At 48.0% G+C, this 57,671-nt stretch carries 47 protein-coding genes and 12 pseudogenes (1 of these 59 only partly in view); 28 read left to right on the top strand and 31 right to left on the bottom strand.

Translation table 11 applies throughout. From position 1 onward, the window contains the following. The first annotated feature begins 13 nt into the window (after positions 1-13). The 9 genes and pseudogenes from rpmF (at position 14) to KHX94_RS00590 (ending at position 7,443) form a co-directional block, all read left to right on the top strand. Positions 14-184, top strand: a complete 171-nt coding sequence (rpmF, locus tag KHX94_RS00630; RefSeq protein ID WP_189615602.1) for a 50S ribosomal protein L32 — start codon at positions 14-16, stop codon at positions 182-184. Positions 185-199: 15 nt separating this feature from the next. After that, a pseudogene (plsX, locus tag KHX94_RS00625) lies at positions 200-1,226 on the top strand (phosphate acyltransferase PlsX). Positions 1,227-1,234: 8 nt separating this feature from the next. Next, positions 1,235-2,194: a beta-ketoacyl-ACP synthase III gene (locus KHX94_RS00620; protein WP_213681989.1), complete on the top strand. Its 960-nt coding sequence runs from the start codon at positions 1,235-1,237 to the stop codon at positions 2,192-2,194. A gap of 94 nt (positions 2,195-2,288) precedes the next feature. Beyond that, a complete protein-coding gene (gene fabD / locus KHX94_RS00615; RefSeq protein WP_213681988.1) occupies positions 2,289-3,215 on the top strand; it encodes an ACP S-malonyltransferase in 927 nt (308 codons plus the stop codon). An 11-nt stretch (positions 3,216-3,226) separates the two neighbouring features. Beyond that, a pseudogene (fabG, locus tag KHX94_RS00610) lies at positions 3,227-3,971 on the top strand (3-oxoacyl-ACP reductase FabG). A gap of 161 nt (positions 3,972-4,132) precedes the next feature. After that, the gene (gene acpP / locus KHX94_RS00605; protein WP_006081231.1) at positions 4,133-4,366 is read left to right on the top strand and encodes an acyl carrier protein; all 234 of its coding nucleotides are present in this window, start codon (positions 4,133-4,135) and stop codon (positions 4,364-4,366) included. A gap of 166 nt (positions 4,367-4,532) precedes the next feature. Further along, a complete protein-coding gene (gene fabF / locus KHX94_RS00600) occupies positions 4,533-5,771 on the top strand; it encodes a beta-ketoacyl-ACP synthase II (RefSeq protein ID WP_213681987.1) in 1,239 nt (412 codons plus the stop codon). 179 nt (positions 5,772-5,950) lie between these two features. Then, positions 5,951-6,430, top strand: a complete 480-nt coding sequence (locus KHX94_RS00595; RefSeq protein WP_133037539.1) for an acyl-CoA thioesterase — start codon at positions 5,951-5,953, stop codon at positions 6,428-6,430. Between the two features lie 134 nt (positions 6,431-6,564). After that, positions 6,565-7,443, top strand: a complete 879-nt coding sequence (locus tag KHX94_RS00590) for an NAD(P)-dependent oxidoreductase (protein ID WP_213681986.1) — start codon at positions 6,565-6,567, stop codon at positions 7,441-7,443. Between the two features lie 100 nt (positions 7,444-7,543). Here KHX94_RS00590 and cdd read toward each other — a convergent pair whose 3' ends face one another. The 9 genes and pseudogenes from cdd to KHX94_RS00545 form a co-directional block, all read right to left on the bottom strand. Beyond that, positions 7,544-8,434, bottom strand: a complete 891-nt coding sequence (gene cdd, locus KHX94_RS00585) for a cytidine deaminase (protein WP_213681985.1) — start codon at positions 8,432-8,434, stop codon at positions 7,544-7,546. Positions 8,435-8,473: 39 nt separating this feature from the next. Further along, positions 8,474-9,886, bottom strand: coding sequence for an exodeoxyribonuclease I (gene sbcB, locus KHX94_RS00580; RefSeq protein WP_213681984.1), 1,413 nt, complete (start codon positions 9,884-9,886; stop codon positions 8,474-8,476). A gap of 865 nt (positions 9,887-10,751) precedes the next feature. After that, the gene (pstB, locus tag KHX94_RS00575) at positions 10,752-11,564 is read right to left on the bottom strand and encodes a phosphate ABC transporter ATP-binding protein PstB (protein WP_213681983.1); all 813 of its coding nucleotides are present in this window, start codon (positions 11,562-11,564) and stop codon (positions 10,752-10,754) included. After that, complete coding sequence (pstA, locus tag KHX94_RS00570; RefSeq protein ID WP_213681982.1) at positions 11,564-12,394, bottom strand: phosphate ABC transporter permease PstA; 831 nt, start codon at positions 12,392-12,394, stop codon at positions 11,564-11,566. The genes pstB and pstA overlap by 1 nt, the downstream gene beginning before the upstream one ends. Continuing rightward, on the bottom strand, positions 12,391-13,326 hold the full coding sequence (pstC, locus tag KHX94_RS00565) for a phosphate ABC transporter permease subunit PstC (protein ID WP_213681981.1): 936 nt from the start codon (positions 13,324-13,326) through the stop codon (positions 12,391-12,393). Before pstC ends, pstA begins: the two co-directional genes overlap by 4 nt. A 66-nt stretch (positions 13,327-13,392) precedes the next feature. Next, positions 13,393-14,439 carry a phosphate ABC transporter substrate-binding protein PstS gene (gene pstS / locus KHX94_RS00560; RefSeq protein ID WP_213681980.1) on the bottom strand — a complete coding sequence of 349 codons (1,047 nt, stop codon included), beginning with the start codon at positions 14,437-14,439 and terminating at the stop codon, positions 13,393-13,395. Between the two features lie 173 nt (positions 14,440-14,612). Further along, complete coding sequence (ilvN, locus tag KHX94_RS00555; protein ID WP_213681979.1) at positions 14,613-15,110, bottom strand: acetolactate synthase small subunit; 498 nt, start codon at positions 15,108-15,110, stop codon at positions 14,613-14,615. Beyond that, positions 15,110-16,833: pseudogene (locus KHX94_RS00550) on the bottom strand (acetolactate synthase 3 large subunit). The gene ilvN and the pseudogene KHX94_RS00550 overlap by 1 nt, the downstream one beginning before the upstream one ends. A gap of 309 nt (positions 16,834-17,142) precedes the next feature. Beyond that, positions 17,143-18,368: pseudogene (locus tag KHX94_RS00545) on the bottom strand (multidrug effflux MFS transporter). A gap of 214 nt (positions 18,369-18,582) precedes the next feature. Between KHX94_RS00545 and KHX94_RS00540 the strand changes: the two are divergent. Both KHX94_RS00540 and KHX94_RS00535 read left to right on the top strand, forming a co-directional pair. After that, on the top strand, positions 18,583-20,454 hold the full coding sequence (locus KHX94_RS00540) for a choice-of-anchor I family protein (protein ID WP_213681978.1): 1,872 nt from the start codon (positions 18,583-18,585) through the stop codon (positions 20,452-20,454). Between the two features lie 159 nt (positions 20,455-20,613). Further along, the gene (locus tag KHX94_RS00535) at positions 20,614-22,407 is read left to right on the top strand and encodes a SulP family inorganic anion transporter (protein WP_213681977.1); all 1,794 of its coding nucleotides are present in this window, start codon (positions 20,614-20,616) and stop codon (positions 22,405-22,407) included. On the opposite strand, the gene KHX94_RS00530 is transcribed toward KHX94_RS00535, so the two are convergent. From KHX94_RS00530 to mqo, 4 genes and pseudogenes are all read right to left on the bottom strand, one after another. Then, positions 22,408-22,605 carry a hypothetical protein gene (locus tag KHX94_RS00530; protein ID WP_213681976.1) on the bottom strand — a complete coding sequence of 66 codons (198 nt, stop codon included), beginning with the start codon at positions 22,603-22,605 and terminating at the stop codon, positions 22,408-22,410. It lies immediately after the preceding gene. 498 nt (positions 22,606-23,103) lie between these two features. Then, positions 23,104-23,457, bottom strand: coding sequence for a DUF3024 domain-containing protein (locus KHX94_RS00525; protein ID WP_213681975.1), 354 nt, complete (start codon positions 23,455-23,457; stop codon positions 23,104-23,106). Positions 23,458-23,825: 368 nt separating this feature from the next. Next, positions 23,826-24,149, bottom strand: coding sequence for a hypothetical protein (locus tag KHX94_RS00520; protein WP_213681974.1), 324 nt, complete (start codon positions 24,147-24,149; stop codon positions 23,826-23,828). A gap of 457 nt (positions 24,150-24,606) precedes the next feature. After that, positions 24,607-26,131 (bottom strand): annotated as a pseudogene (gene mqo / locus KHX94_RS00515) (malate dehydrogenase (quinone)). 595 nt (positions 26,132-26,726) lie between these two features. Between mqo and KHX94_RS00510 the strand changes: the two are divergent. Both KHX94_RS00510 and KHX94_RS00505 read left to right on the top strand, forming a co-directional pair. Beyond that, positions 26,727-27,227, top strand: a complete 501-nt coding sequence (locus KHX94_RS00510) for a hypothetical protein (protein WP_213681973.1) — start codon at positions 26,727-26,729, stop codon at positions 27,225-27,227. 98 nt (positions 27,228-27,325) lie between these two features. Further along, positions 27,326-27,649, top strand: a complete 324-nt coding sequence (locus KHX94_RS00505; protein WP_213681972.1) for a YbjQ family protein — start codon at positions 27,326-27,328, stop codon at positions 27,647-27,649. On the opposite strand, the gene KHX94_RS19990 is transcribed toward KHX94_RS00505, so the two are convergent. The 5 genes and pseudogenes from KHX94_RS19990 to KHX94_RS00490 all read right to left on the bottom strand — a co-directional run bounded on the left by KHX94_RS19990 (position 27,576) and on the right by KHX94_RS00490 (position 31,590). Beyond that, positions 27,576-28,157, bottom strand: coding sequence for an MFS transporter (locus tag KHX94_RS19990; RefSeq protein ID WP_244859266.1), 582 nt, complete (start codon positions 28,155-28,157; stop codon positions 27,576-27,578). The genes KHX94_RS00505 and KHX94_RS19990 overlap by 74 nt on opposite strands. A gap of 52 nt (positions 28,158-28,209) precedes the next feature. Continuing rightward, a complete protein-coding gene (locus tag KHX94_RS19985; protein WP_244859265.1) occupies positions 28,210-28,929 on the bottom strand; it encodes an MFS transporter in 720 nt (239 codons plus the stop codon). Next, positions 28,917-29,087 carry a hypothetical protein gene (locus tag KHX94_RS19980; RefSeq protein WP_244859264.1) on the bottom strand — a complete coding sequence of 57 codons (171 nt, stop codon included), beginning with the start codon at positions 29,085-29,087 and terminating at the stop codon, positions 28,917-28,919. The genes KHX94_RS19985 and KHX94_RS19980 overlap by 13 nt, the downstream gene beginning before the upstream one ends. Positions 29,088-29,089: 2 nt before the next feature. Next, a complete protein-coding gene (locus KHX94_RS00495; protein ID WP_213681971.1) occupies positions 29,090-30,043 on the bottom strand; it encodes an aldo/keto reductase in 954 nt (317 codons plus the stop codon). Positions 30,044-30,796: 753 nt separating this feature from the next. Further along, positions 30,797-31,590 (bottom strand): annotated as a pseudogene (locus tag KHX94_RS00490) (SDR family NAD(P)-dependent oxidoreductase). A gap of 868 nt (positions 31,591-32,458) precedes the next feature. On the opposite strand from KHX94_RS00490, the pseudogene KHX94_RS00485 reads away from it, so the two are divergent. Beyond that, a pseudogene (locus KHX94_RS00485) lies at positions 32,459-33,849 on the top strand (NAD-dependent succinate-semialdehyde dehydrogenase). 48 nt (positions 33,850-33,897) lie between these two features. On the opposite strand, the gene tsaA reads toward KHX94_RS00485, so the two are convergent. Beyond that, positions 33,898-34,374 carry a tRNA (N6-threonylcarbamoyladenosine(37)-N6)-methyltransferase TrmO gene (tsaA, locus tag KHX94_RS00480; protein ID WP_213681970.1) on the bottom strand — a complete coding sequence of 159 codons (477 nt, stop codon included), beginning with the start codon at positions 34,372-34,374 and terminating at the stop codon, positions 33,898-33,900. A 98-nt stretch (positions 34,375-34,472) separates the two neighbouring features. Continuing rightward, entirely contained in the window at positions 34,473-35,087 is a 615-nt protein-coding gene (locus KHX94_RS00475; protein WP_213681969.1) for a LysE family translocator, read from the bottom strand. A gap of 233 nt (positions 35,088-35,320) precedes the next feature. Between KHX94_RS00475 and KHX94_RS00470 the strand changes: the two are divergent. Beyond that, positions 35,321-36,113 (top strand): annotated as a pseudogene (locus KHX94_RS00470) (TIGR00266 family protein). 693 nt (positions 36,114-36,806) lie between these two features. Here the strand turns inward: KHX94_RS00470 and KHX94_RS00465 are convergent. Then, positions 36,807-37,796 (bottom strand): cytochrome-c peroxidase, encoded by a 990-nt coding sequence (locus KHX94_RS00465; protein WP_213681968.1) that lies wholly within the window; start codon positions 37,794-37,796, stop codon positions 36,807-36,809. Positions 37,797-37,989: 193 nt separating this feature from the next. Beyond that, on the bottom strand, positions 37,990-38,397 hold the full coding sequence (locus tag KHX94_RS00460; protein WP_213681967.1) for a YccF domain-containing protein: 408 nt from the start codon (positions 38,395-38,397) through the stop codon (positions 37,990-37,992). Positions 38,398-38,615: 218 nt separating this feature from the next. Between KHX94_RS00460 and KHX94_RS00455 the strand changes: the two are divergent. Continuing rightward, positions 38,616-39,527, top strand: a pseudogene (locus tag KHX94_RS00455) (1-aminocyclopropane-1-carboxylate deaminase/D-cysteine desulfhydrase). Positions 39,528-39,529: 2 nt separating this feature from the next. On the opposite strand, the gene KHX94_RS00450 reads toward KHX94_RS00455, so the two are convergent. Both KHX94_RS00450 and KHX94_RS00445 read right to left on the bottom strand, forming a co-directional pair. Continuing rightward, a complete protein-coding gene (locus KHX94_RS00450) occupies positions 39,530-39,793 on the bottom strand; it encodes a hypothetical protein (RefSeq protein ID WP_213681966.1) in 264 nt (87 codons plus the stop codon). 240 nt (positions 39,794-40,033) lie between these two features. Then, complete coding sequence (locus KHX94_RS00445) at positions 40,034-40,207, bottom strand: hypothetical protein (RefSeq protein ID WP_213681965.1); 174 nt, start codon at positions 40,205-40,207, stop codon at positions 40,034-40,036. Between the two features lie 364 nt (positions 40,208-40,571). Between KHX94_RS00445 and KHX94_RS00440 the strand changes: the two genes are divergently transcribed. Then, a complete protein-coding gene (locus KHX94_RS00440; RefSeq protein WP_213681964.1) occupies positions 40,572-41,189 on the top strand; it encodes a class I SAM-dependent methyltransferase in 618 nt (205 codons plus the stop codon). Here the strand turns inward: KHX94_RS00440 and KHX94_RS00435 are convergent. After that, positions 41,186-41,740, bottom strand: a complete 555-nt coding sequence (locus KHX94_RS00435) for a lipocalin family protein (RefSeq protein WP_244859263.1) — start codon at positions 41,738-41,740, stop codon at positions 41,186-41,188. The genes KHX94_RS00440 and KHX94_RS00435 overlap by 4 nt on opposite strands. Positions 41,741-41,895: 155 nt before the next feature. Between KHX94_RS00435 and KHX94_RS00430 the strand changes: the two genes are divergently transcribed. Beyond that, entirely contained in the window at positions 41,896-42,840 is a 945-nt protein-coding gene (locus KHX94_RS00430; RefSeq protein WP_213681963.1) for a chemotaxis protein CheV, read from the top strand. On the opposite strand, the gene KHX94_RS00425 is transcribed toward KHX94_RS00430, so the two are convergent. Next, positions 42,822-43,466: a hypothetical protein gene (locus KHX94_RS00425; protein WP_213681962.1), complete on the bottom strand. Its 645-nt coding sequence runs from the start codon at positions 43,464-43,466 to the stop codon at positions 42,822-42,824. The genes KHX94_RS00430 and KHX94_RS00425 overlap by 19 nt on opposite strands. Then, entirely contained in the window at positions 43,466-43,831 is a 366-nt protein-coding gene (locus tag KHX94_RS00420; protein ID WP_213681961.1) for a DUF2750 domain-containing protein, read from the bottom strand. Before KHX94_RS00420 ends, KHX94_RS00425 begins: the two co-directional genes overlap by 1 nt. A 204-nt stretch (positions 43,832-44,035) precedes the next feature. On the opposite strand from KHX94_RS00420, the pseudogene KHX94_RS00415 reads away from it, so the two are divergent. From KHX94_RS00415 to KHX94_RS00405, 3 genes and pseudogenes are all read left to right on the top strand, one after another. Continuing rightward, positions 44,036-45,234, top strand: a pseudogene (locus KHX94_RS00415) (lytic murein transglycosylase). Between the two features lie 79 nt (positions 45,235-45,313). Beyond that, on the top strand, positions 45,314-46,186 hold the full coding sequence (locus tag KHX94_RS00410) for a helix-turn-helix transcriptional regulator (RefSeq protein WP_213681960.1): 873 nt from the start codon (positions 45,314-45,316) through the stop codon (positions 46,184-46,186). Positions 46,187-46,268: 82 nt separating this feature from the next. Beyond that, positions 46,269-46,751: an FKBP-type peptidyl-prolyl cis-trans isomerase gene (locus KHX94_RS00405; RefSeq protein WP_213681959.1), complete on the top strand. Its 483-nt coding sequence runs from the start codon at positions 46,269-46,271 to the stop codon at positions 46,749-46,751. 73 nt (positions 46,752-46,824) lie between these two features. On the opposite strand, the gene KHX94_RS00400 is transcribed toward KHX94_RS00405, so the two are convergent. Then, the gene (locus KHX94_RS00400) at positions 46,825-48,675 is read right to left on the bottom strand and encodes a M1 family metallopeptidase (protein WP_425314031.1); all 1,851 of its coding nucleotides are present in this window, start codon (positions 48,673-48,675) and stop codon (positions 46,825-46,827) included. Between the two features lie 179 nt (positions 48,676-48,854). On the opposite strand from KHX94_RS00400, the gene KHX94_RS00395 reads away from it, so the two are divergent. Further along, positions 48,855-49,082, top strand: a complete 228-nt coding sequence (locus KHX94_RS00395; protein ID WP_213681958.1) for a DUF3389 family protein — start codon at positions 48,855-48,857, stop codon at positions 49,080-49,082. Positions 49,083-49,088: 6 nt separating this feature from the next. Here the strand turns inward: KHX94_RS00395 and KHX94_RS00390 are convergent, their stop codons facing one another. Further along, complete coding sequence (locus KHX94_RS00390) at positions 49,089-50,096, bottom strand: glutathione S-transferase family protein (protein ID WP_213681957.1); 1,008 nt, start codon at positions 50,094-50,096, stop codon at positions 49,089-49,091. A gap of 318 nt (positions 50,097-50,414) precedes the next feature. Here KHX94_RS00390 and KHX94_RS00385 point away from each other — a divergent pair, with 318 nt between their 5' ends. The 3 genes from KHX94_RS00385 (at position 50,415) to tehB (ending at position 51,864) form a co-directional block, all read left to right on the top strand. After that, positions 50,415-50,891 carry an Hsp20 family protein gene (locus tag KHX94_RS00385; protein WP_213681956.1) on the top strand — a complete coding sequence of 159 codons (477 nt, stop codon included), beginning with the start codon at positions 50,415-50,417 and terminating at the stop codon, positions 50,889-50,891. Positions 50,892-50,965: 74 nt separating this feature from the next. Continuing rightward, positions 50,966-51,310 carry a TehB-like domain-containing protein gene (locus tag KHX94_RS00380; protein ID WP_213681955.1) on the top strand — a complete coding sequence of 115 codons (345 nt, stop codon included), beginning with the start codon at positions 50,966-50,968 and terminating at the stop codon, positions 51,308-51,310. Further along, the gene (gene tehB / locus KHX94_RS00375; RefSeq protein ID WP_213681954.1) at positions 51,250-51,864 is read left to right on the top strand and encodes a tellurite resistance methyltransferase TehB; all 615 of its coding nucleotides are present in this window, start codon (positions 51,250-51,252) and stop codon (positions 51,862-51,864) included. Before KHX94_RS00380 ends, tehB begins: the two co-directional genes overlap by 61 nt. A gap of 58 nt (positions 51,865-51,922) precedes the next feature. Here the strand turns inward: tehB and cysK are convergent, their stop codons facing one another. Continuing rightward, positions 51,923-52,891 carry a cysteine synthase A gene (gene cysK / locus KHX94_RS00370; protein WP_213681953.1) on the bottom strand — a complete coding sequence of 323 codons (969 nt, stop codon included), beginning with the start codon at positions 52,889-52,891 and terminating at the stop codon, positions 51,923-51,925. Positions 52,892-53,128: 237 nt separating this feature from the next. Next, positions 53,129-53,920, bottom strand: a complete 792-nt coding sequence (gene cysZ / locus KHX94_RS00365) for a sulfate transporter CysZ (protein ID WP_244859262.1) — start codon at positions 53,918-53,920, stop codon at positions 53,129-53,131. Between the two features lie 187 nt (positions 53,921-54,107). Here cysZ and KHX94_RS21625 point away from each other — a divergent pair. From KHX94_RS21625 to zipA, 3 genes and pseudogenes are all read left to right on the top strand, one after another. Beyond that, a pseudogene (locus KHX94_RS21625) lies at positions 54,108-55,915 on the top strand (chromosome segregation SMC family protein); the annotation flags it as partial. A gap of 651 nt (positions 55,916-56,566) precedes the next feature. After that, positions 56,567-57,518 (top strand): annotated as a pseudogene (locus KHX94_RS21320) (chromosome segregation SMC family protein); the annotation flags it as partial. Between the two features lie 22 nt (positions 57,519-57,540). Next, positions 57,541-57,671: the start of a cell division protein ZipA gene (gene zipA, locus KHX94_RS00355; protein WP_213681952.1), read on the top strand. Its footprint extends 844 nt past the window's final position; 131 of the gene's 975 nt are visible here — the first part of the coding sequence; it begins with the start codon at positions 57,541-57,543; its stop codon lies beyond the right edge, outside the window.

Raw genomic sequence — 57,671 nt, 5'->3', positions numbered from 1 at the left:
AGGAGACAGATCAATGGCTGTTCAACAGAACAAAAAATCCCGTTCAAAACGTGGTATGCGTCGTTCACATGACGCTCTGAGCACTGCTCAGCTGGCAGTAGATGCAACCACTGGCGAAGTGCATCTTCGTCACAATGTCACTGCTGACGGTTTCTACCGTGGCAAAAAGGTAATCAACAAATAATTTGTTGATTGTCCTATGACAGATCTGACGCTTGCGTTGGATGCAATGGGTGGTGATCACGGCCCCCGTGTTACAGTGCCTGCCGCTGTGCAGGCACTTAGAATATATCCAAATCTAAAGTTGATTCTGGTTGGCGATGAAAACCAGATCGCGTCCTTGCTGTCTCAAATCGAGACAGAAATTACCTCTCGTATTGATATTCTTCATGCCCCAGAAATAGTCGCCATGGGGGATAAGCCCGCATTTGCTTTGCGCTGCCGTAAACAGAGTTCAATGCGTTATGCGCTTGATTTAGTCAAGGAGCATCGGGCGGATGCCTGTGTTAGTGCCGGTAATACTGGGGCGCTGATGGCCATGGCCAAAGTGGTGTTAAAAACGCTGTCAGGCATTGATCGACCCGCATTAGTGAGTTGCCTGCCAACCGTCAATCACAATCCCGTTTATCTGCTTGATCTCGGTGCCAATGTTTCCTGTGATGCTGAAACCCTGTTCCAGTTTGCGGTTATGGGCTCAGTGTTGTGTGAAGCGGTGACCAAAAAACAGCATCCGTCGGTGGCCTTGTTGAATGTGGGTAGCGAAGAGATCAAAGGCAATGGGCAGGTGCAGCAAGCGGCACAATTATTAACACATACGCCGCAAATCAATTATCAGGGTTTTATTGAAGGTAATGAGATCTACTGCGGTAATGTCGATGTGATTGTTTGCGATGGCTTTGTGGGTAACATTACGCTAAAAACTTCTGAGGGTATTGCCCGTCTGTTACTGCATCAACTGCGGCAGGGACTGACTCAGGGATTTTTCATTCCTGCTGTCAAAGATGTTGGCTCCCAGTATTCAATCGGTTTTGCGCCAGATGAACCCCGACCACTATAACGGTGCAAGTCTGATAGGATTGCGCGGAATAGTGGTTAAGAGCCATGGCAACGCAGATGAAACTGCTTTTCTTCAAGCTATTTGCCTGGCGGTAACCGAAGCTACGCGTCGACTCCCTGAGATGATAGAACAACGTCTCGAGTCGATACTTTTAGACATCAATAGCTGATTTCTCCTATGCATACAAAAATTCTTGGGACTGGCAGTTATCTGCCGGCGCAGGTGCGTAGCAATCAGGATCTGGAAAAAATGGTGGAAACCAGTGACCAGTGGATTGTTGAACGCACAGGTATTTCAGAGCGCCGTATTGCTGCCGGTGACGAAACTGTGGCAACTATGGGTTATAGCGCTGCGGTCATGGCCATTGAAATGGCCGGTATTGACGCCAGTGAAATCGATTTGATTATTTGTGGCACGACCAGTGCCTCTAATGCCTTTCCCGCCGCAGCCTGCGAAATTCAGGCCATGCTGGGGATTAAGCCGGTGCCAGCGTTTGACGTTGCAGCTGCTTGCTCAGGTTTTATTTACGCCTTATCTATTGCCGATCAGTTCATCAAAGCGGGGACCGCGCGCAAGGTGTTGGTTATCGGTTCAGATGTCTTGTCGCGGTTATGCCAGCCGGAAGATCGCAGCACGATTATTCTGTTTGGTGATGGTGCCGGAGCTGTCGTCCTCGGGGCCAGTGAGCAACCTGGGGTGATTGCTACCCACTTATTTGCTGACGGTAGCCAGGGCGACTTGCTGAAATGCTCGTTTCCTCCGCGTGCTGGAGAGACGTCAGAAGCCGTTGGTTTTATGACCATGAAGGGCAATGATGTATTCAAAGTGGCGGTCACACAGTTATCACATGTTGTGACGGAAACCTTGCGTCTTAACAAGGTTGATAAAGCCGACATTGACTGGTTAGTTCCACATCAGGCCAATTTACGCATTATCACAGCAACCGCCAGAAAGTTAGATATGACCATGGACAAGGTGGTCGTTACTCTTAATAAACATGGCAATACGTCTGCGGCATCTGTGCCTATCGCTTTGGATGAAGCGGTGCGTGATGGCCGTATCCAACGTGGGCAGTTGTTGCTGCTAGAAGCCTTCGGCGCAGGTTTTGCGTGGGGCAGTGCTTTGGTGCGTTTTTAATTTCTGATAGCTAAACCCAATAGGGCAACCCGTCTACTTGAGTATGGGTTGCCGTCTATAATCAACCTGTTTTTAACTCAAAAGGTCAATAAATATGAACAGCGTTGCTTTTGTTTTCCCCGGGCAAGGTTCTCAAACCGTGGGAATGCTGGCCGATTTGCCAGAGCAATACCCAGTAGTGGCAGACACCTTTGCCGAAGCCAGCGAAGCGCTGGGTTATGATTTATGGCAGCTGGTACAGCAAGGACCAGCTGAAACTCTGAACGAGACTGATAAAACACAGCCGGCGTTGCTGACCGCATCTGTTGCACTATATCGCGTCTATTTGGCAAGCGGTAAAGCGCTACCACAAGTGATGGCTGGTCACAGTCTCGGTGAATATTCAGCACTGGTTTGTGCTGGGGTTCTTCCGTTTAAAGATGCTGTAAAACTGGTGGAATTACGTGGGCAATTAATGCAGCAGGCAGTTCCGGCTGGTACGGGTGCCATGTATGCGATTATTGGGTTAGCTAACGAGACAATTGCCAGCATTTGTGCCGATTGCGCACAAGGCGCGGTTGTCAGCCCAGTTAACTTTAATAGCCCAGGGCAGGTTGTTATTGCCGGAGAAAAACACGCCGTTGAACGGGCCGCCGCCGCTTGTAAAGAAGCGGGTGCTAAGATGACTGTTGCTTTGCCCGTGAGTGTTCCATCGCATTGTGCACTAATGAAACCTGCGGCCGAGAAACTCGCTGACGCACTAGCCAACGTGACCTTTTCGCTACCCACCGTTAAGGTTATCAATAACGTTGATGTGGCTTGTCCACACGATGCCAGCGCTATCAAAGATGCGTTGGTGCGGCAGTTGTATAATCCGGTACGTTGGACCGAAACCGTAGAGAAAATGGCGGCTGATGGTATCACTGAACTGGTCGAAATGGGGCCAGGAAAAGTGTTGACGGGTCTAACTAAACGTATCAATAAGTCGTTAGCTGCCCAGGCGGTTAACACCGCGGCATCGCTCGCTGCGCTGACGGAATAAAGGAGTTATCCATGAGTATTGCCATTGATTTATCAGGCAAAATCGCATTAGTCACCGGGGCCAGTCGGGGCATAGGTAAGGCAATTGCCACCACATTGGTCGAAGCTGGCGCAACCGTTATTGGCACCGCTACCAGTAATGGCGGCGCTGCGGCAATTAGTGCCTATCTTGGCGATAACGGCTACGGATTAGTGCTGAACGTCACAGATCCGCAATCTGTTGCAGATTTATTTGCATCGATCAAAGAAAAAACTGGCGAGATTGATATTCTGGTAAACAACGCTGGTATCACTCGTGACAATTTATTGATGCGAATGAAAGATGAAGAATGGCAGTCTATTATTGATACCAACCTTACATCACTTTTCCGGTTGTCTAAGCCTGTTTTGCGGGCAATGATGAAAAAACGCCATGGTCGCATTATCAGTATTGGTTCCGTGGTTGGGACAATGGGTAACGCTGGTCAGGTAAATTACGCAGCAGCAAAAGCGGGTTTGATCGGATTTACCAAATCTCTTGCTAAAGAGGTTGCGTCCCGTCAAATTACCGTTAATGCTATTGCTCCTGGTTTTATCCAGACTGACATGACGGATGAACTGACAGAAGAACAGCAAAAAGCCATCATGTCCCAGGTGCCGATGGAGCGTTTGGGGGGCCCAAGAAATTGCCAATGCCGTATTATTCTTGGCCTCTGATGCTGCCGCTTACATTACAGGGGAAACCTTGCATGTAAACGGTGGGATGTATATGGTTTAATGGCGATTGCAGGGAACTGTCGCAAATTGGGTGGTGACCTGCGGTAATTGGGGCCTTAAATCGTGGTTAGACCACGAAAACGGGGCTTGCAATGTTGGTCAAATCTAATAAACTACTCGCAATCTTACGCAAGTGCGTAATTTGAATAGGAAAGAAAACTAATGAGCAACATCGAAGAACGTGTAAAGAAAATCATTGTAGAGCAACTGGGCGTTAAAGAAGAAGACGTTAAGCCAGCAGCTTCTTTTGTTGACGATCTCGGTGCAGATTCTCTGGACACCGTCGAATTGGTTATGGCTCTAGAAGAAGAGTTTGATACCGAAATTCCTGATGAGGAAGCTGAGAAAATCACCACTGTTCAGGCAGCGATTGATTACGTTTCCAAGAATCAGTAATACTGAATTCCTGAAAACAGGCGGCTAATATGCCGCCTGTTTTTGTTTACACCTTTATTCCGTAAATTGGCGTGTGATAAAACAGGGCTCTTTGAGTAAAAACCCGTTCAAAGGTGTAAAATCACATCTCTTTCTTCAATTCGTTCGCTAAAGAAAGGTGACTACCGTGACAAAACGTCGAGTCGTCATTACTGGCCTAGGGCTAGTAACTCCCCTGGGTAATACCGTAGACAGCAGCTGGCAAGCACTACTGGCTGGCAAAAGTGGCATAGCGCCCATCACCAAGTTTGATGCCAGCGCATTTGCATCCCGTATCAGTGGCTCAGTGAAAGATTTTGATGCGGAGCAATACATCTCTAAAAAAGATGCCCGTAAGATGGACTTGTTCATGCAGTACGGCATGGCCGCAGGTATCCAAGCCTTTGAAGATGCTGGTTTGGATATGGAAAAAGAAGATCCTACCCGAGTGGGTACTGCCATTGGTGCCGGAATGGGTGGCATGGGGCTGATAGAGCAGAACCACACTGCTTATATGGAAGGTGGGCCGCGGAAGATTTCACCATTTTTCGTGCCAAGCACCATTATCAATATGATTGCGGGTCACCTGTCTATCAAGTACGGCATGACCGGCCCTAATTTTGCCATCACGACGGCTTGTACTACCGGGGTACATAACATTGGTTTTGCCGCGCGCACTATTGCTTATGGTGATGCCGATGTGATGCTGGCCGGAGGTGCAGAAGATGTAACCTGTCCACTGGGCGTTGGTGGCTTTTCTGCGGCCAAAGCGCTCTCTACCCGCAATGATGATCCTACCGCTGCCAGCCGTCCTTGGGATAAAGACCGCGACGGATTTGTTATCGGCGATGGTGCTGGCATTGTGGTGCTGGAAGAGTATGAACATGCCAAAGCGCGTGGCGCGAAAATTTATGCAGAAATCAATGGCTTTGGTATGAGCAGTGATGCATTCCATATGACATCGCCACCCGCTGACGGTGCCGGTGCCGCACTGGCAATGGTCAATGCGGTTAAGGATGCAGGTATCGCGCTGGCACAGATTGGCTATATTAATGCGCACGGTACTTCAACTCCCGCTGGTGATAAAGCAGAAGCCGCCGCAGTTAAGTCAGTGTTCGGTGAACAGGCTTATAAGGTGATGGTCAGCTCTACCAAATCCATGACCGGACATCTGCTCGGTGCCGCTGGTGCGGTGGAAACCATTTTCACTGCGTTAGCGCTGAAAGAGCAGGTGGTGCCACCCACAATCAATCTGGATAATCCAGATGAAGGTTGCGACTTGGATTTTGTACCGCACACAGCGCGTCAAACACAATTGGAATACGCTTTATGTAACTCTTTTGGCTTCGGCGGCACTAACGGTTCGCTACTGTTGAAACGGGTGTAATAAAGTTGTGGTATAAGAGAGCGCCTTTCGGCGCTTTTTTTATCGCTGTCTGATTAGATTGTCGATTACTAATGCAATAGAGCAGCGCGTTTGCATTAACAATTTTCTAATGTGTATTTTTCGAATACACTCAACTGCAGATGTTAACCGGAGGCTGTGATAACAGCGAGAGGAGCATAATGGCGGGTTTAGATAGAGAGATTACCCTGAGATTTCTGGCAGAGCCAACAGATGTGAATTTTGGTGGGAAAGTGCACGGTGGTGCGGTTATGAAATGGATTGACCTTGCAGCTTATGCCTGTGCTGCCGGGTGGAGCGGCAAATACTGCATTACTGCTTATGCCGGTGGCATTCGTTTTGTGCGGCCAATCCTGGTGGGTAATATGGTTGAAGTCTGTGCCAAGGTTATTTATACCGGTCGTACGTCCATGCATATTGGCCTAGAAGTTAAAGCCTGCGATCCCAAATTCTGCCAGCGTGAGACAACCACTCATTGTATTGTGATCATGGTTGCTGTTGATGAGGATGGACAACCAACGCCGGTACCTGAATGGGTACCAGTCACTCAGCGAGACATTGAGTTACGTGACTCCGCGATGAAACTGATGGAGATGCGTAAAAAAATCGGTGCCGAGATGGAAGCGCATATCCACCCCTAACTATGTGTGCCAGCATCTTTATCTATAAAGGTGAGCATGGCACAATGCCAAGCAATTACTGACGAAATCATTGCGGACAATAACTGTGTTATTGTCCATTTACTGCTTATCGTTCATAAAGTTAAGGAAGTCTAATGGCCAAGGTTGCATTTTTAGGTATGGGGGTTATGGGATATCCCATGGCGGGCCATCTGCTCAAACATGGGCATGAGGTCACGGTTTACAACAGGACAGTCGCCAAGGCTCAAGCTTGGGTGAGTGAGTACGGTGGCCGTTGTTGTGCCACGCCGAAAGAAGCGGCAGAAGGGCAAGATATTGTCTTTGCTTGTGTGGGTAATGACGATGATTTACGTCAGGTCGTTGCGGGTGAAAATGGTGCCCTTCATGGCATGGCTGCCGGTGCGGTGTTTGTCGATCACACTACCGCTTCAGCCGATGTCACGCGCGAATTAGCGGCATTATTGGCAACAAAAGGGATCGCCTTCTTGGATGCGCCTGTGTCTGGTGGTCAAGCGGGGGCAGAAAATGGCGTGCTAACCGTAATGGTTGGTGGCGATGCGAATGTTTTTGCAGCAGTAAAACCCGTAATGGCAGCCTATTCCCGCAGTGCTGAGTTGTTGGGGGATACCGGTTCTGGGCAGCTTGCTAAAATGGTTAACCAAATCTGTATCGCTGGCATAGTTCAAGGTTTGGCTGAAGCTTTGAGCTTTGCCAAAAATGCCGGTCTAGATGGCGAGAAAGTGGTCGAAGTGATCAGTAAAGGTGCCGCTCAGAGTTGGCAGATGGAGAACCGCTATAAAACCATGCTCAAAGGTGAGTATGATTTCGGTTTTGCGGTGGATTGGATGCGCAAGGATCTGGGGATAGCCCTCAATGAGGCCCGCCGTAATGGTTCTACTTTGCCGTTAACAGCGCTGGTTGACCAGTTTTACGCTGAAGTACAGACCATGGGCGGCAGCCGCTGGGATACATCTAGTCTGATGGCGCGTCAGCAAAAATCTCAAGGTAAATAACCGACCCAGCTAGCGGAGTCAGAGAATTGCTGCTAAAAAGGACTGCCGAATCAGCAGTCCTTTTACATTTACCCCCAAATTACCGTATCGATAGGAGGTATTACAGCGGTGATACTACAACATGCTCCAGTTCAACATTAGCTACTGCATGTAGTGCATCTAAACTCATATCGACTAAGGAAAGTTTGCCTGCCGATGATTCTAACAACATGGCGCGTTTGATATCGCTAAAGTCGCGATTGTGGCGTACCAGACTGGCAAGTGCCATTTGCATTGGCATCATGGACGGGTTGAAAGCGGCATTCTCTGCGTAGCGGCCACAGAAAGTAACACCATCGGTCATTTCTAGTACCACTGCACTATGACTATGGCTGTAAGGCGCATAGCTCAAGCTGGCATGATCCAAGGCTTCAATTACCATGGGATCACTACTTTCCAGTAATAATTCAGTTTGTTGCTTGGTCAGCAAAGGTAAGTCAATGCCTAAGTCTTTAGGGCCAAAACCATAGGGCAAGTAGTGCGCGAGTGGTGCTGTTGGTTGTGTTGGCAAATGGATGCGGATGCTGCTGCCTGCAACCAGCTCATTCATGAATTGACGACAATGACCGCAAGGACTGGCATTTACCCAGATATCCGTGACTTGTGCTTCACCACTTAACCAGGCATGGCTGATAGCATTCTGTTCGGCATGTACCGAGTGACACAGTGCCTCTCCTGCCAATTCCAGGTTCGCTCCCATGTACACTGCACCACTTTGGCCTTTAGCGATAGCGCCTACATAAAAATCACTGATGGGCGCCACTGACATGGCTGCGGCAATGGGGAGCAGAGTGCTAAGCAGTTGTGATTCATCCAGACCGCTAGCATGTTGCAGATGGGCAAGCTGCTGCGCATCAAAATGGCCCGCAAAGGCATCGCCTAGCATAGGTACCAGTGCGCTGCTTAAAGATTGCGGCAAACTGTTCAGGCCGCTGATAAATCTATTTTGCATCCGTCTTTCCTATTGGTGAGCGGACATGGGATCATGCAGCTAAAGCGATTGTAGGTAAAGCACCAAAGCCTTCAGTAATTGCTGTTTGCTTTCATTTGCAGCAGTTTCTTCCAATAGATTTTCCAGCCTGAGGACATAATCGGGATCGCTAAGCCGTTGTTTACAAAACTCCTTCCAGCGCAGACTTTCTTGATAATCCAGTAGAGCCGGGTAGTTACGTGCCCGATAACGGAATAGCATTTCTGGCAATCTAGCATCATCAAATTGCAACTCAAGGGCCGCTAGATTCTGTGGTGCAGTATTGCGAATTATCTCCATTTTGTTGCGATCGGCGTCGGAGAAAAATCCACCGCTATACAACATACGGTCAGGGTCGGTAATTGTGGTTGCGTGGTCGATTTCATACAGGGCAACCAGCTTTTGCCGTACTTCTGCTGATTGCCGTAGCTTACGGAACTGCTCGCGCGCAAATGCCTTGTCAATGCCTAAGGTTGCGGCTCGGTCATCACTAAGAGTTTTGGCGGGGGCAATGAAAGGGCATTTGTTCAGATGGATCAGTTTTATTGGGATCGGCAGTTCATCTTCGGCCAGATCTTCTCTGGCGGTATACATACGTTGATAAATATCATTCACCTCCAGTTCCAGCAGTGGGGTGATATCCATGTTGAGATTAATACAGATAACCGCATTACGGTTGACCGGATGGTAAGCAACCGGCGCAATTAGCGTGGTACAGCCTTGAGCCGCCGGGATTTTTGAACTGACATGCACCAGCGGCGTCATCGTCAGCACATCTATCTGATCGGCGACGGTTTGCTTTTTCCGTAGGCCAAAGTAGTAATCAAATAATCGTGGCTGATGTTCGCGGATTAATCTTGCCAAGGCGATGGTGGCGTACACATCCGACATCGCATCATGGGCCTTTTCATGTCCCAGACCGTTAGCCAGTGTCAAATGCTCCAGTTTGAAACTTGGACTACCATCTTCTCTTTCTGGCCAGTTGATACCGTCAGGCCGCAAAGCGTAGCATGCACGAACTAAGTCAATGATATCCCAGCGAGAATTACCGTTACGCCATTCGCGGGCATAGGGATCAATAAAGTTACGGTAAAAGCCGTAGCGGGTAACTTCATCGTCAAAACGCAAAGAGTTGTAGCCCGCAACACAAGTGTTGGCAACACTGAAAATATTGTTGATGCGTGCCATAAACTCGGTTTCTAGCATTCCTTCGCTATTAACGAGTTGCGGTGTTATGCCGGTAATAAGAATGGCTTCTGGGGCGGGCAAGTAATCTGTCGCCAAGCGACAGTAGAAAGTATCCGGTTCGCCAACAATATTGAGCTCCAAGTCGGTACGAATACCTGCAAACTGGGCTGGCCTGTCACGAGATGGATCGGCACCAAATGTTTCATAATCGTGCCAGTAAATTGTGGCCGGTTCGTTATCTTTCATTGCTATTTAAATCCTTTAATTTTTCGACTATCACTATGTATTTATTAATTTTATTTCGTTACTAGTATTTCCAATCATTGCGCCCATTGTAGCCTACATTCCTGCGTGGTGTGTACCTTTGCGTGACATATACGCGCTAGGGGCGTAAATCTGCTCATGAATAGGTACACTGCCAATTTAACTGTCCTTATCTGGCTCACAGTTTCGAGCGATAAATGCCAAACCATATTTCGGCGAATTGGAGCTGTCTGACCGTGATGGTTTGAGCATCCGTTCCCATTTGGTGCCACCACATGGCAGTCCCGATTTCGGATTGATGGTAGCCTCGTCTAACCTTGGCGCGCCATCCGTATCTCAAATTATCTGCGTTCAGAGCGCTAATCGCTGAACTGGATAACGCAATCGCCAATGGCTTTGGCTCTCTACAGGCAACAACACAAGTGCTGTACCGAGACAGCCACAGAACTGCTGCAAGCAATTGATAGAACCCCGCCATAGCGCATTAAAGCCAGATTCTGTGGCAATTTATCGTGCTGTGTTCATCTTCACCAGCTTAAAGCGTTTGAGAACAGACCAATAAAGGATATCACGCTTGATGAATGGATAGCTGCTTTTGATAAAAAGCTGTGGTTAGTCATGATGACTGCTTTGGTTCGAGCCATGCTTACAATGTTGTTGCAGATATGATGTTAAACGTTGTAGTTGGCGTTTAGCCATAAGCAAGCGGTGGTACGGCAGTTAATTGCATAAAAAATCCGATGACAGATAGCCATCGGATCTGGAACAGTTCAGCGAGATAATTGAGTTATCTTGCTGAACTCGTTGATATTGTTCGCTGCTAAGCCGTTAACATCTAGCGCTTAAGTTAGCCGAAGGTACCACTGACATACTTACGGGTACGATCATGTACCGGACTCTGAAACACCTGCTTGGTTTCACCAAATTCAATCAGTTCTCCAAGATACATAAATGCGGTGAAGTCAGAGATACGGGCGGCTTGCTGCATGTTATGGGTGACAATCACTATGGTGTAATCTTTTCGCAGCTCAGTGATGAGATCTTCAATCCCTTGGGTTGCGATAGGATCTAACGCTGAAGTGGGTTCATCCATCAGGATCACATCGGGCTTAAGCGCTATGGTTCGGGCAATGCACAAGCGTTGCTGTTGGCCGCCAGAGAGCCCTGAGGCATCGCTATGCAGTTTGTCTTTTACTTCATTCCACAATTGCGCCTGCTGTAACGCTTCTTTCACCCGATGATCCATATCTTTCTTGGACAGCCGCTCATACAGCTTGATCCCAAAGGCGATGTTGTCATAAATGCTCATTGGGAACGGTGTCGGCTTCTGAAATACCATGCCGATTTTGGCACGCAGATCGTTCAGGTCGACTTTCCGGTCCAATACTGAGAGTTCGCCAAGCGTGACATTGCCTTCAGCATACTGATGTGGATACAGCTCGTAAATGCGATTGAGACAACGCAACAGCGTGGATTTACCGCAGCCGGACGGGCCAATCATTGCCGTGACGCGATGCTGATAGATCGGCATGCTGACATCAAACAACACCTGCTTGTCCTTGCCGTAGTAAAAATTTAGATCCTTGATATCCATCCGCTGTACCAGCGGCTTCACCTGTTGGGGTTGTTGATAATCTTTTAATTGCGCGACCAGACTCATCACGACCTCCGTTTTTTCAACTGGGGCAGTACCCGAGAAATAATGTTCAAAAACAAAATAGCCATGGTGATCAGCAGTGCGCCTGACCAGGCCAGTTGGTTCCAGGAGTCATAGGGACTCATTGCAAATTGGTAAATCGTGACCGGTAAGTTCGCCATTGGCTCGTTCGGATTCACGGTCATAAAGCTGGAGTTAAGTGCGGTAAATAGCAGTGGGGCGGTTTCGCCGCTGATACGGGCCACCGATAACAGAATGCCTGTGATAATGCCGGTGCTGACCGCGCGGTAACTCAGTTTAACGGTGACTTTCCACCGTGGGGTGCCAAGACCAGCACCTGCTTCACGTAACGTGATAGGCACCAGTTTTAGCATTTCTTCTGTGGTACTGATAATGACGGGCAGCGCGATGATAGCCAGTGAGATAGCACCAGCCCAGCCTGAAAAATGCCCCATGAACACGACCACTAGCTCATATACAAATAAGCCGATAAGGATTGACGGCGCGCTCATCAACATGCCATTGAGAAAGCGAATAGTATCGGCAGTTTTAGAGTTCTGACCATACTCAGCCAGCCAAGTGCCCGCGAGAATGCCAACCGGCGCGGCAATGACAATACCTAGCGATGTCATAATGATGCTGCCGACAATCGCATTGGCCAGTCCACCTTCACCGCCAGGACCTGGGGTAACTTCGGTAAACAGCTGCCAATTCATGCCCGCCATGCCCTTCTGGAACAGGGTAAACAGGATAATCACTAAGATCCCCAGCCCTATCAGAGTGGCCAATAGACACATGGCCCGGAACAACTGATTCTTAAACTTGCGGATCATTTGGCTTTCCTCCGCAACAGTACCCGGGCAGAACCCATCACGATAAAGGTGATCATAAACAGCACCAGACCTAGTCCAATCAAGGCTGAAATATGCATGTCTCCGGTCGCTTCGTTGAATTGTTCAGCAATCGTGGCAGAGATAGAGGTGGCTGGCATGAACAGGCTAGAATCAATGCTCTGGGCACCACCTATCACAAAGGTAATTGCCATGGTTTCCCCTAGTGCGCGCCCAAGCGCCAGAATCAAGGCACCAAAAATGGGGCCTTTGATGGCGGGGAGCAGCACTTTTATGATGACTTCAAATTGGGTGGCACCAATACCATAAGTTGCTTCGCGTAATACTTTGGGGACAGTTGACAGCGCTTCTTTGATTAATGATGTCAGGATCGGCAAAATCATGAATGCCAAGATGATCCCTGAAGTCAACAGACCCACGCCCATCGGTGGGCCACTAAACAGTGGACCAATGAGCGGTAATTCAGACAGATGTTCTGCAGCCCACACCTGAAATCCTTCAGAAAACCAGGGTGCAAATACAAACAAACCCCACATACCGTAAATGATGCTGGGGACTGCCGCTAACAGTTCAATGGCGATAGACAGCGGGCGGGATAACCAAACGGGGCAAAGTTCAGACAGGAAAATCGCCACTCCTAGACCAACCGGGAGTGCTAGAAACACGGCAATGATAGAAGAAACCAGGGTGCCATACAGTGCGTTGGCGGCACCAAACTCTTTGGTCACTGGATTCCATTCACTGCTGAAGAAAAAGCCTATACCAAAGTTTTCCAGCGCGGGCCAAGCGCCAATACATAACGACAGCAGGATGGCAAACATCAGCACAGAAATCAGTCCCGCGCTGGTGAGGCAAGCGCGGCGGAATAGATCGTCACCTTGCCATGAAAATGCTCTTAACGATATTGCAGTCATAAAGTCACAACTTTTTCAGAAATGGCTAAGCCCCCGCCAGAGGCGAGGGCCTGATTTGGGCAATTCTTAGTAAACAGCTTTGCCACCTGCTGTTTTGATATCGCTGTGCCACATGGTTTCTACCATCTTCACAACGTTATCTGGCATTGGTACGTATTCCAGCTCAGAGGCCAGAGCGTCACCATTTGCATAGCTCCATTCGAAGAATTTCAGCACTTCTTTGGCAGTGGCTTCATTTGCCTGAGACTTGTGCATCAGGATGAAGGTTGCGGCTGTCATCGGCCATGAAGCAGCACCTGGCTGGTCGTTCAGGATCAGTTTGAAGCCAGGAGCGTTAGCCCAGTCAGCGTTAGCGGCTGCGGCCTGGAACGCTTCCATTGTTGGCAATACATATTTGCCGTCTTTGTTTTTCATCTGGGTATAAGCCAGATCGTTGGTTTTAGCGTAAGCATATTCAACGTAACCGATAGAACCTTTGGTACGTTTTACGAAGTTGGCGACACCCGCATTGCCTTTACCGCCCAACTGATGGGCTTCTTGTGGCCAAGCAACTTCTTTATCAACGCCTACTTTTGATTTCCAGTCGCTGCTAACGCGTGCCAGATAATCAGTGAAGTTGTAAGTAGTACCAGAACCGTCTGAACGGTGTACTGTGTAGATAGGAGTGTGTGGCAGTTTCACGCCGCTGTTCAGCTCGGCAATCGCCTTGTCATCCCAGCTTTTTACTTTACCCAGATAGATATCTGCCAGCAGTTCGCCAGACAGTTTCAGTTCACCAGCCTTAACGCCAGGCAGGTTAACCACAGCTACGATTGAACCCATCACGGCAGGGAACTGTACCAAACCTTCTTTGTCCAGTTTGTCCTTGCTCAGTGGTGCATCAGAAGCACCGAAGTCCACAGTCTTGGCGATAATCTGTTTAATACCACCACCAGAACCAATGGCCTGATAGTTCAACTTAACACCGGTTTCCTTATTGTATTGCTCTGCCCACTTAGCATAGACAGGGTATGGGAAGGTAGCACCGGCACCGTTGATAACAGTATCTGCATATACAGAAGCTGATGCGGCAATGGTACAACCTAACAGGGCGCCTTTAAGCAAGTTGTTCATATAGCAATCCTAAAAAGTGACTTTCCGTCGTTTGGTTAATTGACGGTGCAATTTTTAACATTGCTAAATGACAGCTATGTGACAACCGGAAATATTTTAGGATTTTGCGCTGCAGAAATGACCAAAGCCCCGGGAGAGGCTTTGGCTAAATGGCATGATGTAAAAAATAAATACTATACTTTCATTGATTTATCGCCGCGAGCCAGACCTACAATGCCTGAGCGGGAAACTTCTACCACTTTAGTCGTCTCCGCTAACGATTGCACAAACGCATCGAGTTTTTCGCTGGTGCCTGTCATCTGAATGGTGTACAGGGTTGGGGTGACATCAACAATTTGACCACGAAAAATATCCGCGGTGCGTTTGACTTCATCGCGGGTATCGCCGATGGCTTTGACCTTGATTAACGCTAGCTCTCGTTCCACATAACTGGATTCAGTGATATTGGATACTTTAAGCACATCAATCAGTTTGTGCAGTTGCTTCTCAATCTGTTCCAGAATCGACTCATCGGCAAATACGGTTACAGTCAAGCGTGACAAGGTGGCATCATCCGTTGGCGCCACGGTTAAGGTTTCAATGTTGTAACCACGTTGGGAAAACAGGCCAACAACCCGCGATAAAGCGCCCGGCTGGTTCTCCATCAATACAGAAATAATTCGGCGTTTCATCAGCATTTCTCCGTTTTGCTCAACCACATGTCACTCATTGCTCCACCACGGATCTGCATTGGGTAGACGTGCTCAGTTTCATCGACACTGATATCCACAAAGACCAGTTTATCGGTCATTGCCAGGGCTTCGGCTAATTTCCCTTCTAGGTCGGCAGGGTTGCTGATAGTCATGCCTACATGACCATAGGCCTCGGCAATTTTGGCAAAATTAGGCACTGAGTCCATGTAAGATTGAGAATGACGCCCGGCATAGATGATGTCTTGCCACTGCTTAACCATTCCCAGAAAACGGTTGTTAAGGTTGATGATTTTTACCGGAACCCCATACTGCAATGCCGTAGAAAGTTCCTGAATGTTCATTTGAATTGAACCATCGCCAGTGACACACACAACTGTTTCATCCGGCAACGCCATTTTAACGCCCATCGCCGCAGGTAGGCCAAAGCCCATGGTGCCAAGTCCACCGGAGTTGATCCAACGTCGCGGTTTATCAAACGGATAATAAAGTGCGGCAAACATTTGGTGCTGGCCTACATCGGACGCCACATAAGCATTGCCGTGGGTGAGCTGGTATAACACTTCTACCACTTGTTGTGGTTTGATGCGTTCAGTCGATTTCTGGTAGGTCAAGCAATGGCGTTCGCGCCAACCATTGAGTTGTTGCCACCAGTTTTCCAGCGCGCTTGTGTCCTGTTCTGGGAATAATTCTGGTTCCCGCAACAGTTCCAGCATCTCGTCCAATACGCTATCGGCAGAGCCCACAATTGGAATGTCAGCATGCACTGTCTTGGAGATAGAAGAGGGATCAATATCAATGTGCATTACGGTGGCATTGGGGCAATACTTGGCAACGTTATTGGTGGTGCGATCATCAAAGCGCACACCAATGCCAAAGATCAGATCGCTGTTGTGCATCGCCATATTGGCTTCATACACTCCATGCATGCCCAGCATGCCTAAATTCTGTGGATGACTTCCTGGAAAAGCACCTAACCCCATCAGTGTATTGACTACTGGCAAATGCAGTTTTTCAGCCAGCTTACGCAGTTGCGGCGCACATTCGGCGATAATGGCGCCACCGCCCACGTACAACACGGGTTTTTCGCTTCCAGCAGTGCTTGTAAGCCTCGGCGGATCTGTCCTTTATGGCCTGAAATAGTTGGGTTATACGAACGTAATTTAACGCTCTTAGGATACTGGTATTCATATTTTACTGCCGGATTCAGGCAATCTTTTGGCAGATCTACTACCACAGGCCCTGGGCGGCCACTGGCGGCAATGTAAAACGCCTTTTTGATAATATTTGGGATTTCCTGAGGATCGGTCACCAGAAAACTGTGTTTCACCACTGGCCGTGAGATGCCAATCATGTCGCATTCTTGGAATGCATCATTCCCAATCAGGTTGCTTGGCACTTGGCCTGAAAGTACCACCAGTGGTACTGAGTCCATGTAAGCGGTGGCAATCCCTGTAATAGCGTTGGTGGCACCGGGGCCTGATGTGACTAGCACCACCCCAACTTTGCCCGTGGCACGTGCATAGCCATCAGCCATATGCACCGCGGCCTGTTCATGGCGTACCAGAATATGTTCAATATCGGATTTTTCGTGTAGGGCGTCGTAGATGTCTAGCACTGAGCCACCGGGGTAGCCGAAGATATGTTTAACGCCTTCATCGATCAGTGAACGCACGATCATGCTGGCGCCAGAAAGCATCTCCATAGTATTTCCTTAAAAAACAAGATACCGTTACGGTAAACAGTAACTTTTACAGCGACGGTAATCGCTCTAACAATCGGCAAGGAGGGTAATCCTCGCCACCTGGTAACCCGGCCGTTGCGGCTTTCCACCTTGTAAGGTAGGGGGTTTGTCCTGATGGACAGAAATTCATCATATTGAAAAAAGTGAATTTGCAAGCCGAGTATGGATACATTTTGACAACATGAAAGATTTTCAGCTGTCTCAAGGATAACGTCAGCCATAAAAACGGCCACTCGTTGGTGGCCGTATGGCGTCCGATGGATGGTCGGGTTAAGAAATGCGTGGTGACGTGAGCGTTCCAGGCCGGGTGAACAACAAGCAGATCCCCACCAGCAGAATTGCTGTCAGCATAAGCGCTGCAAAGGGAACGGCCGTTCCTGTATAAAACAATGCCAGAATGGGGCCCGCCAGTGCGCCAACGCCAAAACGCAAGGTGCCGATAACGGCGGTTGCCGTCCCCGTCTCCTGTTTAAATTTCATCAGCACTATGGCGTCAGAGTTCACCGACATAATACCAAGCGAGCCCATCACTGGCGCCAGCGTAATAACGGTCCAGTAATATTCCATGCCTAGCAAGTTGACCACGACCAAGGCGACAGCCGATATCACTCCGGTAAGGGTGGCTACTGCCAACATACGTTTGGGGCCGTAACGCACAACAACACGAGAATTGATGATATTGGCGAGTGCCAGCGCGCCCACGTTGCCACTGAACAAAATGGCAAACAGGGACTTATCCAGATGAAACACTTCCATATAAACAAATGGCGATGCGGTGAGGTAACAGAAAAATGCCAAAGAACATAGCAAGCCACTGCTAAGGTAAGGTTTCACGCCATGGCGTGTCAGCACCACGGCATAGTTGCCAAAAAAGAGCGGGTACTGTGCGGTGCGTCTTTCGCATCCGATGGCAATTTAAGTTTAAGGCTGACCAATACCAGCAACAGTCCTGCGTAAGTGGCGAGGATGAAAAAGATCAACGGCCATTGACCGAACCCCAGAATAAGGCTGCCAATACTGGGCGCCAGCAAGGGCGCCAGCATCATGATCAAACTGACATAAGACATGCCTTTGGCCGTGTTGTCGCCATAGAGTTCTTTAATGTAGCCAGGTATCACAACTGTTGCCGCGGCACCGATAAACGCCTGCACAAAACGCAGCACCATGAACAGTTTGAGTGAGGGCGACAGTGCCAAACCGATACAGCACAATAAGAAACCACTGAGCCCGGCAATCACCAGCGGGCGGCGCCCGATGCGATCTGCCAGCGGGCCAAACGTCAACATGCCGATAGCATATCCAGCCAGATAAACACTCAAGGATTGTTGCACTGTCGTGACATCTGAATGAAAGCTATCTGCAATAATTGACATGGCGGGCAGATACATATCGATGGTGAGCGGCGTAATCGCCATAATGGCCGCCAGCATCGGTAGGAGCAAAAACAACGGTGGCAAACCAGGCGCTGTTGTCGGAGAAGAAGCTGTTGCGCTCAAAGGAACCTCAGGAAAATTTCAATTCAGCATGGGCAAAATCGCGGGATGACATGGTAAAGCCTCTGCCGCTGTCTGCCAACCGATAACAGTGTTACAAAATACATCGCTGACAACTTTCCCATAAGTTTGTCACCGCCCGTTAATATTTCTGCCTTATCTCTGTCATCAAAGCACTTTAGCGTGTTGCTGATTTGTAACAAACATGGATGACATAATGAAACTGCAACACTCTCTGATTTCCTTGTCGCTGACTCTAGCGCTGGCCGCTTGCGGCAGTGGTGATGACGGTAAAGATGGCAACAATGGTGCCAATGGCAGCAATGGGCTGAACAGTCTGGTGAAAGTCACCGAACTCATGCCGGGTAATGCCTCTTGTCCTTATGGTGGACAGCAGATTGATACCGGGCTGGACAATAATAGTAACGGTACCTTAGAAACGGATGAAATCACCGCCACCCAGCAGTTGTGTAAAAATAGCGGCGACACCCTGAAAATGGAGTTAATGGCGCGTCATGTCAGTGGTGTCTATGGGCTGAGTGCTGCCGAAATTGTTGACTACGATGCTGTTGCCGCCAAGGTGTTAGTGGTAAACGCCCGCAGTGGCAAAGTGGATATTCTGGATGCTTCAGGGCTGGCAAGCACCGCGGCCGTTAGCGGTGATGCTGCCTTGGCACTGGATAACTTACCGCTACTGAATGAACTGGATGTGGCGGCAGATATTGGGCTGGAACGCTTAGGCGGTGTGAACAGTCTGGCATTGCACGGCGATTTATTAGCCGTTGCCATTGAACGTGCGGATGTGAATGGCAATAAGAACCAGGATAAGGGCTATATTGCCTTTTATCGTCGTGGCGATAGCGGCTACAGTTACCTGAGTGCTGTCGAAGTCGGCGCTTTGCCTGATAACGTGGTCTTCAGCCCTGATGGTAACTGGGTTCTGGTGGCCGATGAAGGAGAACCCGCTGCCGATTACAGCGTTGATCCTGAAGGCTCGGTGGCCATTATCAAAATCAGTGATGGCGTTCCAGCAAGCAGCGCGACCTTAGTCACCTTTACTGATTTCAACGTTGGTGGCAGCCGTGCCGCCGAAGTCAGCCAAGAGATTAAAATCAATGGCCCTGGTTCATCGGTAGCACAGGATCTGGAACCGGAATATATCGCCGTTAGTGCCGATTCAAAAACCGCCTGGGTCAGTTTGCAGGAAAATAATGCTTTGGCACGGATAGATATCGCGGCTGCCTCAGTGGAAAAACTGATCGCCTTAGGTGCCAAGGATTACGGTTTGGCAGAAAACGCCATTGATGCCAGTGATAAAGATGACGGTGTTAACATCCGCAGTTATGAAGGCGTTTATGGCCTTTATCAACCAGACACAGTTGCCAGTTATCAATGGCATGGTGCTAATTTTGTGGTGATGGCCAACGAAGGTGATGCCCGCGATTATGCGGCGTTTTCTGAAGAAGCCCGCGCTGCGGATCTGTTACTCGACCCGAACAATCCACAAGTCGCCGCGGCTGCGGATAAAACCTTGTTGGGACGCCTGAAAGTGACCACCTCCATGGGGGATGAAAATGGCGATGGTGCGTACGAAAAACTGTATTCATTTGGTGGTCGTTCATTCTCAATTCGAGATGCGGACGGGCGTATAGTGTTTGACTCTGCCAGTGACTTTGAACGCATTACTGCCGCCGTGCTTGGCGATAATTTCAACAACAATAACGATGAAAACAAAGGTGATAGCCGTAGTGACGATAAAGGGCCAGAGCCAGAAGCGCTGGCGCTCGGTCAGGTTGGCGACAAGGTTTATGCGTTTGTCGGGTTGGAACGTACCGGTGGCATCATGATTTATGACATCACCAATCCATTTGCGGTCAGCTTTGTTGATTATGTGGTAAACCGCGATTTCAGTACCGATTTTTCTGTCGATACCGATACCGGTGAATATCAGGGCAATATTCAGTTGGCCGGAGATCTCGGCCCAGAAGGGATGAAGTTTGTGCCCGCCGACAAGAGCCCATTTGGGACACCTATGTTGGTCATTGGTAATGAAGTTAGTGGTACTACTGTGGTCTACCGTTTGCGTTAGCAACCTATGTATCGCGGTAAATAGGGCTGGCAGTGCTGGCCCTGTTTGCTTTAAATCGTTGTTATTTTCATCAAATGCACTTTCGATACTCGCAACCGCGCAATTTCCATGTCATAACTTGTGAAAGCACAATTCTCCTTATTTGTTGACGGGAGCGACATGGATAGCAAGGTCACCTTTTCCGCCATCACCCAAGATTCCCGGTTTTCAGCATGGTTCCCTGGCCTAGCGGGATTACTGCAATATCAGCGCGACTGGCTGAAAGATGATTTGCGGGCCGCGCTGTCGGTAACGGCGGTTGCTTTGCCGGTTGCTATTGCTTATGCGCAGTTGACTGGCGTGAATGCCGTGGCAGGTTTGTATGCCTGTATCTTGCCAATGCTGGCTTACGCGCTATTTGGCACCTCAAAACAATTGATTGTGGGGCCGGATGCCGCCACCTGTGCGGTGATTGCCGCAGTGGTTACGCCACTTGCCGGTGGTGACCCAGTGCGACAGTGGCAGTTGGTGATGACCATGACGTTGCTGACCGGCTTCTGGTGTTTGCTCGCATCGCGTTTCAGTTTTGGGGTGCTGGCCGAGTTTCTCTCAAAACCTATCCTTATCGGTCTGCTCAACGGTGTCGCTATCACCATTATTGTTGGGCAGGCGGCGAATATTTGCGGTTTTACTTATACCGATCGTTATTTGCTGGAACGTTTATATCATGGCCTTGAATATCTGCGGTTAACACATCTGCCAACGCTAGGCGTAGCGCTGATCACCTTAGGTATCTTTTTGCTCAGTCGCTGGTTAAAGCCGCAATGGCCCTCCGCCATGATCGCCATTGTTGGGGCTACGCTATTGTCTTGGTTTATCAATGTTGCGCACTATGGTGTTGATATTGTAGGGGAAACTAAAGGTGGTTTGCCGGAGTTTCAAAGTCCGGTGTTTGACTTAGGATTGATCCGTGAGTTAGTCATGCCGGCACTTAACTTGGCGATGGTCAGTTTTATCAGCATGATGCTGACGGCGCGAAGTTTTGCCGCAAAAAATGGCTATGATATTGATGCTGATAAAGAATTTCGGGCACTCGGCATTGCCAATATGGTGTCGGCCATCTCCCAAGGTTTTGCTATCAGTGGCGCAGATTCACGTACCGCCGTGAACGATGCCAACGGGGGTAAAAGTCAGCTGGTTTCGGTGTTTAGTGCATTGATGATCTTGCTGGTGGTGCTGTTTTTTACTGCGCCACTACAATTTATTCCTGCGCCGGCATTGGGCATTGTGCTGGTAATTGCGTCACTGTCGTTGATTGATTTTCATGCCATATGGAGCCTGCGTAAGCGCGATAATGGTGCCTTTACTCTGGCAACCATTACATTATTGGCCGTGCTGTTTATTGGCATCATCCCAGGCATTACGCTGGCGGTATTACTCGGCTTGTTTCAATTTATTCGGTTGGTGATGCGCCCAAATGATCAACTGCTGGGGATCAGCCAGAAAGGGATCCTGCGTAGCTTAGACAAGACCGATAAAGCCAAGCCCATCCCCGGTATTCTGATCTATCGGTTTAATTCCCCCTTAACATATTTCAATGCTGTCTACTTTAAACGTCAGTTATTGCACCGCATCACCGAGCAGGAAACGCCAGTGGAATGTGTCGTAGTGGATGCGGTGAGCTGTTTTAGTCATATGGATATCAGCGTGATGTCGATGATCGATGAGTTGCAAAAGCAGCTGCGTAAACAAGGTGTTAACTTGATTTTGGCGGGGCGAAAACGCCAGTTGTTGAAATGGTGTGAGATGGCCGGCATCAAAACCGGCGGGGAAGGGCGCCTGACTATCCGTTCTGACCTGACCATGGCCGTGCGTATGCACCAGAATTACAAACTGGCATTACAACAAGGAATTGCACCACAACTGCGCAGATCAGAAGACCCAGATCAGGCGCTGACTCATGCAATCCTGTAGTTATTCCTCACAGAAGAGTTCACTGGGGAGAAACCCCTGAACAGCATAATAGCCAATAGGGCCAAAGATGAGGCTGATGACAACCCAGTGATAACGGCGGTTGAGGCTTAATCGCAGACGGCTAGTGTATGCTCTCCAAGCAAATAACAGGTTGAGCACTAGCAGTAACCCGGCTCCCAGCAAGATGGCGATATCCATAAAATGCGTTCCCTTTTGTAATTTAAACGCAAACGAGATATTTCCCGTTACAACAGCGTATTGCCTGCAACTTCCCTTCACCGGTACAACTCACACCGATAACTACAGCTCAAGTTTTGCCATACTTTAAAAAAGATGGAGTTGATTTAAAACAAATTCGTGTATTTTTTATGTCAGACTGTGACTCAGGTGTTACGGATATTCTCAAATTCAGGAGGTTTAGTGCTATAAACAAGCGCTGCTTTATTCAGCGGGAACATATTTCTAGCCGCGATTTGGTATGCATAATGGTTTATACAAGAGATAAAACGGTATCGCTCGTACATTTAATCAATGCATAGATTTCGGTGAAGAAGTGCTTCCTCCAGACGGATAAACGCACTGTTTCCCATTGATAAGGGTTAAGTTATTTGGGTGACGCATGGCAAGTCATAATGAAAGGACCTCCTGCAATGTTTATGCTGTCGCCCTCATATATAGAGCAATATCATTTGGTGATTAGGTCATTAGCCAAAAACAGCCGTATTGATCTTGGCTAACAACATTAAAAGCTTGTTCAATGGTGGTTACTTGGCTTTCTGGTTTATAACTGTGCCACTTGAGATCACGGCGCATCCAGTAAAGTTTCCAAACACCTTGGCTTCGGACAAAGGTAGACTTGGCAATATCCAAGCTTTGGTATTCCTCTGGATTGTTCCAAACTGGCTGAATTTCAAAGATATATACTGACTGATTTTCCAGACGCCAACCAAGATCTAGTTTGCTTCTGATATTGAGTGGCGGCCGATGTTTTGCTAGGAATGCTGCCCCAGCTTTTTCTATCTTTTTAATTTCAAATTCACTTAACGCCATAAATTTTCCAAATTATAGAGACAATGCCTTGAACTATGACTGAGTTGGAGCATACGGGCAAATCGCACCATTGTCCGTGTCATTACAGTATCTCATGCTTTCGTTATCATGAACGAAAGATATCGCTACGGCATTTGGCGCTAGCGACAGGTTGAAAAATAATCACTAAAACCAATCATTAAAAACCGGCCCAGCCATGCAAACGTGAAATAATGCTGCCAGGGATGGTCGGACGGTTCGGCTATTTATCAGTGAGCGTTTTAGCTATTAATATATGGCTGCCTAATATTAATTTTTAAATTTAATCATTGAATAATGATAAATGTTATTTAATAGATATTGACCGCGCGGATGATATATAGGTGATATTACTTTCGGCCAATTTCAATTGAGTCTTTATCTTGGTTAATGATTTTTAGTTCTGTTCCACGAATAGCAACTGCTATAGCACTACGGATGCTCATGTTTCCTTTCACCGGATTTGGCTTCACGTTTCCCACATCGGATAAATCAGCTTTAATAAAACAGCCAGTCGCATGAGATAACTGCTGTGCTACCTCGTCAAATCTTGAAAAATCAATATCATATGAAGATACCTTGTCACAATGCCCATTAACGCTATTCAACTGGTTTGGCGTTGTTGCACAACCTACAAGCAATATTGCTGATAACACACTAATAAAACCCTTCAAAATGTCTTACTCCTGTAAAATGTAAATACAATGCTAATAGCTAAAGTAATGCTTTGTATTTGAACCTTATGATATCGACTGCTTAAAGTCTATAGCGTAATTGAAAAATGAATCAATGATACATAGTTTTATGTTGGTAGACGATATGTGAGTTTTAATTAACATCATACGATATAAATTTTTAAAGCTGGGCTACTCAATTTATAAATGTGCTTAGTGCAGTATATTCTCAATTTGCTTCAAATATGACAATAAAACCGTATATGGAATAAAACTGTTGCAATTTAAGGCTAAGGCAGCTATTTGAAAATTTATTGCTAAGGAAGATGTTTTTAGTGATAAAAGCGTCGCAACATTGCGGAATTAATTCATTAAATTCCAGTGAAATCATAGAGTTTAATGGGTTTATCGCGGCACTGAGAGCGCGTTGCCGGCATTTACCGGCAACGACGGAAGGTTAAAGTGCTATATCTGCGATATTTGAGCTAGGAAGTACGAAGCTGTTATCGGGTTCAGGCACGTTAGTGACTGTTGCCCGTCCTTGACGCCGCAGTTGTAGCAACTGACTGGTGTAAGCGAGCTCCTGTTCCGTGGCTGTGACATCGCCATCTAAGCGAGTGCCATAAGATGGGATGATTTGTTGTAACTTGCTACGCCAAGCCATGCTGGCAACTCTGTCAGGAAAGACTTTTTCCAGTAATTGCAACATGATAGGCGCCGCTGTCGATGCTCCTGGCGACGCGCCTAACAGTGCGGCAATGGTCCCCAGCTCATCGCTGACGACTTCAGTTCCTAGTCGTAATACGCCGCCCTTGTGTGGATCACGTTTGATGATTTGCACCCGCTGTCCGGCGGTCCATAACTTCCAGTCGGCCTTGACGGCATCTGGATAGTATTGTTGCAGCGCGCTATAACGATCGTTTTCAGATAAACGCACCTGACTGATCAGATATTTCACCAAATCAAAGTTATCCAGGCCAACGCGGATCATCGGCATCAGATTCGATGTATTGGTGGATTTTAGTAGATCCAGCAGTGAACCATTTTTTAAAAACGGGTTGAGAAGGTGGCGAAAGGCCCAAATAACAGCACCTTTTTACCTTCCAGTACTCGGGTGTCCAAGTGGGGCACAGACATGGGCGGAGCCCCCACTTCGGCACGGCCATAGACCTTGGCTGAGTGCAAGTTCACGACCGCTTCGTTTTCGGTAACAAGGAACTGACCGCCTACAGGAAAACCTGCATAATCTTTGGCTTGTGGAATGCCGGATTTTTGTAATAGCCGCAACGCAGCACCACCAGCACCAATAAACACGAAACGAGCCCGGATCTTGCGTTTGTTGCTGTGATCTTTGGTATCGGCAACAGTTACCGTCCAACTGTTATCACTATTACGTTCGAGATCGCGTACTTCAGTGTTGAGTTGCAAACTGAAGTTAGGTTTTTCTGTAGCGAACCAATCAGTTGGCGGGTGATTTCGCCAAAGTTAACATCGGTGCCGTTGTCAGTACGGGTGGCCGCAACTTTCTGCTCAGGATCGCGGCCTTCCATTACCAGCGGTGTCCACTGGCGGATCTGCTCATGATCCTCGGAATACTCCATTCCTGAAAACAGGGTGCTGGCTTGTAATGCTTGGTAACGTGCCCGCAGAAAATTCACATTGGCATCGCCCCAGACAAAACTGATATGGGGTTCGCTATTGATGAATTTATGTGGTTCACATAGCACATTCTGGCTGACCTGATAGGCCCAGAACTGGCGTGAAATCTGGAAAGCCTCATTGATGTCGATGGCTTTCTGGATATCGACACTACCATCCGCTTGTTGTGGTGTGTAATTCAGTTCCATCAGCGCGGAGTGCCCGGTACCCGCATTATTCCAGCCATTGGAACTCTCTTTTGCTACGCCATCAAGGCGCTCGATCATGGTCATTGACCAATCAGGTTCCAGAGTCTGCAAAAAGGTACCCAAAGTGGCACTCATGATGCCGCCGCCGATAAGCAATACATCGACGGGGTCTCCTCATTGGCATTTACCTTGAGGGGGCTCCGGAACTTACCAAAGGGGTAAGCAACATTACGGCAATCTATCTCATACGTCCAAGATTAGGTGGCCGAATTTTTTACCTTTCGAAAGTTTCTGTCAAGATGCGGAAAAATAGAATAACTCTCTAGAGTTACACATAAAAATCAGTCGTTGTTGGGTAAAATAGCGGCAAATTAGATGGGTTTTTGAGAGTGAAAAAGCCCTCTTGATGTAAGACATTCTCAAGCTATTTCTATGCATGAAAACTGCATCTTAATTAGCGTAAATACACTAACTTAATAAGTGATTTGGATCACTTTTTTGATTGGTTTTTAGCGCTATGTCATGGTTGTAAATGGATACTTTCAGTGCTTTTGTGGCGATGTAGGTGGAGTTCTTGCGGTTGCTTATTTTTTGGTCTATTGGTCTTACCAAAACATTTACAAATATTTACAAATTTAATGAGAAAAATTTGGCATTTTAGCTATTGCATGTTCTTATTTCACATAGGATGAATATAACGGGTCTTCAGGACCAACAGGGACGTCGTATTATGCAATGGTTAGCGAGATTTATTGTGGCTGGAGCACTGGTGGTGGCTTTGTTGTTTACCATGAGTGTGTCTGAGACGCCTTCATCAATACATCATCAGACCGATCCTCAATTGCTTTCAGCGCTAGAGCGGCAACGTGCTCTTTATATACAGTTAATTGGTATGTTTCGGCAGGATGTCCCATTATCCTCAATAAATCCGCAGTTTATGGATCCTGACCGCACAGTAGATACTGGGCGCTGGCAGCAATATCGGCAATTATTCTCGTTATTGTCTCTTGACGGTGGCATGCGTGGTTGGGGCAAGGGCGGCATTATGTTTATCAGTTCCGTGTTTCCGATGGCGGAAGGTAGCAGCACTAAAGGATATGTGTATCATCCACAGAATCCGTTACCACTTTATGCGGACTTAGATAAGGCGGCTGCGCAGCTCTCTCCCAATACGGTGGCGTACCATAAAATAGATGATGACTGGTATCTGTTTTATTTGAAAAGTAACTGAGGTGAGTGACATTACTCTTGACTATCAGAGATGGTGACCATTGCTAATGGTAAAGAGAATAGACCATTTGATTGTATAAAATCGTTGTGGAGACAATTTTGCAAGTATCAAGTACGGAAACCATTGCAGGTTATCGAGTGACCCAGACGTTAGGCGTTGTGACTGGCAATGTGGTGCGAAGCAAACACATTGGCCGCGATATTATGGCAGGTTTGAAAACGATTATTGGCGGCGAGATAGCCGGTTACACTGAAATGCTGGCAGAGGCACGTGAGGTCGCCACCCAGCGTATGCTTGTGCAAGCAGAGCAGTTGGGGGCTGATGCCGTAGTTAACCTGCGTTTTACCACTAGCGCGATCGCCCAAGGCATGTCGGAAATGCTGGCGTATGGCACTGCGGTAAAACTTGGGATAGAAGTTTGAGGCTAATCTTATCGGAGGTGTTGTGACTGTGATATCTCACCGGTAAGCGCGGTGGGTTTAGCACGGCATTCCCGGCATTATCCGCAAGCGTTAAGCAATCAATAATCGCTAATAGTGACAGCCCGCCAATAAACCACAGTGCAAGCCTGAAATCGGCGGCCGTTGCCATGGCGCTGCTGCTCCCATGTAGCATAGCGGCTATGGCTAGGGCCAAGGCTCCTGCCGCAATACCTGTCCCAATATTCATTTGCACAAAAACAGCTTGCAGTGTGTTGGCGTCGCGCATCTGCGTTTGGGGAACGTCAGCAAATCCCAGCGTATTCATGGCTGTAAAATGCATAGAGCGGTTCATACCACTGATAAACAGCACCAGTATCATCAGCCATTCTGGGGTATCTTTAGTAAACATCGCCATAGCGGCAAAGCCCGCGGATACTAGCAGACCATTGATGATCAGTACGTTTTTAAAACCGTAGTGGTTGATGATCCAACTGGTAAATGTCTTCATACATAAGTTGCCTGCAAACAACCACAGCAGCAAAGTCCCGGCTTTTACAGCACTAAAACCGAACCCCAACTGAAACATCAAGGGCAACAGAAAGGGGCGGAAGCGATCGCAATACGGAATAACGAACCCCCACGACAGATACTCTGAAGGTTTTAATTGCCAGTGGCGTAAGATTGAATAGCGGTTGGCGGCAATGTCGTAAATGATAAGCTGTCAGCAGCAACAACAGACTTCCGCTAACTATTAGCATGAGTGCCCAACGGGTACTGATGTCATCGCGACTCGCGGTTTCAATCCCGGCCATAAACAAGCCAAAGCCCAAACCACTCAATAAGAATCCTGTCGTGTCAAAGGTTGTGACGGCGCTTCTTAGTGCCGGAATTAAGTACCATGCAGCCACTAATGCTATCAGCCCCAATGGCAGATTGAGTAAGAAAATCCAGTGCCAGCTCCAGTGTGTGGCAATCCACCCGCCCAATACTGGTCCCAGTAAAGGAGCCACTAAGGCAGGCCAGGTCAGAATGGCGATTGCCTGTATCATTTGCTGTTTTGGAGTGCTTTTAAGAACTACTAAGCGCCCTACGGGAACCATCATGGCACCACCAATCCCTTGCAGGACACGGGCTAGCGTGAATTGGGTGAGGCTTTGGCAAGCAGCACATAACAAGGATGCTAAGGTAAAGATAGCGATAGCCAACATGAAAATACGCCTGGCACCGAAGCGATCTGCCGCCCAACCGCTGACAGGAATGAACACTGTCAGCGCAACCAAATAGGCAGAGACACCAAGTGAAAGATGGGCGGCTGCGGTGCCGAAATCCCCGCGATAGCGGGGAGTGCGGTGGTAATGACGGTAGCGTCCAGCATCTCCATAAACATGGTGCCAGCCACCAATAACGCGGTGGCCACGCGCTGGTCAAGGGTGGGCAAGGTTAGTCACCCGCTTTTGTCAACTTGCTCAATTCTGCTGGTGATAATTTCAGTGCTATCGCTTTGGCAAAACTGGCAACATGGCTAGCTTTGGTCGCGCTAGCAATAGGGGCGGTTACTCCCTCAGCCGCAATTAGCCAGGCGAGGGCAACTTCGGCAGGTGTGGCGTTGTGTTGTGCCGAGACTTCATCCAGCGCAGTCAAGATACGGGTGCCTTTTGCATTCATATACTTGCTTATGCCACTGCCGCGAGCGCTTTTGCTTAAATCGGCTTCGCTGCGATATTTGCCAGACAAAAAGCCTGACGCCAAACTGAAATAGGTGACCACTCCCAGATTTTTACGGACACATAATTTCTGTAATGCACCCTCAAAACCTGCGCGGTCATACAAGTTATATTCTGGCTGTAACACCTGATAGGCAGGAAGATGTTGTTTTTCTGCCACATCCAGCGCTGCTTGTAACTGTTCTGCATTCAGATTGGATGCGCCAATTGCGCGAATTTTTCCGGCGTTAAGCAGTTTATCGTAAGCGGTTAATGTTTCGGCATAGCCAACTTCTGGATCTGGCCAGTGAGAAAAATACAAGTCAATGTAGTCTGTTTGCAGGCGTTGTAGTGAATCTTCAACCGCTTGAGCAATCCACTTGGCCGACAAACCTTTATGACCTGGTTGTCCCATATCGGAACCTACCTTAGTGAAGAGTTTCACTTTGTCGCGCATCCCCGGCCTGGCTTTCAACCAACGACCTATGATGGTTTCTGATTCTCCACCTTTATTGTTAGGTGCCCAAGCCGAATAAACGTCTGCGGTATCAATGGCATCAAAACCCGCATCAACGAAGGCATCAAGAATCGCAAAACTGGTTTTTTCATCGAGCGTCCAGCCAAATACATTGCCACCAAATACCAGTGGGACAATATTAAAATCGGTAGTGCCTAATGCTGTTGTTTCCATGGTTTTTCTCCTTTATATCAATCTATGTGAAGGGTTCCAGATGTTCCACAGATGGAACGCGTCATAAACATGCCCGTTTTATGAAGAGCCGCTGGCCTTATTGATGACTTGAAATGACAGCTCAATCGCCACGAGCTAAAGCACCGGATCACCTGTTAGTGACTGGTTAGTCGAAATCGTGAGTTGATGTTTGCTGTTATCAGCGGCTTTGGCCTGTTCATTATCTCCTTAATGGCTCAATCGGCGACACTCACCGAACCTAATCCGTAAATTGCGTCGTCGGAGCCGTTGGTGTGCTGATATGCGTTGCCATCAGGCATCGCCGCTGCCTGCTAATGACTCTCGGGGTGATTTGACCGGCAGATAGGCGGCGTACGGATGTCTGCATATCATGGTAAATCTTAGTGGCATGTGTCGCAGCGCACTGTGAATGCGGCTTACACACAAGCGCTGCACGCTATAGTATCACTCGCTGTCATTTGTTGCTGCGGCAAATAGTGAATGCAACAGCGCAACTACCGACAGACCACGTCTGCCCATTGTTGCTGACTTAGCGGAGATAATAAGCTTAACAACATTGCCGATATCACCGCAAAAGTCTCCGCCAAATGCTTGGGTTAAGTGTCAATCGTTGGCCTATTGTTGTCTGCCACACCACTGAGGTTATGCCATCACTGAAGCGTGATCGTTGCTCTCGCATTGAGTAACCCGCAGTTTGCCTAACCATCATGGCATTAGCGGTACCCTAGGTTCTTAGACAATATCGTCAACAACACCGCCATCCACCCGCAAGGCCGCACCGCTGGTAGCCGAGGCTTGAGTTGAACAAACATAAACCACCATGTTGGCGACTTCTTCAACACTGGCTGCGCGTTGAATAATAGAGCTAGGACGATGGCTCATCACAAACTCTTTGGCTAGTGTAGCTATCGATTTTCCGGTACGGGCCACTTCATCTGCCATGATGGCTTCAAAGCCATCAGAAATAGTCGGGCCTGGAAGCACACTATTTACGGTGACGCCACTGCCCGCTAGCCGCTTTGCCAGACCTCGTGCTAATGCCAGTTGGGCGGTTTTTGATACCCCATAATGCACCATATCGGCTGGAATATTCAGCGCCGATTCAGAGGAGATAAACACCACTCGCCCCCAGCCTTGCTGTTGCATGGCTGGCAGATACGCCCGCGACAAACGGATGCCAGACATCACATTGGTTTGCCAGTACCGCTCCCAAGTATCATCACTGGTCTCGAAAAATCCTCCGGCCCATATATCCCGGCATTATTGACGAGAATATCGACTTTAGGTACCTGCGATAGCAAGTGACTACAACCTGCTTCATCAGAAATATCCGCCGCAGCAGTGATAATTTTGGCGCTCGGCAGCCATTGTAATAAGCGTTCTTTGGCAGCGCTTACCGACTTTTCACTGCGACCATTGAGCACAATCGTGGCACCGCTGGCTGCTAGTTCCTTTGCTATAGCAAAGCCAATGCCGCCACTGGATGCGGTAACCAAAGCAGTTTTTCCGTCTAATCTGATATCCATGTTTCCCTCGCTGATTAAATTTAGCTGTAGGTGCTGCTAACCTGATATTAGCCATTGCAGAACGGTGAGCAGGTTAATGAAAAGGCTACTCCTTGCTGGTACTTCCATACAAATTAAGCCCATTGCTGGTGTTGATAGCGTCTACTTTACCAAAAGCATTGTCCCCAGAAAGTAGAGCGTTTATCCCAAAACAGCTACGCCCAAGGATTGTTTGGTCTTCTGCGCTTATGTTGTGTTACAGCCCTATAGCTGTTGCGGTGATTGACTTGAACGCCTACTGAATAGTTGATGATTTCTAGGGTTAAGTAACATCCCATAATCACTATACCGATACGAACAGTCAGATGTTGAAAAATATTGAGGCTAGCTTTATTTTCTGAATTAAAAATTAAGAGTGAATAATAAGTCACGGGACAATTAAATTTAATTAATCATAGTAGGTATAAATACTGGTTTTTTGTATGTATTTTGTTTTTAAAATATTGTTTTTCCTAGCGACAAAATAAAATTCTCTATGGAATATTGAATTATTAACAATTTCAAAACAATTTATCATTCTCATTTTAATAAATATAATTTCATCTATTTCAGTATGTTGAGTGCCTATGGTGCTGTTTCTGTCGTACTGTTCGTTGTTATGGCTCGTATACTCAGTTGTTGTGATGTGTCGGATATTGCTAGTTCAACCTTTCGTTTTAATGAAACAATAAGTATCACTATTTGAGATAAATGAAAATTTATCTTGTTATTCACTAAATGGCTGGATCTAATAAATATTCAGGAGTAAGGTTAATCACGATTGTAATGGCGGCGAAGGTATCGTCGTTATTCTCCGTATAATACGGATATGGATCAGGAGGTTTTATTTATGAGTTATGCAACCGTTAACCCTTACACCGGTGAACTGGTAAAAAATTCCCAGATGCAACAGATGCTCAGGTTGAACAGGCTCTGACTGATGCGCACGCTGCATTTTTGCAATGGCGCGAAACATCTTTTGCTCATCGCGGTGAGATCCTGCAACGTGCCGCTAACATTCTGCGTGACAACAAGCGTAAATATGCCGAATTACTGACACTGGAAATGGGTAAGGTGATTGGTGAAGCTGAGGCTGAAGTCGAGTTGTCAGCTCAAATCATTGAATACTATGTCAAGAATGCTGGGAAATTGTTGGCACCAGAAAAACTGCCCGTTGCCGATCCTGCCGAAGGCAACGCAACTTTAGTACATGAACCTTTGGGAACCATTTTGGCTATTGAGCCTTGGAACTTCCCTTATTATCAGATCGCCCGTATTTTGGCGCCGCAGTTGTCTGCGGGTAATACGGTCATTCTGAAACACGCATCAAATGTGCCACAGGCTGCGGCAGCGTTTGAAAGTCTGATGCGTGATGCTGGCTTACCTCATGGAGCCTTCCAAAATCTGTATGCTACCCGTTCTCAGATTGAAAAAATCATCAATGATCCGCGGGTACATGGTGTGGCATTGACCGGGTCAGAAGGTGCCGGTGCCGTGGTTGCCGCGCAAGCGGGTAAGGCGATGAAAAAATCTACCCTGGAACTTGGCGGTGCCGATGCATTCGTGGTGTTAGAAGATGCCGATATGCCAAAAACTGTGAAATGGGCAGTGTTTGGCCGTCACTGGAACGGTGGGCAGGTGTGTGTATCGTCTAAACGTATGATTATTGTTGATAAAGTGTATGACCAGTTCTTGAGTCAATACACCGAAGGCGTTGCCGCACTGAAAGCAGGTAATCCGCTGGATGCAACTACAACCTTGGCACCTTTGTCATCACAGTCAGCTGCTGATGAAGTGAAAGAGAAAATTCGGCAGGCGGTGGCTCATGGGGCTACTGCAACAGAAGTTGGTCCAAAAGTGCCTGCCACAGGTGCCTTTGTGCAGCCGACTATTTTGACGAATGTTACACCTGATAATCCTGCGTATTATTGGGAATTCTTTGGCCCTGTCTCTATGATCCTGCGCGCTAAAGATGAAGATGATGCAGTCCGCATTGCTAATGATTCGCCATTTGGCTTAGGCGGTTCAGTGTTTACTTCTGATTTGAAACGCGGTGAAAAGGTTGCCCATCGTATCTCTACCGGGATGGTGTTTGTGAACCATCCAACTATGGTGAAGGCTGATTTGCCATTTGGTGGTATCCGGAACTCAGGTTATGGCCGTGAGTTATTAGGACTCGGTTTGAAAGAGTTCGTTAACCACAAATTGGTGGATGTTGTCGATATCGATGCTCCATTTTAGCACCGTTTGATCTTGCAGAAGGGTGGCGTGATGCCACCCTTTTTATGCTTATTTGGTGCAGAAGCGATTGTCTGCGGTAGTTATCTGTTTAGCGTGTTCAAACCAGCCAAACCTTGCGCCTTGGCGTTGATCAAACTCTCCTACGTAGGGCTTGATGTCGAGCACGGGGGTTCCGTCCAGCAGATCCAAGTTGCGAATGTTTAACATGTTGTTGTCTATGGATAATAATTCGACAACGGAGAGGCCAATAGGATTGGGACGCCGCGGTGAGCGAGTGGCAAAAAGCCCTCGCTGGTTATCGTCCAGGTAAGGTGTCACCTTCATCTGAAAGCCACTGCACTGATGCAGATGACATAACAGTACAATGTGAGAAAACCCCTGTAGATCAGCTAAACCTTCGATATATTCAGGCAGTAGTTCAATCCGTCCTTCAGCATTATTGGCTCTGGATGGTTGCACTGGGGTGCCGGCTTGTTGTTGAAACGGGCTGTGAATTATACCTATGGGTGAGTACTCAATTTTCATCCAAAATCATTCCTGTTAAAGCGGGAGTAGAGCAAGGGGCATCATCGGCGCAATTAGGTTAGGGAACAAGCGACTACATCACAACTTGCCTGTTAGCCTTAATCTAATGCCAGCCACAGCCCAAGTATCATCATCAACAGCGCTGAGATGCGATTCATCCAGCGCAGATGATTGCCTTTGTTGAGGAACAGCCGCAGTCCTTTACCTCCGCTAGCGTAGGCCAGCAGACAACTGAACTCTGTCACCATGATGATGCCCACCAGCGCTAAGAGTTGAGGCGCCATCGCCATGTGGCTATCAATGAACGGAGGTAATAACGAAATCATAAATGCCCATCCTTTTGGATTGGCAATGGCGGTAATAAATCCCTGAGATATCAGTGCATAAGGCCGAATATCTGGCAATATCTTAGCCACACCTACAGCGGTTTTTGCATGCCACAGATTGAAACCTATCCAGACAAGATATGCCCCACCCAGATATTTTAGTCCCTGAAACAGCTGTGGATGCTGCAACATCAATGTCGCAACGCCCAGCGTAGAGGCAATAGCCACCAAGGCTACTCCCGTCAGTTCTCCTAACATCATCCATAAGGTGCGGCGAACGCCTATGCTCATACCCAGTGTCATCGCGAGTGTCATACACATTCCTGGGGTGGCAGAAACCAGTAAAAATGTCGGAATAAAAGCCGCGAGTAGGGAGTAACTTTGCATTTGTTGCCAGCGCATAAATTCGAGAAGACGCTAGTCTAAACCGGTTGTTCGTGGAAACAAGTTGTGATGGCGTTTGTTCATGGGAGTTTGAAATATTAGCAATAATTAATGGTTGTTTTTAAAGAACCCGCAAAATCGTCATTGCCACCATTGACATTTTATGTCATAAAAATAGCCCAAGTTGATGCTGTGACCCATTTAAGGCTTGCCTGACAAAACATGAGGAACGAAAAATGAGCAAACGTTGCCATGAAGTAGATTACGAGATCATTGGCGAAAGTATGCAATTGGTTGAGGTAGAACTGGATCCCGGTGAAACCGTGATTGCTGAAGCTGGTGCGATGACTTATATGGAAGAGGGGATCAGTTTTGAAGCGCGGATGGGGATGGCTCAGAACCGGAATCCGGTTTCTTTGGTAAGTTGATGGGTGCCGGGAAACGGGTACTGACTGGCGAAAGCCTGTTCATGACCCATTTTACGAACACGGGATATGGCAAGCGACGAGTATCATTTGCGGCTCCTTATCCTGGAACAATTCTGGCGATCGATCTGGAGCAAATCGGTGGCGAGTTAATCCTGCAGAAAGATAGTTTCCTTGCCGCAGCTTTGGGGACTAACGTCAGTATGAAATTCAACCGCAAACTCGGTGCTGGCTTTTTTGGTGGAGAAGGTTTTATTTTACAAAGTCTTAAAGGTGATGGAATGGCATTTATTCACGCCGGAGGCACCTTGATCCGTAAAGAGTTGCAAGGGAGACCCTGCGGGTGGATACCGGCTGTCTGGTGGGATTTACCCCAGGGATTGACTATGATATCCAGCGCGCAGGTTCATTAAAGTCTATGTTGTTTGGTGGGGAAGGTTTATTCCTGGCCACATTACAAGGGCATGGCACCGTGTGGTTGCAGAGTCTGCCGTTCTCGCGCATGGCTGACCGGATAATTGCCCATGCACCGTCTATGGGCGGTTCGGATCGCGGTGAAGGATCCGTATTGGGTGGTATTGGTCGGATGTTTGATGGTCGTTAATCGGCGCTATTTTACCAAAGCACCGTACATTGCGGTGCTTTTGGCGATAAGAATTGAGCACATCAATGTGCCAGAATTTCAATAATTTGCCGAGTTTTCTCATGTAAACGAAACAGTGTGCCTTCAATACTGACAGTGATGAGTCCATCACGATCAAGTGGCACCACCACTTTGGCTCGGCCATATATGTCATTATCGAGAATATCGCCTTTGTGATAGCGTTTCTGCCATCCCGGTGGTAATGGTTTACCTTGCTGTACCTTTTTTGCAGTCCTGGTGGTAAATCATGATGCGGGTCGGCACTCACCGTGAATGGACTCATTAATAGCCCGAGCAGTATGGCGCCAGTGGCGGATGTTATAAGTGTCGATTTCATTTTTTATCCCTCATTGCAATTATATTTTGCCATGTATAGACACAGATAGACTGAAGCGCAGGTGATTATCTTTATGGTGGCTTCGGCGCGCATGGTCTGTGCCATTAGCATGTGAAACCAGTAATGACAGTACCGATTAACCATTAGTTAGATACAGTTACTGGTTGCCGTAACAAACCGCGATATGGCTGTTATGCAGCATAGATTTTGCTGACAGAGGCGACAAATTATTTTCGATAGTTTGTTAGTAAATTGTTTCTTATGTTACCTCTGTGTTCAGTAAAAACGCCGCTAAGCGACGTTTTTACTGGATTAAGCTATTGGGCAAATGGCTGTGGTTTTGGTGTCTCTGCAGTCGATGGTGGCAGTATGGGTAAAACTATTTGCGGTTGATCGCCCGTTAGGGTTTTTAAAAAGGCAACGACTTGAGCGGTTTCTTCGGTAGAAAATTTCTGTCCCAGCTGCACATCTGACATCGTATTAACCGCTTCAGCTAAAGACCAGACGCTACCATCATGAAAGTAAGGGTAGGTCAGTTCAATGTTTCGCAGTGTGGGCACTTTGAATACCATCTTATCCGCTTCTTTACCGGTAACTGCTTTACGGCCTTCAGCCGGATTATTGGTATGAAATGGTTTTATTAAACCCATTTTCATATACATAGTACCGCCGACGGCGGGGCCATTATGGCAGACAGCACAACCGCGACTCTTAAATATTTCATAGCCTGCTTTAGCGTCAGCAGAGATAGCTTGTTGATCGCCTGTCAAATACTTATCAAACGGGCTGTTGGGGGTAACCAGTGTCTTTTCAAAAGCGGCAATAGCATCAGTGATGGTGTTAATGTCAATCTTGTCGGCGCCGTACACTTTGGCAAACCGTTCACGATAAGCTGGCATCGAGGCCACGGTAGTTACCGCCAGTTCATGGGTAAATCCCATCTCTTTAGGATTGGCAATTGGGCCACCAGCTTGTTCTTGTAAATCTTTAGCCCGACCGTCCCAAAATTGTGCCAGCATGAAGTCAGCATTGAGTACCGTAGGCGCGTTAATAGGGCCTTGTTGCCAGCGATCACCGATAGACGTTGGCAGTGCATCTACACCACCGGTGGAAAGGTTATGGCAAGAGTTACATGAGATAAAACCGGACTTAGATAGTCGGGGTTCAAAATATAACATTTTGCCCAACTCAACTTTTTCAGGTTCAGTGATCTTTATCGGCTGAATGGTCTCTATGGGTTCAGCGGCGTTGGCCCAGTGACTGCCAATGGTTGCAGATAACGCCAGCATCAATGCTTGATATTTCATTTATGGCTCCCTTTAATATTCCTTATTAACTGTAAGGATATTGAGCATCATAAAGCCTAACGCCCCATGACGGAAGTGTAAAATAACCGATAAATTAAAAATAATTCCTTAACTATCAATAAATTAATCTATTTTTAAGGTTGTGGTTACATCTAAGGTTATGGCCTCCCATAAATGCGAGGCCAGCAAGAGGTTAATGCAGCGTCACGACTGTTTTACCAATCGGGGTGAGACTCAATAGTGCTAGTTTCAGGTGTTGTATCCCGAAAGGAATACCTATGATGGTAATAAAACAACCTAATGCATGGGCGATATGACCTATCGCCAGCCAAATACCAAATAAAACAAACCAGATAACATTACCAATGAATCCCAGCGGGCCAGTACCTATATCTTCACGTCCATACAGTTGCTCTCGGCTGACGTGCTCCTGACCAAATGGCCAAAACGTCATCTCTCCGATAACAAAACAGGCGCGCCCAAAAGGAATTCCAATAATGCTGATGAAACAGAGCAATCCTGCCAGCCACCAGGCCAATCCCATCACCAAGCCACCCAGCAAAAACCAGGCGATATTAAAGAGAAGACGCAAAACAGCCATTTAGTGCTCCTGTGATAATGCTTCCGCGTTATTCTCTCGTAAGCGATATTTGTGCCAAAAGATAATCTATTGAATATAAATGAGTTATTTTTATTATCTGGGTGTGGTTTAGCTGATTTGACCAGTTAATGGTTATTTTACTTGGTACTGTGATGGCTGGCATTTTACAATCGAGTCTCCAGACAACTCTTACCGTCCCTATGTTGATAGCGCCTTCTTTGTTGGCACAAACCCCCGTGCAATCTTTTGAATTTGGTGGGTATCACTTTTATCTGAAACGGGATGATCTGTTGCATCCACAGTTCAGCGGCAATAAAGCACGTAAATTTCGTTATTTCCTAGAACAGGAGTTGCCCGATATTCAACTGTTGGTTGGTTATGGTTCGGCACAGGCGAATTCTCTGTACTCAATGGCCACCTTAGCAGCGTTAAAAGGCTGGCATTTGCAGTTCTATGTGGATCATTTGCCACAGTGGTTACAACAATCGCCCGTGGGCAACTATCAGGCAGCATTGGCGCTGGGAGCCGACATTATTGCCGTTGGAGGCAAAGAAAAATACGGCATAACGGTCGAGCAATATCTGCGCGAATCCATTTTACCCACATTATCAGCGGCGCTGTATGTGCCGGAAGGCGGGCGTTGTCAAGCGGCTGAATATGGTGTCAGGCAGTTAGCACAAGAAATCCATGAATGGGCAATTAATCAAAAGATTGCGGGTCTAAAATTATTTTTACCATCAGGAACTGGCACCACCGCGTTATACCTGTCCAAGTATTTTTATGAGAATAAAATCGATATCGAAGTATTAACCTGTGCGGTTGTGGGGGCGACAACTATCTGCGCCAACAATTTGCAATGCTGTGTAATGATGAACTTTGCTATCCGAGGATCATCAGTTCCCCTAAAAATATCATTTTGGCAAACTCTATCCTGAGTTTTATCAAATATGGCAACAGTTAGCTAAGGCGGGGGTGACATTTGAATTACTATACGATCCGTTAGCCTGGTTATTATTGCTGAATTATAAACAGCAATATCCGCAGCAAACGATTATGTACATTCATCAGGGGGACTGTTAGGCAATGAATCAATGTTGCCAAGATATAGGCGAAAATTTAATGAAACGTAAACTTAAACCAATTTGTTGCGATGTAATATCTTGAAAGTTCTCTGGGCTAACTGCTGTAAATTTTTTAAGTCTGCCAACGTGGGCTGTTGCTGCTCGACTAGAGACTCCCAATAACTCACTTCAGTATCCAGTAATTCCAGCATTTTCTTGGAACACCCACGACAATCGCCCCCACAAATAGTGGTTTGTGGCAGATTGAAGGGGATTTTCGTCCTAATCTCATGCAGCATTAATAACATTGCATCGTGGCAGTTAGGTTTGGTCAACGTATATTTCCCAGCATATTACAGGACTGCCGCTAGTATAACGCCAAGGGTCAGTATTGCCGATAATAATGATGGTAAATGAGGATATTCCCATTTGGCCAGGCAGTCATCCGATATCGGATACAGCCTTAACCAAATGTGATATTGCCCGATTGCTGATCTTCTGTTTTATCAGTCCAATCTTGGAAAGGTATTCGGTATTTGAGAGGATTTTTTTACCGAACGGGCGATAAAGCAAGTTTACTTGTTGGTGCTTACCAGCCATTTCATAAATGAGATGACTTCACTGTGTTTTGAAAAAGTTTGTTTTTTCTTGCCTTTACTGTCAGTGAAGGCGATTGAATTTTTATTTATGGAAATAGAATCTACAGGGAAGTTAACTGTGATTTCATGTCCGTCTACTTTGTATGACATAGGCCACACTCCTTTTCTACTTTAAGCCTTTTGGGCTTTTTAAATTTAACTATAAGAATATCCTTAGCTTTTTAGCGAAAGAACTCATTGCCTGACAAAACACTGTAATCACCTTTTTTAAAAAATACAAGCGCCCTGGCACCAATATCGGACTTTGTAACTTTTCAGTGACATCACAATGCTTGTTAAAACCCGCATACTTCACCATAGGTTTATGACAGCCATATGATAACTGTGCATAGACAATCCGTTTTTAAGTCAGGTCAGCAAAATAAAGGTAATGCCTTTAATTGGGCTGTCACAACAGCATAAGATATATAGGAACTAGCACAGCAAAATTCAAGTGCCGAGCGCAGAGGAATTTATGAAACTTAACCCGTTGGAACGCTATGTGGTACGCCATCCTGCAAGGCAGTGGTTGCAAAGGCAACTGGAGCAGCCTCTGTTGTTGGGGCTGTTTAATCATAATCTACCCGCCGTGGAGCATGCGCTGGAGATCGGTTGCGGCTTTGGTCAGGGTATTTCGCTTATTCGTGAAGGTTTCGGGGCCGGAACCGTTACGGCAGTGGATTTGGATGACGAAATGCTGAAATATTGTGCCGCGCGTTATCAGGACAAGTCCTGGCTGACGTTACTCCAGGCTGATGCCACCCGTTTACCTTTCGCCGCCGAGAGTTTTGAATTAGTGTGTGATTTTGCAGTGTTTCATCATGTGCTAGATTGGCAAGCCGCCGTGGCGGAGGTTTTCCGGGTGCTACGCCCTGGGGGCGCATTTGTCATCGAAGAGTTGTACCGTGCCGCTATTTGTAACCCGCTGAGTCGCCGGTTGTTTGAACATCCCCAGCAGAACCGTTTTAACCATGCGGAATTACATGACTGTTTGCGCGCTTGCGGATTTGAGCTTGCGAAAAGCCGCCATTTGTGGGGACTCGCTGGCATAACGCTGGCAACCAAACCCGCAGGAAGTTTTAAACAAAATTAATCGGTTGGCGTTAGCTCGGGAGTTTGTGGCACCCAGATAAGCTGTTGCGGATCAATACCTAGCAGCTCGGTTTGTTTGATGAAACTTTGCCGGACGTCCTTAGTGACTTGGCGTTGGCGAGACAAAAGCCATAAGTAACTATTATCTGGTCCCATAACAATGGCATTCTGGTACAGGCCATTTTGTGGTTGTGAGGGTAACAACGCATGTATCTGGTAAGCGCCATAGAAGGGTCTGAAAAAACTGACGCGGAGCCGCCCTTGATCTCGACCCTCCATAAAATAGGCGATACCGTTAGCGCTTTGCCACTGTTGGGTTTTAGGGTTATAACCTTGATTTAGAACGCGGATTGCCGCTCCATCTTGGCGATAACTGGCTTGTACATGGGTTAAATCGCGCTCAAAACTGTGGTCAAGCCTGGCAATTTCATACCAGGTGCCTAAATAAGCATTTGCCTGAAACTGGCTGACAACTGGGATCTTCTGCTCGATGATGGTGCAACCACTGAGCAGTAGGCACAGTAATCCCAGCCATAGTATAGGTTTAGTCATCGAAGTGAGACTCCTGCGTATTTTTAGCTCTAAGAGTTGTGCAACATTATGTCGCATAAGAAAATTTGCTCTAGTTCATGCAGAGCGTTTCATTATGTCGTTATAATAGCCGCCTATCCTATATATTCAATGCTAGTGGGCAGGAAACATCAGTTATGGCAAATATTCTGGAATCAGTGGATCAACACACGCAGTTGGTGGGTGAAAACCGTCTGGAGCTACTGTTATTCCGTATCAATTCGATGCAACTTTTTGCCATTAACGTCTTTAAAGTGAAAGAAGTGGTTAAATTGCCACGGTTATCGCAGATGCCAGGGAGCCATCCCTGTATTTGCGGTGTTGCCAATATTCGTGGCACCTCTATTCCGGTGATCAATCTGCGCCAAGCCATAGGCTTTAAACCTATGGCGCAGGATGCCGATACCAATCTGATCATTACCGAATATAACCGCAGTGTGCAGGGATTTCTGGTCGGTAAGGTTGAGCATATCGTTAACATGAACTGGAACGAAGTCATGCCGCCACCACAGAATGCCGGACACAACCATTATTTGACCGCCATTACTAAGGTACAACAGCAAGAACGTACCGAGTTGGTGTCGATTATTGATGTTGAGAAAGTCTTGGCGGAAATTATCCACTACGACGTGCGTCTTGATGAATCCATGCTGGATGAAACCCTGCTGCAACAGATGCACGGCCGTAAAGTCTTGATTGTTGATGATTCACCCACTGCGCGGCATCAGGTGCGCGACACCTTGGGACAGATTGGACTGGAAGTGATTGAGGCTTGTGATGGGCAACAGGCGCTGGATCTGCTGCGTGGTTGGTGTGATCAAGGTCGGCAACCAACAGATGAGATCCTGATGATGATTACCGATGCCGAAATGCCCAAAATAGATGGTTATCGATTAACCCATGAAGTCCGTAACGACAAACGGATGGATAGCTTGTTTATTGTGCTGAATACTTCATTAAGCGGCAGCTTTAATAAAGCTATGGTACAAAAGGTAGGGTGTGACCGCTTTATCTCTAAGTTTCAACCAGATTTATTGGTGGAAACTGTGCAAGAGCGGATGCGTCAACTCGCCGCTGACTGATCCTGTAGCAGCTCTCTGATAACGCGGCGTTTAGTGGCCGCATCAGAAACGAGGTGCAATCGCGCTAGGCGAATAGCGTAACCAAAGCGCTGTTTGCCAACAATGGCCGCGATACCGCTGAGGAAACTTTTGTCTAACGCCATGACTTTGCCATAATGCTCAATCGCGGCAAACACTGAGCTATAGCTGATGCCGTCAAAGTTAAAACGTGTATCCGGCAATGTTTCTGCGAGCGGAACGCCATCAAGCACCAGCGGCCAACCCGCAAAATTAATGCGATCTCGAGCCACTTCGTACATAAACCAGGCGCTACGTTGGAAACTCTGTAAGGTTTTGCAGGTAAAGTCAGCTTGTGCTAGTTCGTCTTTCGTCCAGTTGAGGCCGATTGCCAAGTGCTTAGCATAACGGCGCATCAGCCCATCTTTCACCGCGGTACGGCATTCATAGATGGAGGTTAACGGCTGAAATTTTGCCAAATCACGGCATTCTTTACAGGCAGGAATGGTCAGCGAAGGATGGCGGGCGTGAGTGGGCGCATGGTACTCAAACAATAAGTTACAAGGTTCGCCACAAAACCAGCAGTGGTGGCGAACCTCAAAGGGAATATCAACGAGCGCCAGTGTCATCAGTCTTCGTCAGCTTCAACATCTGCCAACAGTTGTCCAATCTCAAAGGCTTCCAACTCTTCACAGTCATCATCGCTGCGCCAGTCAATCCCAACCAGTACATCATCCTGATTCAGGTCGTCGACCCAAAACTCTAGAAAGTCATCCACACTGATAGCCGCGGGCACAAAGTTGCTCCAGTCCTCAGTACAGTGACTCTGGGCCAATGTTGCCTCTGACCACAATGGCATCACATCGGCATCTTCATATTCTCCAGAATCGCATACCAACCACTCTTCATTACTGGGATCTTGTAACCCCCAGAGTTGCAGCGACTCACTTACATTAGCAATAAAGCGTTGTACTACCGGACTGACTTCATTCATGACTAGGGTTCCCCTAATAGATTATGGCGGCCATTATACGTTATCGTCAGCGCCATCCAAGGAGTTCTTAGCGTTACCGCGCAATCGCTCAAAATTCAGCTAATTGGTAGGCGATCTTTATCATAGGGCTTAAAAAACGCCGCACCTCTGGGTAGGATGTAACTGTATCCAGCGGCAGCAAGGAGTCTGTTTGTGGTGAAAGTGATGATATGGTTATCCTTATTGTGGGTCGTGCCGGCCTGTGCCAGTTCTTCTGCTGTGGACATTGATACCGCAGCGGCCAAGGTTGCGGCCGATTTTCCGCAATGCATCGTGACATTTGCAGATAAGGCTCGCAGTGAAGGGGTTTCCGAAAACACCATCAAAACTCACTTGCAGAAGCTACAGTTTGTCCGGCGAGTGATTGAACTTGATCGCCAGCAACCTGAGTTTACCCAAACCTTTGCGGGTTACTTTAATCAGCGGGTAACTGATTGGCGGGTGACTAAAGGGCGGCAACTGCTGGCTGAACATCGGCCGTTTCTACATCAATTGCAGCAAAAGTATGGGGTTCCGCCACAGTACTTATTGGCGTTCTGGGGCATGGAAACCAATTTTGGTGGGTATAAAGGCAAGATGCCCGTACTGGACTCATTAGCCACCTTGGCTTGTGATCATCGCCGTAGCGAATTTTTTACTCACGAGCTGATAACCGCCTTAAAACTTAGTCAGCGTTATGGCTTCCCCGCAGCAGAAATGCAAGGTTCGTGGGCCGGGGCAATGGGGCATACCCAATTTATGCCCAGTGCTTATGCCAGTTATGCGGTAGATGCCGATGGCGATGGCAAAGCGGATTTGTGGAATAGTATTGACGATGCGTTGGCCTCGGCCGCCAATTTTTTACAGCACTTAGGCTGGCAACGTAATGAGCGCTGGGGAAGGGAAGTCAGGTTACCTGCGGGATTTGATTACCAAAGGTTGGGTGACAAGCTGTCATTGGCTAAATGGCAGCAACTGGGAGTAACTGATGCCAATGGTCAACCGTTACCGCAAGCCGAGATGCAGGCAATCTTGTATCTGCCTGCCGGGCATGCCGGGCCAGCATTCCTGGGGTATGACAACTTTGAGGTGATTAAGCGCTGGAATCGTTCCGATTTCTACGCCATCAGCGTTGGGCATCTGGCAGACCGCATTGTGGGGGCTAACAAACTGCTCAAAACGCCGCCGGAGCAACCGCGCTTGAGTCATCAGCAGATTAAGGCGCTGCAACAACGCCTCAATGAACTGGGGTTCGATACCGGTAAGCCAGACGGTATTCTCGGCAGCAACTCGCGCAACAGTTTGCAAGCGTACCAAGCGAGCAAAGGGCTGGTGGCTGACGGTTTCCTGATCAACAAACCTTTAAGGCGTTAGGACTCAACTAGCTGCTAATCAAAATGATTGCCTAAAAATTATCTTTTGGTTAACGTGATGCTTATCTTTTTGTCGGTGAAGAGAAGCATCATGGAACCATTACAAGCCTTGAGTCATGGACAGCGTCAGCGACTGGCGTTTATTGATTTCTGTCTGCAATATTTCGGGCAGATCAGTCGGCAGGATCTGATTGAAAAATTTGCCACTGGATTGGCCGCCGCCACCCGCGATTTCAGCCTGTATCGAGAATTGGCTCCAGACAATATGAAGCTGGTGCATCCGTCACGACATTACCAACGGCAACCCGGTTTTAAGGCACTGTTTCAACACGATGCTGAGGCGATATTAACTGGGTTGGCTCGTGGTTTTGGCGACGGTTTGTCGCAGCCGTTGGTGCCAAGTCAGGTATGTGTGGATGCGGTACGGTTAATTCACCCAGATACGGAGATTATCGCCGCCTTGATGCGGGCCATTCAGCAGGGCGAGGCGCTAGAGATGCAGTATGTTTCGACCTCTTCGGGCGATAGTCAACGGCAGCTAGTGCCGCATGCGCTGGTAAATAATGGCCAGCGTTGGCATGTGCGTGCGTTTGATAGACAGTCGCAGCAGTTTACTGATTTTGTGGTCACCCGTATCAAAGCGTTGCAGCCTTGTGTTGATGCGCCCAAAACAGCAGAGCAACCCGCCGCCGACAGTGCCTGGTTACAAGCGGTCGAATTAGTCCTGATCCCGCATCCTGGACTAAAACATCCTGAGGCAATCATGCTGGATTATCGGATGCAAGATGGTGAATTGCACCTTAGTAGCAATGCCGCGCTGGCCGGATATCTGTTGCGGGCTTGGAGTGTTGATTGTTCGGCCAAATACCAACTCAGTTCTGGGGTTTGCCAGCTGGCCCTGAAGAACCTAGACGTGTTATCCCAGATTGAACATCTGGCAATCGTACCCGGAGCCGGACATTAAGCGCGGGTCAAATAGTGGTGATGGCAAAGAGCATCTGGTAAGCTGCGGCAAAATTTAGTGTTGGCGGTATTGAGGATTATTCATGAGTATTACCAAGGACAAAGTTGTGCAGTTTAATTACACCCTAAAAGATGAACAGGGTAACGTCATTGAGAGCAATGAAGGGCAGGCTCCCATCGCGTATCTGCATGGACACAATAATATGATGCCCGGGGTGGAAAAAGCCTTAGAAGGCAAAGAAACTGGCGCGACATTTACGGTAACACTGCCCGCGGCTGAAACCTATGGTGAACGTCTTGCGGACGCTGAACAGCGGATCTCGGTAAAACATCTGCAAGGTGCCAAAGTATGGAAACCTGGAATGATCGCTGTGGTCAATACCGAGCATGGGCAACGCCAGGTGACTGTGCTTAAGGTGGGGAAATTCATGGCAACGGTAGATACTAACCATCCGCTGGCTGGTCGGGAACTCACGTTCGATCTGGAAGTAAAAGATGTCCGTGACGCCAGTGCCGAAGAAGTGGCACATAGTCACGCACATGGTGATGGCGGTCATCACCATTAAGTCTGGAACTTTCGCCGTTCACATAAAGTAAAGCCCGTCACCGAGACGGGCTTTATGTTTCTTGCCATTAACACTACTGAAATAGCGGCGCAATGCTATTAATCGTCAATGGATGGTAAGCTTTGCTCGCTTGAGCGAATACCTCGGCTGCCCAGGCTTTTTCTGAGGATTTAGCCAGTTTTTCATAGAGTGGCAACACTAAACGCAAGCGACCAATGCGTTGCAGATATTGGCCTAACGCTGGCTTCACCGCAAAATCGTCATAATCCAGCGCGAGAGAGAACCAAGCGAAGGCGATTTCATCATTGCCGGTGTTGCTAAAATTAAACTGTTTATCCAGTGCTTGGAGCTGGGCGTTTGTCAACGGCTGTTTGCTGGTTGGCGATGGCATCTGCTTTAGAAAATGCAGCCACTGCTGGGCATTCCATTGCTGGGTTGCGAGTTGTGCTAATGGTGTCCCGTCTAACCACGCTGCTCTAGCAGCATCCACCACCTTGAAGGCGTCTGACTTGGGAACTGGGCTAAACTCGGGTAAGCCTGGTTCGTATAGCCAGGTATGGATTTGCTGTTGGCTGACAACATTGGGATAGAGCGCCAGCAAATGCTGTTGCAGGTACTGCTCAAAACTGGCGGTATCGATACTGCCAAAGGCAAAGTGGGCGAAGTATTGTTTTACGAAAGTATCGAAATGCTTGCGGCCAAATTTTTGTTCCAGAAAGACCAAGAACAGTTGCCCTTTGGTATAGGGAATGCCGCTGAAAGCAGTATCGGGGTCGCTGCCGTTGAGATCCGCGTGCAGTGCCGTCAGCGCTTTGGGCAGCGTTGGCAACTCTTTTTGCAGTTCCCCATAAGCGATAGCGAGTTCCATCTGTGCCCGTTCGCGCCCATACAGATCTTCCACCACCCGGTTTTCAACGTAACTGGTAAAACCTTCATTGAGCCATAGATCCTGCCAACTAGCGTTGGTGACTAGATTCCCTGACCAAGAGTGCGCCAGTTCGTGGGCAATAACGCTGACCAGACTGCGATCTCCGGCAATGACGGTGGGCGTAATAAAGGACAATTTCGGGTTTTCCATACCACCAAAGGGAAAACTGGGCGGCAGAATTAGCAAATCGTAACGTCCCCAACGATAACGGCCATAACGTTGCTCGACCGTGCTGATCATTTTGGGAGTATCAGCAAATTCATATTGAGCTTGTGATAATTGCTCGGGTTCCGCCCAAACCCCTGAGCGGGCATCAAACGCCGCAAAGGTGAGATGACCCGCGGCGATTGCAATCAAGTATGAAGGAATCGCCTGTGGCATCTCAAAGCGGGTCACAGTGTCGCTGACAGGGTGACGGTCAGCGCTCATCAGCACGGTCAACCCTTCCGGTGCGGTAACTGTGGCACTGTAACTGGCGCGAATTGCGGGTGTGTCCTGTAGTGGCAACCAACTCCGTGCGTGAATGGCTTCATTTTGGCTGAACAGAAATGGTTGCTTTTTCCCGAGTGTCTGGGCCGCGGTTAACCATTGCAGCCCACTGGCGTTCGTGGCACTGGCATGGCTGATCCGCACCTGGAGCGGATTGAGCTTACCTGTGGCGATGGTGAGCTTTTGGCCCAGCACTGGGTCTTTTGCTGCTAGCGTAAAAGCAAGCGGTTGCCAGCGACCTTGTGGGGCAAGTCCCTCCACCTTAGTGATGGTGAGATCGCGACTGTCCAATATCAGCGGGGCATCTAGGTTAGACCAATGCAGTGTCAGCGTGGTTACGCCCCGGATCTGCTGCTGCTTAAAATCGAGCGTGAGTTGCAGATCGATATGTTGAGTCTGTACATCTTGGGTATTGGCATAACTGAAACTGTCAGTAACCGCGTGGGCCAAAGGCGTGAGCAACAGCGCCAACATGAGAGCGAAGCGTCGCAGAAAAAGTATTAACAAAAGCAGATTCCTTTAACATAAACCAGATACAGATAGCCTTGGTGCGTTAGTGGCATATCTGTTATTCCTAAAAATCGGCCATTATAATGCCGAGCAACTGCCTAAGCAGCTAAATGTCAGCGGTATCATGCAACATTCGCTGGGTGATCTGGATGTCAAAAATGTAAGGAACTGTCACAGTGAAGCTGAATATTTCCGGCGGGTACTTGTTAGTTAATCCCCGTGAACTGCAAGTGCGGCTGCAATCCTCCCAAGTTGTCATGACCGTTTTAGCAGAAGATATCCGTTTGCTGGCATCGGCAAGATTACTGCTAGCCGATGCCGGAGCCGTGCGCTGGCAACTGCCGCTAGATAGTGATGAGCAGTTACAGCAACTGGTTGAATTTTATGGCATCACCCCCGAGTAAACTCAATTACTCCAGTCGCTGGCGCTGATGCGGTAACGAAAAATCTTGCTCAGGGCCTTTGGGCACTATGCGGGTCGGGTTAATTTCTGCGTGGCTGTAGTAGTAATGTTGTTTGATATGTTCAAAATTTACCGTGGCAGCAATGCCTGGCTGTTGGTAAAGGTCGCGCACATAAGCTGACAGTTGCGGATAATCCGCCAAGCGCTGACGGTTAGTCTTGAAATGCCCATGGTATACCGCATCAAAGCGGATCAAGGTGGTAAATAACCGCCAATCGGCTTCGGTAAGCTGGTTTCCCGCCAGATAGCGTTGTGCCGATAAGCGCTGTTCTAGCCAGTCGAGGGTATTAAACACATCGTCAAAGGCTTGTTCGTAAGCTTTTTGGCTGGTGGCAAACCCCGCCCGATACACGCCGTTATTGATATTGTGATAAATGCGTTCATTCAGCACATCTATCTCCGCTCTCAAGGCTTGGGGATAATAATCTTGCGTGTTACCCGTCAGTGCATTAAATGCACTGTTGAACATGCGGATAATATCAGCGGATTCATTACTGACGATGGTATTTTGCTGTTTGTCCCACAGCACTGGCACTGTCACTCGTCCGGAATAATCTGCTGCGGCTTGCAGATAGAGTTGATAGAGATAGTCTTTGCCGTACAGCGGGTCTGCCTCTGCGCCCTGGATGTGAAAAGCCTCGGGACTTTGTCTGGGGCCTGCAAACTCCCAGCCGTTTTGCAGCATGTGGGGCTCAACGACCGTGATGGCAATCAGCGGTTGTAACTCCTTCAACGCTCGAAAAATCAGTGTGCGATGCGCCCAAGGACAGGCCAGCGAAACATACAGATGATAACGTCCAGCTTCTGCTTTAAAGCCGCTATTGCCCGTTGGGCCAGCACTGCCATCAGCGGTCACCCAATGGCGAAAGCGCGCGGCTTCGCGTTCGAATTTTCCGTCAGATTTGCCCGTGTCATACCACTGATCTACCCAATGGCCCTGCTGTAGTAATCCCATCGCTAACCCCTGTGCACCACCTCATGTGTTAAGTGTATTGACGATATTGTCTGATATAAAGCCGTAAAATTTGCCTGTTTTATTCTAAATACTAGAAAGAATAACCATTGAACTTAGCCATGCTTGCCCTGTAATTGAATAAAAAATGGGCAATCAAGTAATTCCTCCTTGAAATTGGTTTCGATAGCCTCATTTAGTAAGTGTCAACGATGAAACCTCATCTGTGACACCGACCGCGCCATTGGGCGGTCACTGTAAACCGGGTGCGAATGGTTCGGCCCGCGAATTTAATTACATATTGCTTACGAGGATATGACTATGCGTAACTATGATTTGACTCCCCTTTACCGCAGCGCTATTGGTTTTGATCGTCTTGCCCGTCTAGCTGAACTGGCCGCCAACAATAATGGCAATGCTGGTTATCCCCCTTATAACATCGAGCTACTGGGCGAAAACCATTACCGCATCACCATGGCCGTTGCCGGGTTCGCGATGAACGAGCTGGAGATCACCAGCGAAGGTGAAAAACTGCTGATAAAAGGTATCAAGAATACTGAACAGCCAGAGCGCCAGTACCTGTATCAAGGCATTGCTGAACGAGGGTTTGAACGAACCTTCCAGCTCGCAGACTTTGTTACTGTGGAAGGGGCTCATCTGGAAAATGGTCTGCTGAATATCGATCTGGTTCGAGAAATACCAGAAGCGATGAAACCACGTAAGATTGAAATTGGCTCCAATGACAGCAAAGTGTTGGAAGGTGAAACCGCCCAAACTGCCGCTCAGCCAGTAGCCTAATACTGCCAAGCGTCTCAATCTGAAGCACAAGCCAGTCCCTAGGACTGGCTTTGTGTTTTTGAAGGTGTTATTGATTGCCTATTGACGTAGAACAAGAGAATCCCATGGAACAGTTGCTTTGTTATAAAACCTTGCCGATATGGCATAAAGACACAGTACCAGATGCTTTTAAACAGCAGCATAACACTCAGCCCGGCACTTGGGCCCAGCTTAACATTCGCCAAGGTCAGCTCACATTTGAACTGCTCACTGAATCGGGTGAGGTGAGTGAATCACATCAGTTTGATGTTACCCGGCAGCCGCCAATGATTGCCCCGCAGCAGTGGCACCGGATTGCGTCGACCTCAGACGATATTGAATGCCAGTTGAGTTTTTCTGTGCACCTGAGGAGTATTACCTCAAAAAACAGTACGACCTGAGCAAAACCCATTCGGAAGTGGTGGCGGCCATGCCACATTTGCGTATCGGTAAAGCATTGGATCTGGGATGTGGACACGGACGCAACAGTTTGTATTTGCATCTGCAAGGGTTTGATGTGACCGGTTATGATCGTAATGGCGAGAGTATCGCGTATCTGCAGCAGTTGATTGCTGATGAACAGTTAAGTGGTATCCGTGCCAGCCAGCAGGATCTGACTGAATTGCAGATCCAAGGGGCATTTGATTTCATTCTATCCACAGTCGTATTGATGTTTTTACCGCCAGCAACTGTGCCGGGCTTAATCGCGCAGATGCAGCAACATACGCTGCCAGGTGGTGTTAACTTGATTGTGTCAGCCATGGATACTGAGGACTTCCCGTGTACGGTAGGCTTCCCTTTTACTTTCAAAGCTAATGAGTTACTTAACTATTATGCTGGCTGGGATATCATTAAATACAACGAGAATGTGGGTGAGTTACACAAACGCGATGAGCAGGGCAACTATATCAAGTTACGCTTTGCCACGTTATTAGCTCGTAAACCACAAGAGTAAGGCTCGATAACTAAAAAACCCGCCGATGTTGGCGGGTTTGTTTTTAGCCGAGAGGATATTACTGCTGGTTTTCCAAATCGCCGAACTGGCCGACAAACAGTGGTGATGACAGATAACGTTCTGCTGCGGATGGCAAAATAGCCACAATAGTCTTGTTTTTGAACTCTGGCAGTTCCGCTAGACGAACGGCGGCAACCACTGCGGCACCTGAAGAAATCCCGACCAAAATCCCTTCTTCTTTCATCAGCCGATGCGCCATGGCAATAGCATCTTCAGAAGTAACGGTTTCTACCCGGTCAATCAGTTCCAGATCCAGGTTGCCAGGAATAAAGCCAGCCCCTATGCCCTGAATTTTATGTGGCCCTGGTTGTACAGGTTCGCCTGCCAGTGTTTGAGTGATCACTGGCGACTCTGCGGGTTCTACGGCAACAGATGTAATTGCTTTGCCTTGGGTCTTTTTGATATAGCGGCTGATACCTGTGATAGTACCGCCAGTACCCACACCGGCAATCACGACATCGACTTTACCATCGGTATCATTCCAGATTTCTGGGCCGGTGGTTTTTTCATGAATTTCTGGGTTCGCTGGATTAGAGAACTGTTGCAGAATAATGTACTTATCTGGATCGGTCAGGCGAATTTCTTCGGCTTTTTCAATGGCACCTTTCATGCCTTTAGCGCCTTCGGTCAGTACCAGATTGGCACCCAGGGCTTTCAGCAGTTTACGGCGTTCCAGACTCATGGTGTTAGGCATGGTCAAGGTTAGTTTGTAACCACGCGCCGCCGCTACATAAGCCAAAGCGATACCGGTATTACCAGAGGTCGGTTCAATCAGTTCTTTATCTTTGGTGAGCAAACCTTTCTTTTCAGCATCCCAAATCATGTTGGCGCCGATACGGCATTTGACGCTGAAACTCGGATTGCGTGACTCAACTTTGGCCAGAATGTTGCCAGTGCCGATGCGGTTGAGGCGTACCAATGGGGTATTACCGATTGTGTAAGAGTTGTCTTGGAAGATTTTGCTCATAGCTTTATTAGCTCCTTTAATTGCACTCACCAAGCATAAGTCCCTTTATATCAAAGAGAAGTGAATCTTTGTTATTCATTATTCACTTTAGTTATTACATGATGTCGTAATGTAAGGGGATTACAGAAAAATATCGCTACTTAAAACGCGATAGAAAATAACGTATTTCGCTTGAGTATAGGCCACCGCAGACAAAAATGTCCGCCGTAGCGGACATCTGTTCAGACATGTGACAACTTATTCCGGTGCAATTTGCGGATTGCGGTAAGCGTCGCGATAACGTTCTACCCACATGGCGGTTGCACCGCAGATGGCAACGGGCATGACGATAAAGTTTAATACCGGGATCATCGAAAACAGCGTCACTGCTACGCCAAAACCAACGCTGGTGCCTTTGGTTTGTTGTAAGGCAAATTTCATGTCGTGAAATGGCACTTTATGGTTATCAAAGGGGTAATCACAGTATTGAATCGCCATCATCCAAGCACTGAAGAAGAACCAGATCACGGGAAACAAGGTTTGCCCTGCAACCGGCACAAAAAACAGCAACAACACTATGATGGCGCGCGGCAAGTAGTATTTAAGTTTTTGCCACTCGCGGCTAAAAATACGTGGCAGATCTTTTAGCAAATCCAAAGCGCCCCCAGTGTTAAGCGGTTTACCCGTTAACAGTTGCTCGGTTTTTTCGGCTAACAAGCCATTGAAGGGCGCCGAAATCCAGTTCATCACCGAGCTGAAAATAAAGGATAGCAATACCAGCAAGGTAACCACGGCTAATGGCCAGAGGATCACGTTCAGCCAACTGAGATAATCAGGCAGATGGTTTTGGATCCAAGCAAACATCACATCCAGTTGCTGCACCGCAAAATAGATAGCGACGCCAAAGAGCACCAAGTTCACTAGCAAAGGGATCAACACAAAGCGCCGTAATCCCGGACGCTTTATGAGATTAAAACCATCAATAAAGTAACTGATGCCACTTTTTTCAGCGTGAGTGACGATGGCATAATGGAACTCCTGAAAAAGCACTACGTTCTATGGCAGATTTTGAGTAACCGGGCGCACGAAAACAAGTAAAAATCTTGGATAAGTACATAAAAAGCGTTACAAAATGCATGCTGCTTTGTTAAAGTGAGTGAACTTTTCAAAGACGTTAACATTCATCAGCGTCGATAGATATCTGCGTTATTTTTCAATCGATTGGCATCGGAAATAGATGAGACTCAAACAGATAAAACTTGCGGGCTTTAAATCGTTTGTCGATGCCACCAAAATTCCTTTTTGCAGCCGCTGACCGCGGTCATTGGCCCTAATGGTTGCGGTAAATCCAATGTGATTGACGCCGTGCGCTGGGTATTGGGGGAAAGTTCTGCCAAAAATTTACGGGGAGATTCCTGGGCCGATGTGATTTTTAACGGCTCTAATGCCCGTAAACCGGTATCCGTGGCCAGTGTAGAGCTGGTGTTCGACAATACCGAAGGCCGTATCGGCGGCGCTTATGCTAGTTATGATGAATTGGCGGTGCGGCGGCAGGTTTCGCGTGATGGGGAAAATCTGTATTACCTCAACGGTCAGAAATGTCGCCGCAAAGATATTACCGACATCTTCATGGGCACCGGCCTTGGCCCGCGCAGCTATGCCATTATCGGCCAGGGCACCATTTCGCGGCTGATTGAATGTAAGCCGCAGGAGTTGCGGATATTTATTGAAGAAGCGGCGGGGATTTCCCGTTATAAAGAACGCCGCCGCGATACCGAAAACCGCATCCGCCACACTCGGGAAAATTTAGACCGTCTCGGCGATATTCGCGCCGAGCTGGGCAAACATCTGGAAAAACTGACCATCCAAGCGCAGGCCGCGAAGCGTTACCGTGAATACAAGCAGCAGGAGCGCACTTTGCACGCGCAATTGCTGGTGATGCGCTATCTGGAATTGCACCAATTGGCAGAAGCGGAAAATAGCGAAATCGCCCGCTTGGAAACCGAACAACTGCGCTTGCAGACAGTGGCAGAACATCTGGGGCTACAGCTCACCGAGTTAAAACTGCAACAAGATGATCTCGAGGATGTCGAACAGCGGCAGGTGGCGGATTATTATCAATCCAACACCGACATCGCCAAGACGGAACAGCAGATCAAATTCCTGCGCGAGCAAGATCAGCATCTGGCTAAGGAACTGGCGCGGATAACAACACAGCAGCAACAGGTGCAAGAGCAGTTGCGAGTCGTCACCGAAAAAGAGCAGCAGTTACAGGCATCGCTCGCAACATTGCAACCCGCTCAGGAGCAATTGGATGAAACTCACTGGGAGCTTAACGGCCAATTAGAAACGCTGGAAGAGCAACTGCAGCAAGCCAGTGAAAAATCCCGTCAGGCCACCGCCGCCTTGAGTGAATTACGGCATCAGCAGGAACTGGCCGCTACCCGCGAGCAACACCTGAAACAGCGCTTAGAACAAGACCGGCAACAATTACAGCGGCTTACTGAGCGGCTGGCAGGTGACTCCATCGATGATGATGCCGATAAACAATCGTTGGAGTTTCAGCTAGCTACGGCGCAAACACAGCTAGTGCAATTGCAGCAGCAATACTCACTATTGCAACAACAACAAACCGAGGCACAAAGTTGCCTGCAACAGCGGCAGCAAGCCGTACAGGAACAACGACAACAACTGTCAGCCTTGCAGACGCGCCATCAAATGTTAGGCCAATGGCTGGCGGCGCAGCAGCCGCAAGCGGATGTTGGTGACTTGCCGCAACTGTGGCAGGAAATCACAATTGCCACAGGCTGGGAACCAACGGTTGAGCAATGGCTGAATCCGTTGCTAGCTAAAGCCATTGCAGAGATGCGTTGTGAGCAGGGCTTTAGACGCATTGAGCCGCAGCGTTGGGGGCCGGTGACGGCGCCGGTGAATCTCAGCCCTTGGTTGGCCCAGGTGCACTGGGCTGATACCGCGGCTGATGCGCAAAAGCTGCAAACAGCACTACCAGCAGCAGCGGTCATTCTCTGTGCTGAAGGTTCCGTATGGGGTCGAGATTTTTGCTGGCTGTTGCAGGGAAATCAGGATTCGCTGGTTGCCATGGCGGCCGAGCAGGACAAACTCGCCGCCATGATCACCGAGGCGGAACAACAACTGGTTACCGCGGAAGAAGTGGCACAGCGGGCGCAGCAATCTGCCCGTGCGGCGGTGACGGCGTTAGAACAAGGACAGCAACAGTTACAACAGCAGCAATTGCAGCAGGCAAAAGCCCAGATGGTGCTGGATAACGCATTGGCGAGAACACAGCAGCAGGCACAGCAGCGCCAGCAACTACTGGATGACAAAAACGCGCTGACTGATCGCATTGCCAACGTTGAGCTAGATCTGGAAGCCCTGATTGAAAGTCAGTTCGCGGCTGATGATGAACTTTATCAGCGTCAAGGTGACGATCGGCTGTTTAGTGAACAAGCCTCGGCGCTAACGTCGCAACGGATCGCCTTGAAAAGCCGACTCGGTGACATTGAACGGCAGTTGCGCGATGCCAATCGGCAACTGAATGAACAGCAAACCGCGCTGGCCTTGGTGCAGCAGCAAGCGGCTCAGCAACAGGCGCAACAGCAACAGTTGCAGCAACAACTGCTGGAGTTGCAGCAAAATCGCCAGCCCGAAAGTGTTGATGGCGATGCCATCGCTGTGCTGGAGCAACAACTCGCGCAATTATTGCGGCAGCAGCAGCAACAGCATCAGTCATTAGAGCAGACCCGCGCCCGGATTGCCGATTTACAAAAACAGTCTGAAAGTCTCTCTTTAAAGCAAAAACAACAGCTTGCAGAGGCTGAACACTTGACTCAGTCTATCAGCACGTTAAAGTTACGTCGCGAAGGGTTGAAAGGGCAAGCCGAGAGTCAATTGGCACAGTTGCAGGAGCAGCAGATCCAGTTATCTGCGATTGCCGATAATTTGCCAGCGGAAGCTGCCACCGACAAATTGCCAGGCTGAGCTTGACGCCGTGCGTAATCGTATCAGCCGCTTGGGCGCCATCAACTTGGCAGCCATTGACGAATTCGAACAGCAAAAAGAGCGCAAGACTTATCTGGATGAACAGGATAAGGATTTAAATCAGGCGCTGGCGAGTTTGGAAGAAGCCATACGGCGCATTGATCGTGAAACACGTAGTCGCTTTAAAACGACCTTTGAGCAAGTGAATAATGGCCTAGGTGAGTTGTTCCCCAAAGTGTTTGGCGGCGGCAGTGCTTATCTGGCGTTAACGGATGATGATTTACTCGAAACCGGTGTCACCATCATGGCGCGGCCACCGGGGAAAAAGAACAGCACAATCCACTTACTTTCCGGTGGAGAAAAGGCGTTGACCGCTTTATCATTGGTGTTTGCTATATTCAGGCTCAATCCGGCGCCATTTTGTATGCTGGATGAAGTAGATGCACCACTGGATGATGCTAATGTGGACCGCTTTTGCAGGTTGCTGCAGGAGATGTCACAAAATGTACAGTTTATCTATATCAGCCATAACAAAATTACCATGGAAATGGCCGATCAGCTGATAGGGGTAACTATGCATGAGCCTGGCGTATCGCGTATTGTCGCGGTCAATATTGAAGAAGCAGTGGCCATGGCCGATGCAGGATAACAACAGGAATAACAGGTAACCAATGGAATATTTTCGACTGGTATTGGCTGTCTTGGCTGCAATAGCCATCATTGCCGTTTTGGTCCACGGGTTCTGGTCTATTCGCAAACAGCAAGCCAAGCCTTTGAAAGAAAAACCGATGACAGATGTCTA

It is taken from the genome of Shewanella dokdonensis (genome assembly GCF_018394335.1).
Taxonomy (GTDB): domain Bacteria; phylum Pseudomonadota; class Gammaproteobacteria; order Enterobacterales; family Shewanellaceae; genus Shewanella; species Shewanella dokdonensis.
The sequence above is the reverse complement of the archived record's forward strand: the minus strand, read 5'-3'. Positions and strand labels throughout refer to the sequence as shown.

Coding starts and splice junctions, on each gene's coding strand:
- rpmF (WP_189615602.1), top strand. CDS start 14: ATGGCTGTTCAACAGAACAAAAAATCCCGTTCAAAACGTGGTATGCGT.
- KHX94_RS00620 (WP_213681989.1), top strand. CDS start 1,235: ATGCATACAAAAATTCTTGGGACTGGCAGTTATCTGCCGGCGCAGGTG.
- fabD (WP_213681988.1), top strand. CDS start 2,289: ATGAACAGCGTTGCTTTTGTTTTCCCCGGGCAAGGTTCTCAAACCGTG.
- acpP (WP_006081231.1), top strand. CDS start 4,133: ATGAGCAACATCGAAGAACGTGTAAAGAAAATCATTGTAGAGCAACTG.
- KHX94_RS00595 (WP_133037539.1), top strand. CDS start 5,951: ATGGCGGGTTTAGATAGAGAGATTACCCTGAGATTTCTGGCAGAGCCA.
- KHX94_RS00590 (WP_213681986.1), top strand. CDS start 6,565: ATGGCCAAGGTTGCATTTTTAGGTATGGGGGTTATGGGATATCCCATG.
- cdd (WP_213681985.1), bottom strand. CDS start 8,434: ATGCAAAATAGATTTATCAGCGGCCTGAACAGTTTGCCGCAATCTTTA.
- sbcB (WP_213681984.1), bottom strand. CDS start 9,886: ATGAAAGATAACGAACCGGCCACAATTTACTGGCACGATTATGAAACA.
- pstB (WP_213681983.1), bottom strand. CDS start 11,564: ATGAGTCTGGTCGCGCAATTAAAAGATTATCAACAACCCCAACAGGTG.
- pstA (WP_213681982.1), bottom strand. CDS start 12,394: ATGATCCGCAAGTTTAAGAATCAGTTGTTCCGGGCCATGTGTCTATTG.
- pstC (WP_213681981.1), bottom strand. CDS start 13,326: ATGACTGCAATATCGTTAAGAGCATTTTCATGGCAAGGTGACGATCTA.
- pstS (WP_213681980.1), bottom strand. CDS start 14,439: ATGAACAACTTGCTTAAAGGCGCCCTGTTAGGTTGTACCATTGCCGCA.
- ilvN (WP_213681979.1), bottom strand. CDS start 15,110: ATGAAACGCCGAATTATTTCTGTATTGATGGAGAACCAGCCGGGCGCT.
- KHX94_RS00540 (WP_213681978.1), top strand. CDS start 18,583: ATGAAACTGCAACACTCTCTGATTTCCTTGTCGCTGACTCTAGCGCTG.
- KHX94_RS00535 (WP_213681977.1), top strand. CDS start 20,614: ATGGATAGCAAGGTCACCTTTTCCGCCATCACCCAAGATTCCCGGTTT.
- KHX94_RS00530 (WP_213681976.1), bottom strand. CDS start 22,605: ATGGATATCGCCATCTTGCTGGGAGCCGGGTTACTGCTAGTGCTCAAC.
- KHX94_RS00525 (WP_213681975.1), bottom strand. CDS start 23,457: ATGGCGTTAAGTGAATTTGAAATTAAAAAGATAGAAAAAGCTGGGGCA.
- KHX94_RS00510 (WP_213681973.1), top strand. CDS start 26,727: ATGCAATGGTTAGCGAGATTTATTGTGGCTGGAGCACTGGTGGTGGCT.
- KHX94_RS19990 (WP_244859266.1), bottom strand. CDS start 28,157: ATGAAGACATTTACCAGTTGGATCATCAACCACTACGGTTTTAAAAAC.
- KHX94_RS00495 (WP_213681971.1), bottom strand. CDS start 30,043: ATGGAAACAACAGCATTAGGCACTACCGATTTTAATATTGTCCCACTG.
- tsaA (WP_213681970.1), bottom strand. CDS start 34,374: ATGAAAATTGAGTACTCACCCATAGGTATAATTCACAGCCCGTTTCAA.
- KHX94_RS00475 (WP_213681969.1), bottom strand. CDS start 35,087: ATGCAAAGTTACTCCCTACTCGCGGCTTTTATTCCGACATTTTTACTG.
- KHX94_RS00465 (WP_213681968.1), bottom strand. CDS start 37,796: ATGAAATATCAAGCATTGATGCTGGCGTTATCTGCAACCATTGGCAGT.
- KHX94_RS00460 (WP_213681967.1), bottom strand. CDS start 38,397: ATGGCTGTTTTGCGTCTTCTCTTTAATATCGCCTGGTTTTTGCTGGGT.
- KHX94_RS00445 (WP_213681965.1), bottom strand. CDS start 40,207: ATGTCATACAAAGTAGACGGACATGAAATCACAGTTAACTTCCCTGTA.
- KHX94_RS00440 (WP_213681964.1), top strand. CDS start 40,572: ATGAAACTTAACCCGTTGGAACGCTATGTGGTACGCCATCCTGCAAGG.
- KHX94_RS00435 (WP_244859263.1), bottom strand. CDS start 41,740: ATGACTAAACCTATACTATGGCTGGGATTACTGTGCCTACTGCTCAGT.
- KHX94_RS00430 (WP_213681963.1), top strand. CDS start 41,896: ATGGCAAATATTCTGGAATCAGTGGATCAACACACGCAGTTGGTGGGT.
- KHX94_RS00425 (WP_213681962.1), bottom strand. CDS start 43,466: ATGACACTGGCGCTCGTTGATATTCCCTTTGAGGTTCGCCACCACTGC.
- KHX94_RS00420 (WP_213681961.1), bottom strand. CDS start 43,831: ATGAATGAAGTCAGTCCGGTAGTACAACGCTTTATTGCTAATGTAAGT.
- KHX94_RS00410 (WP_213681960.1), top strand. CDS start 45,314: ATGGAACCATTACAAGCCTTGAGTCATGGACAGCGTCAGCGACTGGCG.
- KHX94_RS00405 (WP_213681959.1), top strand. CDS start 46,269: ATGAGTATTACCAAGGACAAAGTTGTGCAGTTTAATTACACCCTAAAA.
- KHX94_RS00390 (WP_213681957.1), bottom strand. CDS start 50,096: ATGGGATTACTACAGCAGGGCCATTGGGTAGATCAGTGGTATGACACG.
- KHX94_RS00385 (WP_213681956.1), top strand. CDS start 50,415: ATGCGTAACTATGATTTGACTCCCCTTTACCGCAGCGCTATTGGTTTT.
- tehB (WP_213681954.1), top strand. CDS start 51,250: ATGCCAGTTGAGTTTTTCTGTGCACCTGAGGAGTATTACCTCAAAAAA.
- cysK (WP_213681953.1), bottom strand. CDS start 52,891: ATGAGCAAAATCTTCCAAGACAACTCTTACACAATCGGTAATACCCCA.